Here is a 42,333-nt window from a genome sequence, read left to right as displayed (position 1 = left end):
AAAAAAACCTTCTCTTATAAGTGAGAAGGTTATTGTATTCTATTAGGTCCCCCAACCATAATAGTAATGACGCTCAAAAGTAATAAATTTATGTACTTTAGCCTTTGTGAAATTTGCAAAAGTATGTGCCTAATTTTTGTGAATTTTAAGTAAAATACCCCAACGATGAATATAGTAGAAGAAAAATTATTTAATTACATAAAAGCAAGGATTCCACAAAACGTTTCTTTTACAGACGAAATTGCAGATATTTTAGACATTAGCTACGATGCTGCGTATAGAAGAATAAAAGGAAAAACATCCTTAACTCTAAATGAAAGTTTACAGCTTTCCAGGCATTTTAATTTTAATTTAAATGACATCTTTACCGATAAGGAACTTGATGAGGAAAGAATAATTGTAGAAAAAACGCATCCTATTTTATCAAATAACGCTTTAAAATTATTTTTTGAAAAAGGAATATCTGAGGCTCAAAAGGTTTTTAGTTCTAAAAACGGACAAATAATTAATTGTGCAAAAGATTATCCTTTTTATCATTCTGATAGCGGTTTATTAAAAAGTTTTAGACTGTATGTATTTGTAAATACGTTAAGTAAAGATCCAGCGCAAAAAAAGATTCCTTTTTCAAAATTTAACCCATCTGCTATTATTTTAGAGAAGTATGATGCTTTTCTAAATCTGTATAAAAAAGTTTCACTAGTAGAAGTTTGGAATGATTCTACCATAGATAATATTTTAAATCAAATTCAATTTTTTTATGAAGTTGGTCTTACTACAAAAGAGGAAGCTTCTTTAATTGCTGATGGTTTAAAAGATTCTTTGAAACTGATAGAAGAGCAATCAAAAAATAAAAAGAGAGCTTTAAATGATAACAGTTTTCACTTGTATCATAATAATATAATTTCTCTTTTAAATACGGTGTTTATGAAATCGGATACTGAAAAAAAGGTATTTGTACCTTACACAAATTTAACGTATTTTAAGGTCATTGATAAAAATACGACTAACCAAATAGAAGAATATATTAAAAGACAAATAGAGTTCTCTACCAGTCTTTCTGGTGAAGCATCTTTTGAAAGAAGTAAGTTTTTTAATGCAATGAATCAAAAGATTGATCAAAAAATGTTAAAACTATTGCTTTAATATTTTCTCTATTTCATTTGTAATTGAATCGATTAATTTTTGTGATTTTTCTACTTCTTTGCTGATTATTTTGGCATCAGAAACTAAATCTTTTGTGGTTTCAAATGAGTTTTTATACCAATCTTTCCAGGCAGTTATGATTTCTATTTGAGTTGATAAGGCATCCCCATTATTTATGGCTATTTTGCTTTGTTTTAATTCTTCATTTAAACGAACTACAGCTGCTTTTTCTAAATCTGATAAAACTGATCTTGCAGTATTTTCATCCGCATTTAATAAAGTGTAAGCAGCAATTAACGCTGTTGTTCCTACATTTTTTAAAGTGGTTTTAGATACTTTGTCAATTCGGTCATTGTCTGTATGATAAAACTGATCTGTAAAATGCCAGAATAAAACACTTGGTATATTTTGCATTAAAAAAGGCACGTGATCGCTTCCTCCTTCAAACGGATTTGTGCTCACAACCCAATTGGCTCTTTTGCCTTGTGCTTTGAATTTATCAATTAAAAAATCGTTTAAATAATGAGGTTTTATTTGGTTTAAACTCATTTTAGAACCACCCCATTCTGTATGTTTGTCGTTTCCACGCGTCCAAATTGCACTAGGATCTGGCATTTTTTCGATTAAGAAAGTTCCGCCAGTTTTCTCAGTATTTTCACCAACCATGTCTAAAGAAATTCCCCATTTAATATCTTTGGCTCTTATAGAATCTTCTTGTACATATCGTCTAGTTGATATAATCTCATCGCCCCATAAAAAAGTTAACGTTCTTTTTGGTTGATATTCTTTTTGCTTGACAAATTTTGCCGTTAAAGTTGCCATTTCAAGCGCAACTCCAACTCCTGTAGCGTTATCATTTGCGCCAGGTTCTTGAATGTGTGCACTAAAAACCAAACGTTCTTTTGGCTTTTCGCTTCCTTTAATATCGGCAACAATTGTAAGTTCTTCGGATGGATAAATATTCGTTTCAACCACCACTTTTAGTTCTACTTTTTCGTATTCTAAAGCTGTTTTTAATCTTTCTTTAGCCTGATAAGAAAGTGCAATTGCCCAAGGTTTGTGCACGGAATCTAAAGGAATTGAGCGAAACTGAATAGACGTTGTATTTTTTTCTGGTTGCAAATAATCAGGATTGTCATACGTTATAATTCCGGCTGCTTTACCGTCAACAATCGCCGCTTTAAAGATTTGATATGGACTGGTTTCTGCAAAAACTATTTTGCCTTTAACATCCATATTTGCAAGTTTTTGAATGTCATCAATATAGACAACTTCGGCAGTAATTCCTTCTGTTGGAGTACTGTAAGAATTTAAAGCAATCATATTTCTGTTGGTGTTATGCTGCAATAAAGGCTCAATTTCTCCTTCAATTAGGATACTTGCATTTACAGATTCCCAAGTAGGTTTTTTAAGTGCTCTTTTTTCTATTCTGTAGGTTAAAATATCATTTTTAGTTGCTTTTTCTTCAATGATAAAACCTGCTTTTTCTAGTTCTTCTGCAATTTTATAAATGCTTTTATTAAAACCGGTATTACCAACAACACGCCAATATTTTTCTACAAAAGCAGTCGTTTCTAAAGCTAAATCACCGGTAAATTGTTTATTGATTACATCTGAATAATTTGCGGAGTTTAATTCTAAAGATTTTTCTGTTTTACAGTTGATGCATAAAACTGCAAGGAAAAAAAGTGTAATTGATTTCTTTAACATGATATTTTTTTTAGTACTTAAATTCGAATAAATATAAAGGAATAATATGTAAACCACCAATTTTTAGGTAATCTCTAACTACACAGCTATTTTCAATTCCTCTAATTTGCTCTGTGGGCTTATTTTTTACGCCAATTTCAGAAGCGTATGTTGTGATTTCTTTTCAAGAATATTTAAGTTTTTATTCAAAAAAACAAAAATCATCAACAAGATATCACTCTTAATAAAAATGAAACAACGTTACTGTTTTAAATTAATACAAAAAATATATTTTCTGTTTATGATAAGAAATAGTAATTAAAATAATCGTTTACACTAAAAAACAATTTAACTAATTTTTTAACTTCAAAGTCAAATTATCAATTACCAAACCTTCTAAACCAGAATTCATAAAAGTTCTAATATTGTAATGAGACGTCCCATTTTGATCGTTTAAAACGGTTTTATAATTTTCGCCAAAACAATATAAAGTTTCTGCTTTTGTTAATTTTTGTTTCAATGCAAAAGCAAATATTTTATTAGAACCAGAATTTTCGCCAACTTTATTCTTGAATTTTCCATTGGTAAATGCCGTAGGTGTAAAGATGTAGTTATCGTCAATTACTTGCATGGTTTCTGCAAATGTAATTGCTGTTGGCGTTGTTTTTAATTTTTCTTTAAATTGTTGAATGTTCATAACAGTTTTGGTTTCAATAATTTTTTCGATTTTTGGTTCTAAAGTTTTATAAGGAAACTCATTTACTAATTGTTGTAAAAAAGGCACATCATTATCTTTCATAAAAATTAAATATAGCAGTTGTCCATTTGTATCTAATGTGGCTATATTTCCAGGAATAGTTGATACGCTTCTTCCTGTAAAATATTTATAAAAAGCCAAACCTAAAAGATATGTTCCGTTTGACGAGGGATGAATATCGTCATGAAACAACTCGATATCAGGTCTGTATTTAATAGAGCTAGCAAAAAGAGGTCCACCAGGAATATAATTAGTATTCGTTTGATCGCAAAGTTTTTTATGCAATTTCTCGATTTCTGGCAACATTAAAGGATTCGATTTATAAGCCCACGTCATCATAAAAATTGGTTCTGCACCTTTTGATCTCACTAAATCAGCAAATTTTTTACTGTAATCTAGAAATTTTTCGGGCGAATTAATAGCGCTTAAGCTATGATTGTTAAAAACCACATAATCCCATTTTTCTAATTCAATCATTACGCGAGTTTGAGTTCCTCTTTCACTTTTCCAGTGGTTTTCTAAACTAGAACCGCCAACAGTAGAATGTTTTGTGTCTATAATAATATCTTGAGATTTTGCCATTGCAGAAACTACTTGTGGTAAATTATAATAATAGGTAAAACTATTACCAACAAATAAAACTCTTATTTTTTTAGTTTGAGAGGTTGAAGTGCTGTTTGTTTGAGCACTTAAAGAGCTGCTTAAAAATAAGATGATAACAAAACAAGGTGTAAATAGTATAGATTTAAATTTCATGTGTAAATAATTTTATGCTTCTTTTTTACAAAGTGCAATATTAAGAATTTTATAGTTTATTGATTTGTTAAAATTGTTTGTATTCTATAATTTCTTTGGATTTAATCTTGACTAATTGTTGGATAGATTTTTAAATTGATCTTATCAAAGATAATATACAAAGATAAGACATCTTTTATACTCTAAAAGTAAAGTTTTGTTTACATTTGTATAAAAATAATAGAATTATGAAAATTAAAATGTTACCAAATTGGGGGAAAAAGTTTGGGCTTTTTCTTTTTTTTACTGGTTTTATAGTTGCTTCTACAACTGTAAGTGCAAGACAAAGTTTTTATGAAGGATATAGCTCAGCTAGTAATTCCTTAATGAAAAGGGAAAATTTTGAACCAATATTTATAGAAAAGTGGTTTGGTGAATTAGGAACACATTTATTTGACGTATTAACAATTTTAGGACTATTAGTTTATATGATCTCTAAAGAAAAAATTGAAGATGATTACATTAATATGCTAAGGTTAGAATCATACCAATTTACTTCAATACTTACATTATTTATTACTTTAACTTTATATGTTTTCGCAGAAAATTTAAAACTAAGTTTGGATATTTTTATTACCTTATATTTAATGACTTACCTTTTAAATTTTGCAATAATAAAACGTCGTTACTAATGAAAAACTTGATAAAAGTAGAACGTGCAAGACATAATTTAACACAAGCTGATTTAGCAGAGAAAGTTGATGTTTCTAGGCAAACAATTTATGCAATTGAAAATAATAAGTTTAATCCGTCAGTAATATTAGCAATTAAAATGGCTCGTTATTTTGAGGTAACTGTTGAATATTTATTTGATATTGAAGAATAGTTTTTGATTTTATATCCCTAATTAATCTTCGACAAGCTCAGATTGACAAACGTTATCCAAATTGGAATTTTTAGTAAGAATAATAAATATTTATTGTTTTTTAGCTTAAACTTTTAAAAAGTTTGTTCGTTTATTTATTTGTGTTCATAGACCTCATAGGTTTTTAAAACCTGTGAGGTCTAGGTCATAAAAATAACTATTTCTTCCCATCAACAATAATAACAATTTCACCTTTTGGTGGTTTATTTGTATAATGTGCCAAAACTTCGGTTGCAGTTCCTCTAATCGTTTCTTCAAACATTTTTGTAAGTTCTCTAGAAACAGAAACTTGTCTGTCTGCGCCAAAATACTCTATAAAACTGGCTAATGTTTTTAGTAGTTTATGAGGAGATTCATAAAAAATCATGGTTCTATTTTCTTCGGATAACAACAAAAAACGAGTTTGTCTTCCTTTTTTAACAGGTAAAAAACCTTCAAAAACAAACTTGTCATTTGGCAAGCCAGAATTTACCAAAGCAGGTACAAAAGCAGTTGCGCCAGGTAAACAATCCACTTCAATATTATTTTCTACACACGCTCTTGTTAGTAAGAAACCAGGATCAGAAATTGCAGGCGTTCCGGCATCAGAAATTAAAGCACAGGTTTCGCCGTTTTGGATTCTTTGCACAATACCTTTTACAGATTTATGTTCATTATGCATATGATGACTGTGCATTTGTGTGCCAATCTCAAAATGCTTTAAGAGTTTTCCGCTGGTGCGGGTATCTTCTGCTAAAATAAAATCTACTTCTTTTAAAACTCGAATAGCTCTAAAAGTCATATCTTCTAAATTACCAATTGGTGTAGGAACTAAATATAATTTTGACATGTATTTCTTTAATAGAGCTACAAAGTTACAATAAAAAGCCTCTAAAAAAAACGACCTTAAAAAATGAGTCTTACATTGTTTATTGCTTTTTAAACTTTGTAAAAGGGATAATCATAGGAGTCGTTTTTTGGTAGGATTTATAATCTTCTCCAAGTTCTTTTAGCAACTCTTTTTCTTCTAAAAATTTTACAGCAACAAACATATAAATAGTCATTATTACAGCAAAAAGTAAATGGCCTTGCGTCATAATTGGTGTTGCCCAAAAGGCAATTAAAAACCCTAACATTAATGGATGACGCACTAATCTGTAAAAAAAATTCATTCTAAACTTAGGATTTGTTAAGGTTTTACTCTTAAAATTTTCAAATACCTGTTGCAGCCCCATTAGGTGAAAATGACTAATTAAAAAAGTGGCAATTAATACAATTGCCCATCCAAGCCAAAAGATAATTTTTATGATGATTGCAACTATTTCTGAATCTACACTCCAAACTACTTCGTTTATAGGTTGCCATTTCCAGAAAATTAAAAGAAGCGCTAAGCTAGAAAATAACACATAAATACTTCTTTCTAAAGCAACACCAAAAATGGTAACCCACCATTTTTTAAAGTTTGGTCTCGCCATAATGCTGTGCTGCAAAGCAAAAACGATAAGAAGCGTTGTATTAATTATAATTGCATTTGTACTTGTTTTACCGCTATTAATTGTTTTTGGCACAAAAAAGTCTCCTAGAAAGCCTATAAAATATAAAAAGCTTGTCAAAAAAATAAAGTAGCTGACAACGCCGAATACAAGAATTAGAAATTTTTTCATCAGAATACGTTTTAAGTTCTTAAAACAGTGTTTACTTTTAACCGAATTTATTCTTTTATCTTGGTTAGAAGTGTGGGTACATAAAAATAGGGATATTGTAAGGTAGGTATTAAAAAACAAAGCAATATTGTGGAATCGTCTTTATTTAAAGATTAAAAAAAAACAGTGGCTTCTTTAAATACATTCATACGTTTCCACAGTAATGTCTGCAATTACATTGCCAGTATGTTTTATAGAAAGTGGTTCGAATAATAGCACATGAACTTCTTCTTTTGCAATAGGTTTGTGCTCAACTCCTTTTGGTACAATGTAAAATTCGCCTTCGGTTAAAGTAATTGTTTTGTCTCGCAATTCAATATCCAAAGTACCTTTGAGTATCATAAAAAGTTCGTCTTCATTTTCGTGTTTATGAAACACAAATTCGCCTTTTAGTTTTGCTAATAGAAGTTGTTGACCATTTAATTCTCCAATTTTCTTTGGCGACCACAAATCAGAAAATAGCTTTAATTTTTCTTGAATATTAATTATGCTCATAAAACAAATTTACAAAACTAAATGTTGCGTTACCGATTGAAGCGACATCCTTTTTATGCCAAAATTATTTCAATAGCTTTTTAGTGAATAAAGTTATTTATTTTCATTGACAGATACTGAACTAAATTCAGCATAAAAAGATACAGCGAAAAGCGGGGCATTTCTCTTTAGAAATGAACGCCCAAAAACCAATCAAATTTGATATAATTGTTTAATTTTGCAGCTCAGATACCGAAACAAGTTCGGGATAACAATTTTAAGGATTTCCGCTTTGCGGAAGCAAATTTTCAAAAGAAAAATGTATAGAAGTCATTCTTGTGGCGAGTTAAGAGCATCGCATATAAATACAGAAGTAACCTTAGCGGGTTGGGTTCAAAAAAGTCGTGATAAAGGTTTTATGGTTTGGGTAGATTTACGCGACAGATACGGAATTACGCAACTTATTTTTGATGAAGAACGCACGTCAAAAGAGATGATGGAAAAAGCGAAATCGTTAGGAAGAGAGTTTGTGATTCAGATTACTGGAACTGTAATTGATCGTGAATCTAAGAACGATAAAATGCATACGGGAGACGTGGAAGTGTTGGTTTCTAAATTAGAAATTTTAAACGCATCTGTAACGCCACCTTTTACAATTGAAGATAAAACTGATGGAGGAGAAGACATCAGAATGAAATATAGATACTTAGATATTAGAAGAAATCCTGTAAAAAACAGTTTGATTTTTCGTCATAAAGTAGCGATGGAAGTTCGTAAATACTTGTCTGATCAAGAATTTATAGAAGTAGAAACGCCGTATTTAATTAAATCTACGCCAGAAGGCGCACGTGATTTTGTGGTGCCAAGTAGAATGAATGAAGGTCAGTTTTATGCATTACCACAATCTCCGCAAACATTTAAACAATTGTTGATGGTTGGCGGAATGGATAAATATTTTCAGATTGTAAAATGTTTTAGAGACGAAGATTTACGTGCAGACAGACAACCAGAATTTACACAAATTGACTGTGAAATGGCGTTTGTTGAGCAAGAAGATATTTTAAATGTTTTTGAAGGATTAACGCGTCATTTATTAAAAGAAATTAACGGAATCGAAATTGAGAAATTTCCGAGAATGTTATACGACGATGCCATGCGAATCTATGGAAACGACAAACCAGACATCCGTTTTGGAATGGAGTTTGGCGAGTTAAATGAAGTAGCACAACACAAAGATTTTGGCGTTTTTAATAGCGCAGAATTAGTGGTTGGTATCGCAGTTCCTGGAGGAAACGCATATACAAGAAAAGAAATTGATAAATTAATTGACTGGGTTCGAAGACCGCAAGTTGGTGCTTTAGGCATGGTTTATTGTAGAGTTAACGAAGATGGTACTTTTAAATCTTCTGTTGATAAATTTTACGATCAAGAAGACTTGGCAAAATGGGCAGAAAAAACGGGCGCAAAAGCGGGCGATTTAATCTGTATTTTGTCTGGTGTAACCAATAAAGTAAGACAACAATTATCTGCTTTAAGAATGGAATTGGCAACACGTTTAGGATTGAGAGATCCAAAAGTATTTGCGCCACTTTGGGTAATTGATTTTCCGTTGTTAGAATTAGATGAAGAAACGGGTCATTATCATGCAATGCATCACCCATTTACATCACCAAAACCAGGGCAAATGGAATTGTTAGACACAGATCCAGGAGCTGTAAAAGCAAATGCATACGATTTGGTTTTAAACGGAAATGAAATTGGTGGAGGTTCTATAAGAATTCACGATAAAAAAATGCAAGCTACCATGTTGCGTCATTTAGGTTTTTCTGATGAAGATGCCAAAGCACAATTTGGTTTCTTAATGGATGCTTTTGAATACGGTGCGCCACCTCACGGAGGATTAGCTTTTGGTTTAGATAGATTGGTTGCTATTTTAGGAGGCCAAGAAACAATTAGAGATTTTATTGCGTTCCCTAAAAATAATTCTGGACGTGATGTAATGATCGATGCGCCTGCATTTATAGATGATGCACAACTAAAGGAGCTCAGTTTGAAACTAGATATTAAATCATAAAAATCTTAAATCCCGCTTTTGCGGGATTTTTTATTACGAAAGAATAGCTGTTTTGTAGTTGTAGTGTTTTGTTGAAGTTTTTAAAAAGAGTACATTTAAAAAAAAATGCTTTTAAATTATGGAAACCGTATTACTAATTTTCATCATTATATACTTACTGATTACAAATAAAAAGATAAGCTCAAAACTTAAAGAATTACATACTTCTATTTTTCAGTTAGATGATAAACTACGTTTTTTACAACAAAAATTCACTTCTCTAGAACAGTTATTAAAAGAGCGGAATGAAACGGTTGCTCATAAAGAAACGGAACAAGAAGTTAGAGAAGAGCCAGTAATATCAAAAGAAAAGGTAATAATAGAAGAAGTACAGTCAGAATTTATTGCCTCCAAAGAGATAGAAAAAGAGGAGCCTATTGTTATTACTGCACCCAGAATTTCAACTATTTTGGATGATCAAAAACTCAAAACCATTGTAAAAGAAGTTAAAAAGCAAGTAGAATTTATTCCGAAGAAATCTTGGATTGAGAACTTTAAGGAGAAAAACCCGGATTTAGAGAAGTTTATTGGCGAGAATTTAATAAATAAAATTGGAGTCTTAATTCTTGTTTTAGGAATTAGTTTTTTTGTAAAATTTGCTATTGATAAAGAGTGGATCAATGAACCCGCAAGAGTGGGTATTGGTGTTTTGTGTGGTTCACTAATTATGATGATTGCTCATAAATTAAAGAAGAATTATGCGTCTTTTAGTTCTGTTTTAGTAGCGGGTGCAATTAGTGTTTTTTACTTTACAATTTACATTGCTTTTCATGAATATCAATTATTTAGCCAAACAGTAGCTTTTAGTATTATGGCAATTATTACTGCTTTTAGCACCTTGGTTTCGGTTTCTTATAACCGACAAGAACTAGCAGTTTTATCCTTAATCGGCGGTTTTGCAGCGCCATTTATGGTTAGTACAGGAGAAGGGAATTACGCTGTGTTATTCTCATATATTGCTATTTTAAACTTGGGGATTCTTGGCGTTTCGTATTTTAAAAAATGGAAAATAGCCACAATTTTAGACTTTGTTTTTACCTCCGTTTTATTTGTGAGTTGGTGTTTAACATCTATGCAGAATCAAGGTTTTGAGCATTATGGAGCGTTAACTTTTGCTACTATTTTTTATTTTATTTTTAGCATTACAATTGTATTGCATAACTTAAAAAATAAAGGTGTTTTCTCTAAAATTGAATATTTTATTTTAATTGCAAATACCTTTATTTTCTTCGGAATAGGAATGATAGTTTTAAGAGATGTAGACGCTAAGTATACAGGATTATTTACGCTGCTTTTAGCACTTTATAATGTAAGTTATGCTACTATTTTATATAAGAAATTCGGCTTGGATAAAAACGCCGTTTATATATTAATTGGGTTGGCATTAACCTTTGTTACGTTAACGATTCCTATTCAGTTTCAAGGAAATCAGATTACACTTTTTTGGGCAGCAGAAGTAGTTTTATTGTTTTGGTTGTCTCAAAAATCAAGAATTGAAGCTTTTAAAATGGGCGCTATCATTGTGCAAATATTGTCCATAATTAGTCTGTTGTTAGATTGGGAATTATATACAACTTCCAAAGAATTATCAGTAGTCCTAAATCCTTTATTTATCGCTGGTTTTGTAGTAAGTATCTCTTTATTCTTAACCTATTGGTTGACGAAAAAAGAGGGAAATATGGTGACTAAGTTTTTTACTTTAGACATTCATTTTTATAGAAGAATACTCTTAATTACATTGGTAACTGTTACATATTTTACAGGTTTTTTAGAAATTAAGTACCAAGCAAATCAGTTTTTAGAAAACTCCGCATCTGCAAATTCTTTTGCAATTACATATCATTTTGTATTTGTTGTTTTGTTATTCGTTTTTGCGGATAAATTAAAAAACAAACTCATACAGAAAGTTGTGCTATTAATAAGTTGTATTTCAATTTTCTTATACATTACAAGCTTTTACAAACTTCCTACGGATGAAATTATTCAAAATTTTGAACTGTCTGTAAACAGAAACTACGCATTCTATTTCCATTATATTATTCTAATGTGCCTTATTTACTTCGGATTTCAATTATTTAGTAAAACAAGCGCAGTCTTTAAAGTAAAACCGGCTCAAAGTAAATGGTTACCTTGGATATTTGTTTTTGCGATTGTTTACATAGTAAGTAACGAAATTATGGTTCATGGTATACATTTTTCTGATGTCATTGCAAATGTTGCTTTACAGGACGGTCAAAATAGTGAGTTTTTAAATTACAAGTATATAGATGATAAAATAGACACTATTCAGGCGCAAATTATTAAAATCGGCTATCCAATTCTTTGGGGAGTTTTCTCTTTTATATTTTTAATAATCGGAATTAAAAAACAATGGAAAAACTTGCGAATTATTGCGCTTTCTTTATTGGGTGTCACCATTGTAAAATTATTTGTGTACGACATTAAAAATGTGTCAGAAACAGGTAAAATAATAGCTTTTATATTACTAGGTGTTTTAATCTTGATTATTTCATTTGTCTATCAAAAAATCAAAAAATTAGTAAACGATGAAACTTCAGAAAATGAAAAAATATAGCTTTTTACTCGTTTTTTTTATCGGAATAACTTGCTTTGGTCAAAACTATAAAGGAGTTCTAGAACTTATAAAAAAAGACGGTTTTCATAAAATAATGCTTACTTCGGATATAAGAGCTGCAAGTAAAAATAATTTTGGTTTTATCAGGATAAAAGACAGTTCAAATCAAGAGGTTCCATATGTTTTAAAATACCAATCAGATAGACTTTTTGCAACCTTTTTGCCAATTCCTATTGTGTCAACAACAAGAATTAAAGATTCTGTTACAGCTATTTTGATAGAAAACAAAACAATTAAAAAGCGTACAAATCTTATTCTTCAAATAGCAAACACAGCTATTTCAAAAAGATATAATTTGCTTGGTAGCAATGATGCTGTTTTTTGGTTTGGAATTACTTCAAATAAAATCCTAAACCTTAAAAATTCTACAAATACATCATCCACAGAAACAAGTATTAACTTCCCAATAAATGCGTATAAATTTTTAAAAATTGAGATTAGTGACAAAAACAGCTTACCAATTAATGTTTTAGGTGTTGGCGTTTATGAGAACAATTTTTTTTCTGAAGAATCAATTTTAATTTCAAATTTTAATCAAGAAATTAGTCAAATAAAAGAGAGAAAAGTTACTCAAATTAAATTTACAGCTACTAATTATCACGAAATTAATAGTATTTCTTTTGATGTTAAATCGGCTTTTTTTATGCGAAACGTGAAAATAATTGCAAAAAGAACGCATAAAATTAAAAAACGAGCCGAAGTCTATGATGAGGTGATTTCTAGTTTTGAATTGAGTTCAAAAAACGAGAATACTTTTACTCTAAACAATTTTTATGAAAAAGAATTTATAGTAGAGATTGATAATCAAGACAATCCGCCTTTAGAAATTACGGCTATTAAACTATTGCAAAAGCCAATTTATATAATTTCAAATTTAAAAAAGAATCAAAAATATGAACTTCAAATCGATACTTCTTTTTTAAAACCGTCTTATGATTTAGGAAATTTTGTTTCAGATACTATCTTAAATATTGAAGAAGTGTCTGTTATCAATTTTTTAAAAGAGAAAAACAAGGACTCTAAAATTATAGAGAAAGCATTTTGGCAAACACCCATTTTTATGTGGATTTGTATTATTTTTGTAGGCTTACTAATCGTGTACTTTGCCCTAGATTTATTGAAAGATATAAAACATCAAGAAAAATAATAAGTTAAAAAGCAATTATTTTTTTCGAATAAGAATAAACAATGCCAACAAAAAGCAAACTTTTAAAAAGGATTTTAATCTGGAGATATAAATATATTTCTGAACGTCAGTTTATATATGTTCTAAGTATTTTAGTTGGTTTTTTAGCAGGTTTAGGTACTGCTATCTTAAAGAATTTAACCTTTTTAATTGAGTATATTTTAGAAGGGAAACTAATTAAAGAAATTCATTATTCGCTGTATTTTATTTTTCCGATTATTGGGTTGATTTTGGTGTATTACATCAAAAAGAAAATCATAAAAAAAGAAATTGGTCATGGTATTTCTACAACATTGCACGCCGTTTCTAAGAAAAACGGAATTATAGAACGATACAAAATCTATGCTTCTTTAATAACGGCTCCAATTACAGTTGGTTTTGGTGGTTCGGCAGGTTTGCAAGGACCCGCAGTAAGCACAGGTGCTGCCTTGGGTTCTACAGTTGCACAAATGTTTCATATGAATTCTAAAACCAGAATGTTGCTTATTGGTTGCGCAACAACGGGCGCAATGTCTTCAATGTTTAAAGCACCTGTTGCAGCTATTATTTTTGCAGTAGAAATTTTTAGTTTAGACTTGGCGTTTGCATCTTTAGTGCCGTTGTTATTGGCATCAGTTTCTGCAGTAATTACCTCTTATTTTTTCTTTGAAAAAGATGCTTTGTTAGGTTTTAAATTGGTAGATGCTTTTCAAACGAAAGATACTTTTTATTATATTTTATTAGGACTTGGAACCGGAGTTGCTTCTGTTTATTTCTCAAAAATATATTTTATAATCACCAATTTTTTTAAAAGGATAAAAAAACCGATTCATAGATTAATTTTAGGCGGAATGGCAATTGGTGTAATGCTCTATTTAATTCCGCCTTTATACGGTGAAGGTTATGGATTAATAAATAACCTTTTACAAGGAAATACGCTCGGTGCCTTAAAAGACATTCCTTACAAAGTAGATTTTACAAATGTTTGGATTGTTATTTTGTTTTTACTTTTAATTACCATTTTTAAAGCAATTGCCATGACAACAACTTTTGCGGCTGGCGGAGTTGGAGGAATTTTCGTGCCTACGTTGGTTATGGGTTCTGCATTAGGTAATGTGTCAGCAAAAATAATTAATGCTTTAGGAGGCGAGGTTTCCGAAAGCAATTTTACGTTAATTGGTATGACAGGTTTAATGGCAGGAGTTTTACATGCGCCCTTAACTGCAATTTTTTTGATAGCAGAAATTACTGGAGGTTACGATCTTTTTGTGCCTTTAATGTTGGTTGCGGCAATAAGTTATGCGTTTACAAAATACTTTATTTCAAACTCAATTTACACCGTTGAATTGGCAGAAAAAGGAGAATTAATAACACATGACAAAGACAAAAATGTGTTAATGATGATGCAAATAACCAAACTTATCGAAAAGAATTTTAAGGTGGTGCATCCAGATATGTTATTAGGCGATATGCTAAAAACTGCGGTCGCAAAATCAACCAGAAATATTTTTCCTGTTGTAAATAGCAACAAGCAATTTATAGGTATTGTGTTATTAGATGATTTAAGACCAATTATGTTTGATAGAGAAATGTACAATAGTGTTACCGTAGAAACCTTAATGAGAGCTGCGCCAGAAATTATTTTTCATGACGATTCTGTAGAACAAGTAATGCAAAAGTTTAAAGAAAGCGATGCTTGGAATTTACCCGTTATTAAAAATGAAAAATACGTTGGTTTTATCTCAAAATCGAAATTATTAACCGCTTACCGAAATAAGTTGATAGAAGTTACTGCTTAAAGAAAAGAAATGAGAACAAATAGTTTTACCGCAAAAATGAGTAAAAAATCTAACGTTGAGTTAGAGGCAATTTTTGAAGAAAAAAGTAAATATACAGAAGAAGCGGTGCAAGCCGTAATTTGGGAGTTAGAAAACAGAAATTTAATTGATAAAAAAACAACTCTTTATCAAGACCCAGATAAAATAATAGAAGTTGTAATTCCTGTTTCTATAGAGAAAGAAACGTTAGAAAAACACGAAAGTCCTTTTGAAGAACTGGTGTTGCCTGTTTTGTATTCAAAAAAAGCAATTCAAGGTTTTACCATTTTTTTTACTACAATATTTGGGGCAGTTTTACTGATGCAAAATTTAAGAAAAATGAACAAACCAAAAGAAGGAACTCAGGTTCTTGTCTTCGGTATTGTTTATACTCTTTTTTCGATAATGTTGTTAAATTACCTTCCAAAAATGTTTTTTATAACGCTAATATTTAATCTTATTGGCTATGCGGTTTTATCAGAATTTTTCTGGAATAAACATTTAGGTAAAGAGTTAGGGTACAATAAAAAACAAATTTGGAAGCCTTTATTTATTTCCACACTAATCTTATTTCTAATTGTATTTTTGCAATTTTTACCTCAAATTTTGGAACTATAAAAGTACTTTTTTGAAGCATTTAGTTTTTTTGAAGTTGTTTGCTACTTTTAATTCATTTTGACGGAAGTTGAAAGGTGTAATGACTGCTTTTTTCTCTAGCAATTATCATTTCTGGAAATGAATTAATCTTTTAATTACAAACAGATTGCTTTAGGGTATAAAAATAAACTTAGCAATGACCTTTTTTATTATGATCTGTCCTTTAAAAACGCCACAACCAAATCAGGGAAATCAGAAAAACAACCATCTACATTTGCATCTATTAAAAGTGTTTGCATTATTTCGTTAAAGCTAGAAAATTCATCTAAATTATCTGCTCTAAAAGTATATGGATGCACTTTTAACCCTAGTTTATGCGCATCAGAAACCAACGAAGTAAAGGTGAATTTACCTTTAATTTTTTCTGATAAAATTTGTTTGTAGTACGGTCCAATTCCGTCTGCAAAGGTTGCAAAATGTGCTAACTGTTTTGTTTCTTCTGGAAACTCTATTAACTGAATCAAAAATAATTCTGAGTCCAATTCTTTTCTGATTCGCTCTAATTCTTTTGCATCAAAACATTGTAAAATACAGTTGTCTTTTTTGGTTTTGTAGCCATAATCAGACAGCGTTTTTAAAACAATTTCCGTTAAGTTTTTACCTTCTTTTTTATGGAATTTAGGCTCTTTAATTTCAGGATAGATACCAATATTTTTGCCTGTACTTTTGTTTAAACCTTGTATCAATTCAATTTCTTCTTGCAAAGAATGGAGTTTAAAATTTCCTTTGTTTTTTGGGAAACGATTTGGATAGATTTGTTTGCCTGTTATTGGATTAAAACGTTCTGTAACTCGCAGTGTTTTTAATTCATCAAAGGTAAAATCGATTACATAATAACGACTGTCATTTCTTTTTCTAGTTGAAAATTTTAAGGCAACATCCGTTACATCATCCAAATAAATATCATGAATTACTATAGGAATGTTGTCTTTACTCAACACTAAATCTTGTTCAATAAAATCAGCGCTCATAGCATGTGCCATCGCTTTTGCTTCTAAAGTATGTTCGGGTACATAGCCAGAAGCACCTCTGTGAGCAATTACAATTTTTTTATCCATAGTATATTGTTTTTTGGTTTGATGGCAAGAAAATAGGAGTAAGCCAATCAAAAATACAGAAATTGATTTCATTTAAATAAAAATTGGATTTTATGAAGACACTACTTTCTCTAACTATTACCAAACAAAAATATGATTTTTTATAAAATTCGTGTCATTTATATTTTTTCAAGATAGAACTTTTGTAAATTTACAACATGAAATTAATGTTAAAAATAATGTTTGTTATCTTTTTAGTTTGGATGGCAACAGGAATGTATCTTGTTGATGCAGCACATGAAAAAGCACAAATAGTAATGGGTTTAGGTGTTTTTTACTTTTCGTTTTTGTTTATGCCTTTCTTCATTTATTACAGATATAAAGACGGCAAATACAAGAAATATATTATCAATGATCAAAAATTAACGCAAGCTTTTAAAAATATGGGCAAAGATTAATCTTCTTTTTCTAAAAAAGCATATACAGGAAAATGGTCTGAAAAACCACCTTGATACCATTTATGAATGTAAGTTCTAAACGGACTTCCTTTTAACTTTCCTTTGTAAATTTTAAGCCATTTTTTGTTATAAACTTCGGCGTGTTTAAAAAGTAATTTTCCTTCTTTTTTGCTTAAAAAGTTTTTGGAAAAAATGATTTGATCAAAAAGATTCCATTTTTTATTATATGTTGAACTTCCATGCTTTTCTTTATCAAGTAAACTTTCCATAGGATTGTAAAAATCATCTTTTACCAAATATTCTTTGACGCTTTTACTTGTTGGGTCATCGTTAAAATCGCCCATGATTATAATTTTAGCGTCCATTTCTTTTTCCTGAATTTCACCAATAATTCCTCTAAGTGTTTCTGCTGCTGCAATTCTTTTAGGCTCTGATTCTGCTGCACCTTCTCTTCTAGAAGACCAGTGATTTACTAAAATATGTACAAGTTCTCCGTTTAAATTACCACTAACTTTTAAAATATCTCTGGTGTAATCTCTTTCCCCTTTATCATCTTTTAAAAAAACAGGATGGGTTATAGATGTCAATAATTCAAACGCAATTTTATTGTATAATAGAGCTACATCAATTCCGCGTTCGTCTGGCGAATCATGATGTACAAAACCGTAATGATGGTTTTTTAAATAGTAGGAGTTTGCTAAGTCTGCCACTACTTTTGCATTTTCTACTTCGACCAAACCAACGATTGCTGGTGGGTTTTTAGAACTAGACATTCCTAATTTAGAAATCACATTGCCCAGTTTTTTAACCTTTGATTTATACCTGTTAAAAGTCCATTTTTTTTTGCCTTTAGGTGTAAAATCATCATCTGCAGTTGCAGGATTATTTACAGTATCAAATAAATTTTCTACATTATAAAATGCAATAGTTGTAGTGGTTTTAAGTTTTTTTGATACTAAAATTGATTGAAACATGTATAGTTTTTTTGTAAATCTAGTACAATTTTATAACATAAAATATACGTTTTATTAACATTAAAAGATAGTATTTTATCTTTTTGTATTTTATTTTTGCTGTAAATAATTGTTATAAATCAAAAAGTATAAGAACAAGATTTTAAAAAAATTTGAATACATCAGCTAAAATTTGAATTAATTAGCTTAAAACCTTAATGGATATTGAGGTTTTTTTTTGTTCTAAATTCCAAATTCAATAATTGTTAAAAAACTGTTAATAATTAGTTTTACACGCAAAATTAATAGTAATACTATTATATTTGTATAAAATATAAACAGTATGAGAATTTGTATTCTTTTTTTATTAACAAACAAGTCTTATTCGCAAGTAGACGAGAATCAAACAGGTGCATGGTATATGTATTTTTACAACCATCAGTTTAAAAATTCGCAATGGGGAATTCAAGGAGATTTTCAATACAGAGATTGGCAAGTTTTGGGCGATCAAGAACAACTTTTATTGCGTTCTGGACTTACCTACAAACCCAAAGATGCTGGCGTACTATTTACACTAGGGTTTGCAAATATAACTTCTGGTCAGTTTGGAGAATCGGATGATACATCAAACGAAAACAGAATCTATCAAGAAGCATTATTGCCTCAAAAAATAGGAAATAGGTTTTTAATTACGCACCGTTTTAGATACGAACAACGTTTTGTAGAAAGTCAAGATTTTAGAACGCGTTACAGATATAACTTATTTGTAAACGTACCTTTTAATAGCGAAACTTTAAGCCCTAAAACTGTTTATGGTGCTTTTTACAACGAACTTTTTATGAACGGAGAAAGAAACATAGGCGATAACAGAACTGTAGAGTTATTTGATAGAAATAGAACTTATTTTGGATTAGGTTATGTTTTAAACAAAACAATAAGATTTCAAGCGGGTTACATGATGCAGACAACCAATGCTTGGAGTAAAGGTCAATTACAATTTAGTATGCATCACAATTTTTAACACTAACAAATAACAAAAAATCAAAATTATTATTATGAAAAATTTCACAAAGTTTTTAGGAGTTCTAGTCGTTACATTTTCAATTTTTTCTTGTAATACTGATAAAAAATCAGCTACAGATGTAGAGATAGAAAAAGTTGAAGTTATTGAACCTGTTCTTGTAAAAAGTATTTTAACTGCCAAAGAACAGGCAAGCATGAGTCCAGATGAAATTATAGGAAGACTCAAAAAAGGAAATGAAAATTTTGTCAACAATGTTTTAACACAAAGAGATAATTCAGCACAAAGAAGGTTAGCTACAATTGGGCAATATCCCAAGGCAATTGTGCTTTCATGTGTAGACAGTAGAGTACCTGTAGAAGATGTTTTTGATTTAGGTATTGGCGATATCTTTGTAGCAAGAGTAGCAGGTAACATAGAAAATAAAGATATTGTTGGTTCTATGGAGTTTGCTACTGCAGTTGCAGGATCTAAACTTGTAATCGTTATGGGACACACGGCTTGTGGTGCAGTTAAGCACGCAATAGATAACACAGATGCAGCTTCTATGGGAATGAATTCTTTACAAAACTTATTAGACGAAATAAAGCCTTCTATAGCTATTACAGAAAAAAATGGAGAAGTTTCATCTAAAAACGAAGTTTTTACAAATGCGGTAATACACAACAATGCATTAAAAACAGTTGATGATATTAGAGTTACATCACCTAAAATGGCAAGTTTAGAAAAAGAAGGTAAAATTAAAATAGTAGCAGCAATTTATAACATGGCTACAGGAAAAGTAGAATTTATTCAATAAGAAATAAATAAGTTTGAGTGATTGATTGATTAGTTGGCATCAAAATTCTTTTGGTGTCAACTTTCTTTTTACCTTTGTATCTTATGATAGATCAAAAAGAAGCCATTTCTGAAAAAGTTGTTTTAATAGGTGTAGTTACCCAAAAACAAGACGAGACTAAATCTCAAGAATATTTAGACGAACTAGAGTTTTTAACATTAACTGCAGGCGGAGTTGTGGTAAAAAGATTTGTTCAAAAAATGGAAAAACCAAATCCTAAAACTTTTTTAGGAACAGGTAAACTAGAAGAAGTAAGAGATTTTATTCAAGGAAATGAAATAGGAACCGCTATTTTTGATGATGAATTATCTGCTGGACAATTACGAAATATTGAAGCTATTTTAGATTGTAAAATTTTAGATAGAACCAATTTAATCTTAGATATTTTTGCCCAAAGAGCACAAACAAGTTCGGCTAAAACACAGGTTGAATTAGCGCAACATCAATACATATTACCTCGTTTAACAAGACTTTGGACGCATTTAGACAAGCAAAAAGGTGGTATTGGAATGCGAGGTCCTGGTGAAACAGAAATTGAAACGGATAGACGTATTATTCGTGATAAAATAGATGTATTAAAAAAGAAACTTTTAACCATAGACAAGCAAATGTCTGTGCAGCGTAAAAATCGCGGTAAAATGGTGAGAGTTGCTTTGGTTGGTTACACAAATGTTGGGAAATCGACATTAATGAATGTAATTAGTAAAAGTGATGTTTTTGCAGAAGATAAACTTTTTGCAACTTTAGATACTACCGTAAGAAAAGTAGTGATTAAGAACCTTCCGTTTTTAATGACAGATACTGTTGGTTTTATTAGAAAATTGCCAACACAATTAGTAGAATCTTTTAAATCTACTTTAGACGAAGTGCGTGAAGCAGATTTATTATTACACGTAGTTGATATTTCTCATGCAAGTTTTGAAGATCAAATAGCTTCGGTAAATTCTGTTTTAGCCGATATAAAATGTGCCGATAAACCAACTTTAATGGTTTTTAATAAGATTGATGCCTATTCTTTTGAAACGATTGATGATGATGATTTAGTTACAGAAAAAGGTAAAGAACATTATACGTTGCAAGATTGGCAAAAAACTTGGATGAATGATTTTGATGTGCCATCTATCTTTATTTCTGCTTTAAACAAAGATAATTTAGAAGATTTTAAAGAAACCGTTTATGAAGAGGTAAAGAAAATTCATATTCAACGTTTTCCTTATAGCGACTTTTTGTATACAGAATACGAAGAGGAAATTTAATAATTTAATAATCCTACAAGGTCATTTTCTTGACTTTGTAGGTGTTTTAATTAAGTACCGTTCATAAAATGTATGTACATTTTATACTCATAGTTTTTTAAACTTTAAAAAGCTAAGCATTCTTTCCGCACTTATCTCTAATTGTTGCAGCCTTAATTTTAAAACTTTTCTTGAGTATTTCTAGAGCTAGAAACGAACTATTTTGTATTTCATTTTTTGGTAGAAATGGAAATAAATACATTAGTTATTTTTTTATCAATAAAAATCGTTTTTTGTTATAAATCTTGTAAAATAGACACTTAAAAAGTCTCTTTTTTTGCATTTAAACGTTAAAAATATATTTTAAGATTCTCATGTTTAAGAACACTAAACTAAAATAGTTTTCAAAAAAAATAACATAAACATCTAAAATATAGTTAATTACATTTTTTCGTCACAAAAAATATACCTAATGGTAGGTATATGAAAAGTTGAAAGTATAGTATAGTTTTATATCCACTAAATACTTCAACTTTAATCTCATGAAAAAAAAATTAAAATTTTTACTACTATTTTGTTTTATAAGTCAGTTTACTTTTTCACAGAATGCACTAACGGTAAAAACTCAAAATAAGGTTTCAACCAAGCAAGTACTTGATAAATATATTACTGCAATTGGTGGTTTAGACAAAATTAAAAGTATAAAATCTAGAATTTTATATCAATCTTCTTATTCTTTAATTAAAACTAGTAAATCAAAAGATGAACTAGAAGGAAAAATGTTATCGATAATTGGTAACAAACAACAAGTTGTAATGGTTGTTGCTGGTGAGAAAAACAAAATAGCATCTAAAGTTATTTTTGACGGTGTAAAAGGATACACAGATATACCAGGAGTTATTAAAAATGATTTTGACAGTAAAATGGTTGCTTTTTATAAAAAAAGTATTCATTTATTTCCGCAAGTTTCTAATTTTTCAAGTTATTCCAAAACGGTTCAAGAAAAAAACTTTGATGGTAAAGAATGTTATATGTTAACTTTTAATGCGCCTATTTACGGAGGCAAATCATACAAAACAAATGAGTATTATAGCAAATCTTCTGGTTTATTAATTGGTGCTTCTTTTGAAACAGAACAAACAAAAAGTGTTACTTATTTTAAAGATTATACATTGTTTGATGGCGTTTTAACGTCTACACAATATGTAGGTATTAGTAAAACACCTTCGTTAAACAGTACAATAATAACATCCGTTTACGTAGAAAAAGCTTCTTATAATATTGATTTGAGCAACTATTTAACTGCTAGCAATAGTTTTTTAAAACAGGAAATAGGTTTTTATCCATCAGAAAATAAGCATAAAAACGCACTAAGAGAAATCAAATCAAAAGCTGCTAATAAGGATGAGAATGCAAGTAATGCAGAGATTATTGATCAAATAGACGGAATTGATATTACAGATTCTGATGCATCAGAAGATAATTTACGATCTAAAATTTATAACGAATTAAAGAAGGAAAAAAAATCTGCTTCAAGTGTATCTGCAATTTCATCAATTATAAGCCCGAAAGGCGAGCGGTTTGATGTGCAAGACTTGGTAGAAGAAAACACCACTTCTACTTTGAAATACAGAAGAAGTTCTTTGTATACATTAATGATTAATGATGAAGATAGAGAACGAAATTCTGTTATAAAAAATGCTTTTGGAAATACAGAAATATCAGAAAAATTTAACGACCATAATATTGGGCCTTATTTAATGGATGGCACAGGTGGCGATAAAGATCAAACAGAATTTATTCAAGGCTATTTAGAAAAAAATAATGTGGCTAAAGAACTTGTTGCAAGATGGTTTAATAGAGATGAAAAAGGAAATTTTGACATGAATTTGATTGCAGAAAGAGGGCAATACAATGCTTCGGATTTAAATGCAAGAATTGCAAACGGTTCTAAGAGAGGTAAAGCGCTTTTAAAAGATGCTGGCGAAGAATTAATAGGCAATACTTTTGTTATTGTATATGATTTTAAATATACAAATAAGGCAAACCAAGCCAAAAAAAGAGGTGGTTTTTTTAAAATTGTTTCAACAGTAGCCTCATTAGCGGGTGCAGACGATATTGCGATGTTGGCTGATGGTGCAAACCTTGCTTCAGACGTTGTAGGTAAAGGATATTATGTAAGAACAACAAGTTATTTATATCGTTTGGTTTGGGATGAAAAAACAGCTAATAAATTTTATGAAGACTACTGGAATAGTACAGAAAACAATACCAAAGAAAGAATGGAATCTTTTGACAAAGCAAAGTTCTTTAAATTAAAATATGTTGGTAGCGAGGTTTCTAGAAGTAATTTACAATCCACCATTTTTACGGCAAAGTCTAATGATGATTTAATAAAAATTTCAACGACAAAAGCAAATGATAAAAATATAGGAAAACTGCAAAGAACGTATGAAGAGTTTAGAGTTAAAACGCCTTTGTATAAAGGTGATCCAATAAGTGCTAAAATTGGTTTAAAAGAAGATTTAGAATCTGGTGATAAGTTTGAAGTTTTAGAACAAGTAATAGATGATCAAGGAAATACCAGTTACAAGAGAGTTGGTAAGATTAAAGTAGAAAAGGGTATGATTTGGGATAATACTTTTTTAGCCGATGAAGAGCAACCAGAAGAAAACACAGAAACTAAAAAAGGTGGCCTTTTTGCGAAGTTTAAAAAAGATAAAGAAGAAAAACCAAAACTACCATACACAGTTTTTAAAGGGAAAAAAGGAGTATTTGCATCCGGAATGTTAATTAGACAAATAAATTAATCCATTATGAGAAATATATTAAAACTACTGCTATCACTATTTATTCTATCAAGTATAAACACCTATTCGCAAAGCAAAAAGCAAATAGCTGAAGAGAAATTAAGTAAAATATTTGAAATTAAATGCGAAGGAGTTGGAACCGAAGGAATCTATTTAATTAAAGTTTTTTCGTATTCTAAAGATCGATTTTTAGCTGTTGAACAAGCCAAAATGAATGCAATTAGAGGCGTTATTTTTAGAGGAATTCCTCCAGGAGAAAGAGGATGCGTAGCGCAACCTGCTATGGTAAGAGACTCAAATCTAGAAGAACAAAGCAATGAGTATTTTAAATCCTTTTTTGCTATTGGCGGTAAGTATTCCAAATTTATTGATTTAACCACAGAAGGTGCTGTAAAAGCAGAAGACAGGTTTGTTATGAAAGGGAAAGCATTTGGATTAAGAGGAAAAGTTTATAAAATAGGAGTAGTTGTGTCTGTCAATAAAAACTTGCTTAGAAAAGAATTAGAAGATGCAGGAATCATTAAAAAATTATCATCAGGATTTTAAAATATATAGATATGAAATCTACACTAAAAATAATTACAGTATTTGCGCTCATTTTAATAGGTTGCAAGTCTAAAGATATTTCAAAGACAAATGTAATATCTTCTTATTACAGCTATGAAATAGAATGTGTTGCTAAAAATTTAGATGGTTCTCTAGTGGTTAAAACATGGGGTTCTGGTATTAATATAGAAAGCGCCGTTTTAAATGCAAGAACAAAGGTAATAGACGATATTATCTTTAAAGGGATTAAAAAAGGAGCACTCAATTGTAATACAGATCCTTTAGTTTCAAACCCTAATTTAAAAGAAGAACACAAAGCTTTTTTTGAAGGATTTTATTCCAAAAGAGGCAATTTTGGCAAATTTGTTTCAAGACCAGATGCCAATTGGTATTCGAATCTTAAAAAAGACAAAATAGAATTTAGCGTTCAAAAGTCTTATGAATTACTAACAACGATTGATGTTGTAGGTTTAAAAGAATATTTATCAGAAAACAAAATAATTTTATAAAAATGAAAAAATTTATTCTCACATTTTTTTTGGTGATTCTATACGTTTCAACAAATTATTCTCAAGCAAAAAAGCCAACTATAATGGTGGTGCCAAGTGATAATTGGTGCATAAAAAACGGATATTTTCTTGAATTTGAAAACCAAGGATCAAAAGAAATTATTCCAGATTACAAAAGAGCCTTTCAAGAAAATACAGAATTACTAATGGTTGTTAGTAAAATTAATGGGTTAATGGCTCAGAGAGAGTTTCCATTAAAAAATATAGAATCTGTAATGAAAAACATTAATGCTACAAGCGCTATAGATAATGCAAGATCTTCTAAAGGAGGAGGAAGTGATTTATCAGAAAGTCCTGTAGATCAATTGTTAAATCAGGCAAAAGCAGATATTATTATTCAATTAACTTGGTCTTTTAATAGTGTTGGACCTAAAAAATCTGTAACATTTAACTTACAAGGTTTAGATGCATATTCTAATAAGCAAATTGCAACAGCGGTTGGTACAGGCAAGCCTTCTTTTTCAACGGAAGTGCCAATAATGCTAGAAGAAGCAATACTGTCTTATATCGATCCTTTTACAAATAGTCTTCAAGATCATTTTGAACAAATGTTTACGTTAGGCAGAGAAGTAACAATTAGAATAAAAAAATGGGATGATTGGGAAGATGATTTAGAATCTTTATTTGGGTCAAGTGAAGAAGAATTAGGGCTTTTAATTGAAGATTGGTTTGCAGATAATTCAGTTAAAGGTAGATTTTCTACAACTACAGCAACCGAAAATATATTAGTTTTTGAGCAAGTTAGAATACCATTATTTTATGAACGAAATGGCAGACAAAGAGCTATGGATACAAGAAGATTTGCAAATGAACTAAGTAAATTTTTAAGAACAGAATTTAATATAGAAAATAAATTAACCACTAGAGGATTGGGTGAAGCAACATTAATTCTTGGAAGTAAATAAAAAAATTATGAAATTTATAAGATTCAATATAATTTTTGTTATCGTATTATATACCGTAACAACTTTTAGTCAAAAGAAAATAAAAGACATAGATTTAATTGCAATTGCTCCCTATGTTTCTAGTCAAATTGAGTATTTGCCTTCATCTGCTCGTGTAAATTTAGAAAATAAATTAGATAAAATTATTACTTCAAGTGGGTATTCTAGTTCTATTGGTTTTGATAGTAGATTTATTTTAACCCCCAATATTACGGTTGTAAATAAAAATATTGTTGCAGGTGCGCCACCAAAAGTAGCGCTTGTTTTAGATGTTACATTTTATGTTGGTGATGGTGTTTCTGGTTTAAAATATGGAAGCACTTCTATTGAAGTAAAAGGTGTAGGAACAAATGAAACAAAGGCATATAATTCTGCAATTAGAAGAATAGGTAGTAACAACAAGGAGTTAAAAAAATTATTGGAAGATTCTAAAAGTAAAATAGTAGATTATTTTAATTCTAATTGTAATAATATTTTAAAAGAAGCAGATAACTATGCAAATTTAAATCAATATGATGATGCGTTGTCTGTTTTAAATTCAATTCCGAAAGAAACTTCTAAATGTTATTCTTTGGCTTCGGATAAATTAAGACCTATTTACAAAAGGAAGATTGATAGTGAATGTAAAATTTATATTACAAAAGCAGAAAATGCATGGAATTTTGGTTTAGATTTTGATGCCGCAAAAAAGGCAGGAGAATTTTTAAGTGAAATAGATCCAGCTTCTTCTTGCTATGCAGATGCTAAAAGGATATTTGATTTAATTAATAAATCTTTAGAAAAAGATGCAACCCGCAAATGGGAGTTTGAGCTTAAAAAGCAAGAAAACATTATTAATTATAATTTAAGAGCTCTTGAAATGCAAGAAAAAATTAGTCTTGCTAGAGCCAGAGGATATAATGTTTCTAGATGGTGGTAAAATTTTAAAAAACAAACAATTTTGGCTCTTCTTTAAGAGGTTTATAATGAAGTAAGCATAACTTAATTTATAAAAATGAAAAAAACTGTAATTATAATTTTCTTAGTTTGTTTACAAACAAACATTTTTTCTCAAAGAACTAATTATTTCAGTGCAAGCACAAAGTATTTAACCCCAAGTTTTCAACCTGTAACTGCTCAAGACCCAAAACCAGATATTAAAGGTATACCAACTTTATTTACAACTTTTGAAGGAAGTGTAAGTGTTTTAAGTTGGTTAAGAATAGGAGGGTTTGTTAATTTTAATCAAGAAAATGACAAACTCATTAATACAGCTTTAAGAGTAGGGATTAAATACCTCGAATTTTCTTATGAGACAGGAAATTTACAAGGTAGTTTACAGAATTCTTCGCTAGATCTTAATGGTAATACTTTAGATGTTCCTGTTGGAGATTTTTCTAATAAATTTAGAAGCTTTACTATTTTTAAAACCCCTACAGACTTTAATGAATATTACATAAGCCAATATGGGTTAGGTATAACATCTATGACTATGCCATTACAGTCTACTGTTGGGTTAACAAATATTATAGAAATAACCTATGTAGATCCTTTTGCAAAAGTTAATTTTTATGCATTTCATCAAAAAATAGATATGATGTATAGCAGATTAGCAAGTACAATGGATACTGGTAAGGTAAAATTAGATTTTTCTTCATCAAATTTAGCAGGAATAGTAACCATGCAAGCTAGTGATTTTGCTAAAGATGAATTAGAGGACATTGTTAGAAATGGATTAGGAAATGGCCAATATGATAATTTATATGCAGATCCTAATGGTTTTATCTCGTCAAATAGAAATTCAACTTGGGGTTTTGGTATTTCTTCGGATACAAGAATTGGAGTTTCTTGTATTTATAAAGAGAGTGATAAAAAATTATCATTTGGATTCTCTGGTGGATATAATTTTAGATTTTATGCTTTGTTAACAGCTGGAGAATCAAAAGACCCAATTGATAACGAATATTTTCAATCGGCACCTTCTTCAACTTTTCTTCTTCAACATGGGCCTTATCTTAAAACTCAAATTAATTGGTAATAAAAATAATTATACCATTTTAATGTAATAAGTAAAGCAGATTAATGGAGTATATTAAATAAAACGAGAGGAATAATTTTTATTCCTCTTTTTTTTCTTCAACAATCCCCATTTTTTTAGCTCTGTTTTTCCAAGATTTTCTTGCTAATTGTTGCATATCAGCCACAGAATCACTTTCGTCCATAATTTCTAAACCTAACAGTGTTTCAATTACATCTTCTTGAGAAACGATTCCGCTAACAGAGCCATATTCATCAACTACTAGGGCAATATGTTCTTTTTCTTGTATTAATTTATCAAACAAATCTGGAATCGATAATTCCCTTTCCGTAATTAAAATATTTCTTCGGATGCTCGCCAAACTTTCATTTCCTTGTCCGTTGATAATTGCTTCCAATAAATTATCCTTTAAAAAATAACCAGTAATTTCATCAGGATTTTCAGCAAAAACAGGAATTCTAGAAAAGCGTAAATTTTTATGTTCGTTGTAAAAAGACTGTATGGTTTGGCTTTCATCAGCAATTTCTAAAACAGATCTAGGTGTCATTACATCACTAACTTTAATCTCATTAAAACCTAATAAATTTCTGATAACTTTACTTTCATTTTCATGAAAAACACCATCCTTTTCTGCCATTTCTGTCATCACCAAAAAGCTTTCTCTGTTTAAAATACTTCCATGACCTTTGCCGCCAATTAGCTTTGTGGTTAATTGTAACACCCATAAAAAACCAGTCCATTTTAAAGGGAAAATTAATATTTTTAATGTTTTAGCAGTGAAACTTGCTAGTTGTTTCCAATACGTTGCGCCAATAGTTTTAGGGATAATTTCGGATGCTACTAAGATTAAAATAGTCATGACGGTAGATACAATACCAACCATAACATCCTCTGTAATTTTTAGTCCAAGAATGGTTTTAACAGAAGTTCCATACATTTCTGCGTAGGCAACTTTTGCCTGCACACCAACCAATATTGCCCCAACAGTATGCGCAATTGTATTAATTGTTAAAATGGCAATTAGTGGCTTGTCAACATCTTTTTTTAAGGTTTCTAAATCTGTTGCAAACTCTAGCCCTTCTTTCTTTTTAAGGTTGATAAATGTTGGGGTTATGCTTAGTAAAACGGCTTCTAGAATTGAGCATAAAAATGAAAAGAAAATAGATATGGTAGCGTAAATAATTAATAAGGTCATTACATGAATTTAGTTTGCAAAAATACGCAAATAAAAAGGCCTTAACTACTCTTTCTTTGGTTTGAAAAGTAGTAGCTGAAAACAACTATTTGTTGTGTATTAAAATTACAAAATATGATCAAATTGGTTGTGTTTACTGGAGTGTTCTACTTAAATAGACGCTGTTGTAACGCTTTAAATTTATTTTTTATGATAAATATCATATTTTATTTTTAGATATAAATATATTTTTATGGCAGTATTAAATTATATCCAATGGCCATAAAGAGTTATTTAGCCCATCCACATAGTGGACAAAAAGAAAAGCTTATAAATGAGTTATTAGCTTTAAAAAATTGCGAAATAATTCCTGCAGAAAATAAAGACGTTATTATTTTGGTTACAGACACAGAAAGTGACTCTGACGATGATATTTTAAAACAGCATATAGAAACTTTCAATAGTTTAAAATTACTAGCATTAGTTTCTGGATTTAACACACCAAAAAACGATTTATAGATGAGTGCAACCTTAACAAGTAGAAGAATTTTTATAAAAAAAATGGCTGCTACGGCTGCAATGACAGCTGCAATGACCATGTTTCCTGGAATTATTTTTGCGAGCGAACAACTTGCAGGAATTTCAGAAGGAAATCTAGATTGGAAAAAAGGACCTTGCCGTTTTTGTGGTGTAGGATGTGGAATTTTGGTAGGAGTTGAAAACGGAAAAGCAGTTGCCGTAAAAGGAGATCCAAACTCTTCTGTAAATAAAGGCTTGCTCTGTGTAAAAGGATATCATCAAACAATGTGTATTCAAGCAAGTGATCGATTAACGCACGCATTGGTTAAAAAAAATGGTAAATACGTTAAAACTCCTATTAATGAAGCGTTAGATTTGGTTGCTAGAAAAATGAAATCTACCATCGAAAAACATGGTAAAGATTCTGTTGCCATGTATACTTCTGGGCAATCTACCATTCCAGAAGGTTATGTAGCGTCCAAGTTAATGAAAGGTGCTATCGGCACAAATAATTTAGATTGTAATGCCCGTTTATGCATGGCAAGTGCAGTTACAGGCTTTTTAACATCTTTTGGCGCAGACGAACCTATGGGCTGTTATGAAGATATAGACCATGCAGATTACTTTATAACTTGGGGAAATAATATGGCAGAAATGCATCCAGTTTTATTTTCTAGAATGTTAGAACAAAAAAATAATAGAGGTGCAAAAATTATTGATTTTGCTACTAGAACAACGCGCTCTAGTACTGCATCAAACAGGTCTATTTTATTTGAACCTCAAACAGACTTAGCAGTAGCAAATGCAATTTGTTACGAGATTATTAACAATGGATGGGTGAATACTAAATTTGTTGAAGATCACACCACTTTTAGCAAGGGATTGACTAAAATGGGATACGGGTTAGAAGATAATTATAGTTTTACAGACAAGCCTACCAAAATTAATTTTGCAGAGTATAAAAAATTCTTGGAAGATTATACACCAGAAAAAGTAGAAAAATATTCAAAAGTATCAGCAAAAGACATTAAATATTTAGCATCCATTTATGGAAACCCAAATAAAAAGGTAGTTTCATATTGGTGTATGGGAATGAACCAACATACAAGAGGAACTTGGATGAATAATTTGGTGTATAATATTCATTTATTAACAGGTAAAATTTCTCAACCAGGAAACGGCCCTTTTTCTTTAACGGGGCAACCATCCGCTTGCGGAACAGCGAGAGAAGTTGGTACGTTTACACATAAATTACCACATGGCGTTGTAACGAATCGCAAGGATAGAGAAATGGCGGCTAGAATTTGGAAAGTTCCGGTTGAAAGAATTCCTGCAAAACCAACGTATCACGCAACAGAAATGTTTAGAGCCGTAGATCGAGGTGATATTAAGTTTATTTGGACACAGGTTACAAACCCATTGGTTTCTTTACCAAAAACCAAACGGTATACGGCGGGTATGAAAAAAGATTCTTGTTTTGTGGTGGTTTCTGATGTGTTTCCTACACCAACTTCTGATGTAGCAGATGTAATTTTACCAGCTTCTTGGCATATAGAAAAGAGCGGTTTGTATGGTAATTCAGAGCGTAGAACCCAATATTGGGATAAAATGGTAGAAGGTCCAGGAGATACAACTCCTGATGCTTGGATGACTATTGAAGTTGCAAAACGAATGGGTTATGGCGATTTATTTCCCTACAGTAAAGAAAATCATGCAGAAGAAATCTACAATGAATATAGACAATTTCATGAAGGTGCAAAACATGGAATGGCACCATTAGAAGTTTTAAAAAAAGAATCTGGTGTAATATGGCCTTATGTAAACGGAAAATCTACACAATGGCGATTTAATTCAAAATACGATCCTGCGTGCGATAATGGTAAAGATTTTCATTTTTATGGAAAACCAGATGGCAAAGCAGTTATTTGGCAACGACCTTATGAACCTGCAGCAGAGTTTCCTGATAAAGAATATCCATTTTGGTTAAATACAGGTAGAGTTATTGAGCATTGGCACACAGGTTCTATGACAAGAAGAATTCCTGTTTTACACAAAGCAATGCCGCATGCGTATGTAGAATTTCATCCTGATGACGCAAAAGCTTTAAGCATTAGAGATGGAGAGAATGTTAAAGTTATTTCTAGAAGAGGAGAATGTGTTTTGCCCGCTTCTATTAATAAAAGAGGTTTGCCAACTAAAGGTCAAGTGTTTGTTCCTTTTTTTGATGAAAATATGATGATTAACGATGTAACATTAGATGCTTTTTGCCCAATATCTAAAGAACCAGATTATAAAAAATGCGCTGTTAAGATACAAAAAGCTTAAAATAATGAAAAAGAGATTAGGAATCATATCGTTATTTATAATGCTGTTTATCGCTTTTATTACGGTTTGGAATTTTAGTTACGAACAAGGTAGAGAAGAGGCTTATATTCCTTTAAAAGGAAGCAGTCTTACACCGATAATTCCATCTGAAACGGGCGTATTTAGAAGAGCTGAGTTTGCGCTAGATTATGCAAATATGCCTTTTGATAAAGAGCACGAAAGAAGCCTAGAAACATATTATGATAATAGAGCATTTCATGGTGCGCCACCAAGCATTCCACATCCAATAGTAGAAACGCAAAATATCGGCGGAAATAGTTGTTTAAAATGTCATGAGAACGGTGGGTTTGTAGAGAAATACAATGCTTATACGCCAGTTGTGCCGCATCCAGAATTGGTAAACTGTAAACAATGCCACGTAGCGCAACAAAATAATACCTTGTTTAAATCTGGTGATTATTTAAAAGTAAATGCTCCTTCAGTTGGAGATAATAATGTACTTATTACAAGTCCTCCGGTTATACCGCATCAAATACAAATGCACGAAAACTGTTTGTCTTGTCATGCAGGGCCAAGTGCGCCAAAAGAAATAAGAGTAACGCATCCAGAGCGCATAAACTGCAGGCAATGTCATGTATTAAATAATAAAGAAATCAAAGATATTGGGGTTTTTATAAAAGAGATTAAAAATGAATAAAAGCAATAGAATTATACAAGTTTTAGGGGTTTTATTTTTGATAATACTAGTTTCATCTTGCAAACATAAAGAAGACGAGTATCATAGTATTACTGATAAGATTAGAGCAAAAAGTAAAAATTATCATGGTGTTACAATTTCATCAGAAAAGTATTTTGATGATATAAAAATGATGGAAATAACAGAAGGAGAACACACATTTTTAATTCCTGAAAGAAAAAGCCAAATTAAGTCTTTTAAATGCACGGAATGTCATACAAAACCTTTACATAAATTACAAACTGAAGGTGTTCAAAAAGCACATTGGGATATTGCTTTAAAACATGCAGATTTAAATACAATGAATTGTATTACGTGTCATAACGGCGAAAATATGGACGAGCTAAAAAGTTTAACAGGCAATCAAATAGATTTTAATAAGAGTTATAAATTATGTAGTCAGTGTCATACAAAACAGTTTGATGATTGGAAAGGTGGAGCTCACGGAAAAAATATTGGTGGTTGGGCGCCTCCAAGAGCAGCAATGACATGTGTAAATTGTCATAACCCGCACAAACCACACTTTGAAACCAGGTGGCCAGCGCGTTTTAATACCCAAAAAATAATCGATAGAAAATAATTAGGCATGAGCGATAATAACAAAAAGTGGTACTCTTTAAATTTGAATAGTAGGCAAAAGCAACCTAAAACATCAAGTTCTTGTGGTTGCGGTAAAACAGAGGGTGGATGTAACTCTTCGCAACCTGTAGAAGAATTAAGCGCAGAAGACTTTTTAGAAGCGGCAGTAAATGCGTCCATAGGTGAAGAAGTTAAAAAGGATGGTTTTGATCAAGTTTTTGATGTAAAAATGAGTAGAAGAAATGCTTTTAAGCAATTAACTGCAAGTTTGTTAATTGGTGCAGGTGCTGTTTCCTCTTGTACAAGTGTCATTTCTAGTGATGAATCAAAAGAGAAATCGCAAATAGATTGGGAAGAGCAATTTAAAGGAAACTATAAATTGATGGAGGATGATGAAAAAAAAGGAACAGTAGAACGATTAGTGCGTTCTTATCAATTAAGAACCGGAAAAACCATTAGTTTATCTTCAAAAAACGCAGAAAAAGATGTGCTTTTTGGATATGCATTTAACATTTCTAAATGTCAAGGATATATGGATTGTGTTAGTGCTTGTGTAGAAGAAAATAATCAAGATAGAGATTCACAAATGCAGTATATCAGAATTCATGAAATGAAAGACGGTAAAGGTTTTAATTTTAATGAAGCTGATGATAATTATTATCATGAAGTTCCTGCAGAAGGTCATTTTTATATGGGAACGCAATGTTTTCATTGCGATAATCCTCCTTGTGTAGAGGTTTGTCCAGTACAAGCAACTTGGCGAGAAGAAGATGGGTTAGTAGTTGTAGATTATGATTGGTGTGTAGGTTGCAGATATTGTATGGCAGCATGCCCTTATGATGGTAGAAGATTTAATTGGAGTAAACCAGAAGTTCCTGAGGAAGAAGTAAATAAAGATCAGCATTATTTAGGAAATAGAATGCGTAAAAAAGGTGTGGTAGAAAAATGTACGTTTTGTGTACAGCGATCTAGATCTGGTAAAGATCCTGCATGTGTAGAGGCCTGCCCAACGGGAGCTCGTGTTTTTGGTAATTTATTAGATCCTGATAGCACTATTCGATGGGTTTTAGAAAATAAAAAAGTATTTAGGTTAAAAGAAGATTTAGGAACAGAACCAAAGTTTTGGTACTATATGGACTAAGTAATTTTAATCTGTTAAAAGGAGAATATGAGAAGACTTAAAGTTTTTAAAAGCTTAATTATTGATAGTTTTGATGTTATATCGCATGGCTCTAGAAAGTACCATATTTGGATGGCGTTTTTAACATTTGTGATGCTTACTGGCATGTATTGTTATTCTATTCAATTAGAAGAAGGCTTAAGTGTTACAGGCATGTCGGATAGAGTAAGTTGGGGTTTATATATTTCTAATTTTACTTTTTTAGTTGGTGTTGCGGCAGCTGCTGTTATGCTGGTGATGCCAACTTATGTTTTAAAAGATATTGATTTTAAACAAGCTGTTTTAATAGGCGAAGGCCTTGCGGTCGCAGCCTTAATTATGTGTTTAGCCTTTGTTGTTGCAGATATGGGCGGTCCTTCTGTTTTATGGCATATGATTCCTGGAATTGGTGTTTTTAATTTTCCAAACTCCATGTTAACTTGGGATGTTTTGGTTTTAAACGGATATCTGTTTTTAAATATTACGATTCCCTTTTATATCCTTTTTAGACATTATCAAGGAAAGGAATCTAAAAAAAGCGTGTATGTTCCTGGGGCAATTTTGTCAGTTTTTTGGGCTGTTGGAATCCACTTGGTTACCGCGTTCTTATATCAAGGTTTACAAGCAAGACCATTTTGGAATAATGCGCTTTTAGGTCCTCGATTTTTAGCATCCGCTTTTGCTGCAGGACCTGCTTTAATTATTCTTATTTTGGCCGTAATTAGAAGTTCTACAGAGTTTAAAGTTGAAGATAAAACAATTAAAAAAATTGCAATGGTGGTTACTATTGCTGCTCAAATTAATATAATTATGTTGATTTCTGAGTTGTTTAAAGAGTTTTATGCGCCAACGCATCATAGTGAAAGTGCTTACTATTTATTCTTTGGATTAGATGGTAAAACCGCTTTGTTACCTTGGATCTGGACAGCAATTTCTTTAAACGTATTAGCAACGGTAATACTTACTTTTCATAAACTTAGAAACAATTTAAAAGTTCTTTATTTTGCCTGTGCTATTTTGTTCGTTGCAATTTGGATAGAAAAAGGTTTTGGATTAATTATACCTGGTTTTATACCTGGTCCTTATGGTAAGATTGAAGAGTACACGCCCTCTGGAATTGAAATAGGGGTAACACTAGGTATTTGGGCTTTAGGGGCTTTGGTGTTTACTATATTGGCAAAAACCGCAATTGGTATAGAAACAGGCAAACTTCGATACAAAGGATAATTATAATAATATTTTTTAGCACTTTAAAGCTAATAAATTAATAAACCCTTTAGTTTTGGAACTTGAAGTGTTTATTATTTTTTAGATCAAAAGAAATATTTGTTGTCTATTATATCGAATAACTTACACCAAATAACCAATAAGATTGTAATTTGTTATCTACGGTATTAAAGTTTTCTAAAGGATTCGTAATTAAAGAATTACTTAAAGCTTCTTGTTTGTTTTTACGAAGACCAAGTTCAAAACCTAAACCAATTCCTTTCCAAACAGTATAACCTAAAGAGTTTGTAAATGTCCAGTTAGATAAATCATTGTCTTTATAACTTTGAAACATAGACAAGTTAGACTTTACGCTTAACTTATTGTATTTTGCGGTGTAATCTGCAACTATTTTTGTTCCTAAAGAAGACTCAAAAACACTGTTTCCGCTACTAAATACAAAGTTGTAGTTTCCAGGATGTATAACAACAACTAAGTTGTCTGTTGGCGTCCAGGTTAAACCAGCACCAATATCTAAATATCCAGGGTCATTAAAGTTTTCTAACAGGGTAGTTCTATATTCGCCTAAACCAGAAATTGCCCATTTTTGGTTAAGTCTTTTCCCGTATAAAGAAGATATTGTAAAAACATCTGTAGCTGTTTCAAAATTATCGCTATCTGTAGGGTCATCTCTATTATCTATTTTTACCCAACCTAAGTTTACAGTTCCAGAATTTCTCCAGAAAAAATCTTTTTGTATTAAATTGGCAAAAGCATTAACAGTAACACCAATATTACCAGCAGAGGTATTTGGTGCAGATCTTGCATACCAGTTATTAAAGCCAGATAAACTAGCTCCAACTGTACCAAAAGCTCCTTTTCTCCAACCAGGAAGTGCATCTATTTTGCCTTGAATCGCTTTTGCTTTTACTTGTAATTTAGCAATAGAATCTTTTTTAGAAGCTAATGTTTTTTTTAATTCTTGGGCTGTCTGTGCTTTTGTAGAAAAAGCAATAAAAATAAATAATAGTAAGATGTATAATTTTTTCATTCCTAAAATTTTATGAATTTAAAAAAGGACTCTTTAAAAGCTTAGACCTAAAAAGTTTTAATAAGTCACTTTTTCATGGAAACTATAGTTAACCCCTAAGCCAAAAAGTTGTCTAAATTGAACTCTTCCAGAAGAATTATCGTCAATAATAGTGTGAAAATTCATCTGCATTTTCATGTATTTATTTACTTTAAAACGGATGTTAGCTTGGTAATCTAGATCAATGTTTTGAGGCTTGTCTAAATAATCTGAGTAGAGTGCTATAATGTTTTCCATCTCTACGTTTTCCATTAAATAAAATTTAAAATAGCCAGCGATATTAAAACCTAGACCAAAAACAGAATTTTTGCCTTCATCAACTCCAAATTCTCCCGAAAAAGTATCATTTACAATTGTAAACCTAGCCGTTGCCGGCGCTATATTTATATTTAAATTATCAGATTTTTTCCAGAGCATTCCTGGTCCAAAGCTTAAATATGCCGGAGAGAAAAAGTTAGAAACTAAAACCTTAGGTTCTACTTTATAGTTATAACCAGATGTGTATTGTGTTTTAAAATTGGTGATAAAAGAGAAAAACCAATAGTTTTTAGACTTTAAACCTAAAATGGAATTAAGTTCAAATCGGTCATCCGTTTTACGATAGCCTTTTTCGCTAAAATGACTTAAACCATAACCGCTTATAATTCTGCTATCCCAGTTTAAATTTTTGTTTTTATGGTTAAAATCGTAGTTAACATTAATATTACCAGCAACAGTGTTTTCTCCACCAGAAGCCCAGTTTGTAAATGAAGATTGATTAAAAACAAAAGCAAACCGTCCATGAATCTTCCATTTAGGAATAGGAAGTGTGTCTTTTTTCTTCTTTTGTTGCGCAAAAAAACTTAATGAAAGTAAAATTAAAAAAGGTAAGATGAAATTTTTCAAAGTTCATTTTTAAAAGGTAAAAATAATGTTATCTGTTAAAGAATAAAACTATTTTTTTGATTTGTAAAGCGGTACGGTAGAGCAGGCCTCACCAAACATAATACTTTTTGCTATTGGCTGTAACTTTGCTATTAAAAAAGCGTAAGCAGAATTTGGTATTGGTTTATTTGCACAACCTTTAATAATTACAGGTTTATTCGCAAAATCTTTTAAATCTAAAAAACCAATCAATTCTTGATAAATAACAGATTCTAACAACTCTAAATTACCAATAACAACTTTACTAGCAAAAGGGGTTAATTCTGATGCAACTAACATAAAAGCCCAAGAAGGAATAATAGCATCTACAGAACACGAAACAGCCACAAAAGAATTTTTGTATTGAGCCCAATTATGCGTTTTCACAGATTCTCTAAAATCTTTTTCTTTTAAAATAATTTCTTCAAATAACCAGTCTTTAATATCAAAAACAACTCTTTTTTCTTCTGGATAAATTTCTTCTAAATCAAAAGTTATTAATTTGCTATTGGTTACTCTATTTATAATTTCTTCTTGCATGTTACTAGGTTCAAGGTTTAAAATTCAAAGGTTCAAAAGTTGAAAGCGTTAAGTTTCATAGTTAGTAAGTTTTAAAACTTGTTATAGCATAGTAGTAGCAAATTTTTACTTTTCTAAAAACTAAAAACTAAAAACTAAAAACTAAAAACTAAAAACTAAAAACTAAAAACTAACTACAACATTCCCAATTCTAACTTCGCTTCTTCACTCATCATTTCTGAAGTCCAAGTTGGGTCAAAAGTAATTTCAACTTCACAGTTATTAATTTCTTTTAAAGTTTTTACTTTATCCTCAACTTCTACAGGTAGCGTTTCTGCAACCGGGCAATTAGGTGATGTTAAGGTCATTAATATTTTTGCATTGTTTTCTTCGGATACAAAAACATCATAAATTAATCCTAATTCGTAAATATCCACAGGAATTTCTGGATCATAAATGGTTTTTAAAACTCTTACAATTTTATCTCCTATTTCGTCTAATTCTTTATCTGTCATTATCTTAAATCTTAATTTTGCAATTTTACTTGTTGTGCAATTGCATACATTTTTATTTGTTTTACCATAGAAACCAAGCCATTTGCTCTAGTTGGCGAAAGGTGTTCTTTTAGCCCAATTTCATCAATAAAACTCGTTTCTGCAGTTAAAATTGCTGCCGGTTTTTGATTTGAATACACGCGTAATAAAAGTGCTACAATCCCTTTTGTTAAAATTGCATCACTATCCGCAGTAAATTTTATTGTATCATTTTCTAATTCAGAAAACAACCAAACTTTAGATTGGCAGCCTTTTATCAGATTTTCATCTAGTTTGTATTCAGCGTCTATGATTGGTAAAGATTTACCAAGTTCTATAATATATTCATAACGTTCCATCCAATCATCGAACATAGAAAACTCATCAATAATTTCTGCTTGTATTTCTTTGATAGTCATTTTTTAAACTTATTTTTGCGGCGTCGTAGACACCTTTTATGTAAAAGGCAAAAATACGACAAAAAAGCATTAAAAATGCTTGTTATGTATAAAGTAAACTGATTATTATTTTTGTTAAAATAGTATTTGAATATAGTAATTAATGTATTAAATTCCTTTACGAACTTGCAATTGTTAAGTAGAAAAGGGAAAAACAAAAACAGTCATATGAGTAAATTATTAGCAGTTGGTACTGTAGCATTTGATGCAATTGAAACTCCTTTTGGTAAAACAGACAAAATTCTTGGAGGTTCAGGAACTTTTGTTGGTTTAGCAGCAAGTCAGTTTGGTGTAAAAACAGGAGTTGTTTCTGTAGTTGGTGGAGATTTTCCTGAATCTTATTTAAAAATGATGAATGCCAAAGGAATTAATACTGATGGTATTGAAGTTATAAAAGAAGGAAAAACTTTTTTCTGGAGTGGTAAATATCATAACGATATGAATTCTAGAGATACTTTAATTACAGAATTAAATGTATTAGAGAATTTTGAACCAGTGGTTCCTACTGAATTTAAAGATGCAGATATTGTAATGTTGGGTAATTTACATCCATTAACACAAGCGTCTGTTTTAGATCAAATGACAGAAAAACCAAAATTAGTAGTTTTAGATACTATGAATTTTTGGATGGATATTGCACTTGCAGATTTACATACTGTTTTAAAAAGAGTAGATGTAATCACTATAAACGATGAAGAAGCTCGTCAACTTTCAGGAGAATATTCTTTGGTAAATGCTGCAAAGAAAATTCATGGAATGGGCCCAAAATATGTGGTCATTAAAAAAGGAGAACACGGTGCTTTATTATTTAATGAAGGCAATATGTTTTATGCACCCGCTTTACCGTTGGCAGAAGTTTTTGATCCAACAGGAGCAGGAGATACTTTTGCAGGTGGTTTCTGTGGATATTTAGCAAAAACAGAAAATATTTCGTTCGAGAATATGAAAAACGCAATTATTTACGGCTCTAATTTAGCCTCATTCTGTGTAGAGAAATTTGGAACAGAACGTATGCAAAATCTTACAGCAGCTGAAGTCAAAACGCGTTTGCAAGCTTTTAAAGAGTTAACACAATTTGATATAGAAATCTCATAAATAAAAATCCGCGTTTAAAATTCGCGGATTTTTTATACATATAACGCAACAAATAACCAATTAAATGAGTGACGCAATTAAACACGAATGCGGAATTGCATTAGTTAGATTAAAAAAACCTTTACAGTTTTACAAGGATAAATACGGTTCTGCTTTTTACGGAATAAATAAAATGTATTTACTAATGGAGAAGCAACACAATCGAGGCCAAGATGGTGCTGGTTTTGCAAGTGTAAAATTTAATGTACAACCGGGTACAAGATATATTAGTAGAGTGCGCTCTAATAAATCGCAACCAATACAAGATATTTTTGCTCAAATTAATGGTCGTTTAAATGCTGTTTTGGATGAAAACCCTGATAAAAAAGACGATATTGATTGGCAAGAAGAAAATATGCCATATGTTGGAAACCTCTTTTTAGGACATGTTCGTTACGGTACTTTTGGTAAAAACTCCATAGAAAGTGTGCATCCATTTTTACGCCAAAGTAACTGGAGACATCAAAATTTAATTGTTGCGGGTAACTTTAATATGACGAATTCTAAACAAATGTTAGAAGAGTTAATTGAGTTAGGTCAGCATCCAAAAGAGAATACAGACACGGTTACTGTAATGGAAAAAATTGGGCATTTTTTAGAAGCCGAAGTTGCTGATTTATACCTAAAAGCCAAAGAACAAGGATTTAATAAAAAAGATGCATCCCCTTTTATTGAAGAAAATTTAAGCTTAAAAAATATTTTAAAAAGATCTTCTAAAAATTGGGATGGTGGCTACGCAATGGCTGGTTTAGTAGGTCATGGAGACGCATTTGTGCTAAGGGATCCAAACGGAATTAGACCTACATTTTATTATGAAGATGACGAGGTAGTTGTAGTTGCATCAGAAAGACCAGTAATACAAACTGTTTTTAATGTAAAGATTGCCGATGTAAAAGAATTGGAAAGAGGGCATGCGCTAATTATTAAAAAAAGCGGAATGACCTCAATAGAATTAGTTTTAGAGCCTAAAGAAAAAAAATCATGTTCTTTTGAACGTATTTATTTTTCTAGAGGTAGTGATGCTAGTATTTATCAAGAACGTAAAAACTTAGGGAAATTTGTGTTTCCTGAAATACTAAAAGCAATAGATTCTGATATTTCTAATACCGTTTTTTCTTACATTCCTAATACGGCAGAAACTTCTTTTTACGGAATGACGGAAGCCGCTGAAGATGTTTTAAATAAACAAAAAACTGCTAAAATTTTAGAAGGCGGTAAAAATTTATCAGCAGAAAAAGTAACTCAAATTTTATCAGAAAGAGCACGATTTGAAAAAATTGCAATCAAAGATGCAAAATTAAGAACCTTTATTGCAGATGATAGTTCTAGAGATGATTTGGTAGAACATGTATATGACATTACCTATGGTGTTGTAAAACCTACAGACAATTTAGTAATTATTGATGATAGTATTGTACGTGGAACTACGTTAAAGAAAAGTATTATAAGAATTTTAGATAGATTAGAGCCTAAAAAAATTGTGGTAGTTTCTTCTGCACCGCAAATTCGTTATCCAGATTGTTACGGAATCGATATGGCTAGAATTGAGGATTTTATCGCTTTTAAAGCGGCGTTAGAATTATTAAAAGACCATAATAAATATCATATTATAGACGAAGTTTATATAAAATGTAAAGCACAACACGGTAATAAAGATGCTGATATTATTAATTATGTAAAGGAGGTCTATAGTCTTTTTACAATTGAAGAAATATCAGGTAAAATTGCAGAAATGCTAAAAACCGAAGATATTAAAGCAGAGGTTGAGGTTATTTATC

General features: G+C 30.7%; 39 protein-coding genes (1 of these 39 only partly in view). 26 read left to right on the top strand and 13 right to left on the bottom strand.

Going from position 1 to position 42,333, the window contains the following annotated elements; genetic code table 11:
* Positions 1-165 precede the first annotated feature (165 nt).
* A complete protein-coding gene (locus BTO16_RS11225; RefSeq protein WP_105021777.1) occupies positions 166-1,143 on the top strand; it encodes a hypothetical protein in 978 nt (325 codons plus the stop codon).
* Here BTO16_RS11225 and BTO16_RS11220 read toward each other — a convergent pair.
* Together BTO16_RS11220 and BTO16_RS18010 are read right to left on the bottom strand one after the other, a co-directional pair.
* Positions 1,132-2,853 (bottom strand): M28 family peptidase, encoded by a 1,722-nt coding sequence (locus tag BTO16_RS11220; RefSeq protein WP_105021776.1) that lies wholly within the window; start codon positions 2,851-2,853, stop codon positions 1,132-1,134. The genes BTO16_RS11225 and BTO16_RS11220 overlap by 12 nt on opposite strands.
* Before the next feature lie 331 nt (positions 2,854-3,184).
* Complete coding sequence (locus BTO16_RS18010) at positions 3,185-4,345, bottom strand: HopJ type III effector protein (protein WP_317045808.1); 1,161 nt, start codon at positions 4,343-4,345, stop codon at positions 3,185-3,187.
* A gap of 227 nt (positions 4,346-4,572) precedes the next feature.
* Between BTO16_RS18010 and BTO16_RS11205 the strand changes: the two genes are divergently transcribed.
* Positions 4,573-5,016, top strand: a complete 444-nt coding sequence (locus BTO16_RS11205) for a hypothetical protein (RefSeq protein WP_105021775.1) — start codon at positions 4,573-4,575, stop codon at positions 5,014-5,016.
* Positions 5,016-5,210, top strand: coding sequence for a helix-turn-helix transcriptional regulator (locus tag BTO16_RS11200; RefSeq protein ID WP_105021774.1), 195 nt, complete (start codon positions 5,016-5,018; stop codon positions 5,208-5,210). Before BTO16_RS11205 ends, BTO16_RS11200 begins: the two co-directional genes overlap by 1 nt.
* Before the next feature lie 196 nt (positions 5,211-5,406).
* On the opposite strand, the gene rsmI is transcribed toward BTO16_RS11200, so the two are convergent.
* The 3 genes from rsmI to BTO16_RS11185 form a co-directional block, all read right to left on the bottom strand.
* Complete coding sequence (rsmI, locus tag BTO16_RS11195; protein WP_105021773.1) at positions 5,407-6,078, bottom strand: 16S rRNA (cytidine(1402)-2'-O)-methyltransferase; 672 nt, start codon at positions 6,076-6,078, stop codon at positions 5,407-5,409.
* Between the two features lie 79 nt (positions 6,079-6,157).
* Positions 6,158-6,892 (bottom strand): methanethiol S-methyltransferase, encoded by a 735-nt coding sequence (gene mddA / locus BTO16_RS11190; protein WP_105021772.1) that lies wholly within the window; start codon positions 6,890-6,892, stop codon positions 6,158-6,160.
* Positions 6,893-7,066: 174 nt separating this feature from the next.
* Positions 7,067-7,426, bottom strand: coding sequence for a cupin domain-containing protein (locus BTO16_RS11185; RefSeq protein WP_105021771.1), 360 nt, complete (start codon positions 7,424-7,426; stop codon positions 7,067-7,069).
* 298 nt (positions 7,427-7,724) lie between these two features.
* Between BTO16_RS11185 and aspS the strand changes: the two genes are divergently transcribed.
* The 5 genes from aspS (at position 7,725) to BTO16_RS11160 (ending at position 15,753) form a co-directional block, all read left to right on the top strand.
* Positions 7,725-9,479, top strand: coding sequence for an aspartate--tRNA ligase (gene aspS, locus BTO16_RS11180; protein ID WP_105021770.1), 1,755 nt, complete (start codon positions 7,725-7,727; stop codon positions 9,477-9,479).
* Positions 9,480-9,597: 118 nt separating this feature from the next.
* A complete protein-coding gene (locus BTO16_RS11175; protein ID WP_105021769.1) occupies positions 9,598-12,093 on the top strand; it encodes a DUF2339 domain-containing protein in 2,496 nt (831 codons plus the stop codon).
* Entirely contained in the window at positions 12,065-13,300 is a 1,236-nt protein-coding gene (locus BTO16_RS11170) for a hypothetical protein (RefSeq protein ID WP_105021768.1), read from the top strand. Before BTO16_RS11175 ends, BTO16_RS11170 begins: the two co-directional genes overlap by 29 nt.
* A gap of 41 nt (positions 13,301-13,341) precedes the next feature.
* Complete coding sequence (locus BTO16_RS11165; RefSeq protein WP_105021767.1) at positions 13,342-15,117, top strand: chloride channel protein; 1,776 nt, start codon at positions 13,342-13,344, stop codon at positions 15,115-15,117.
* A gap of 9 nt (positions 15,118-15,126) precedes the next feature.
* A complete protein-coding gene (locus tag BTO16_RS11160; protein WP_105021766.1) occupies positions 15,127-15,753 on the top strand; it encodes a hypothetical protein in 627 nt (208 codons plus the stop codon).
* A 188-nt stretch (positions 15,754-15,941) separates the two neighbouring features.
* Here BTO16_RS11160 and glpQ read toward each other — a convergent pair whose 3' ends face one another.
* Positions 15,942-16,922 carry a glycerophosphodiester phosphodiesterase gene (gene glpQ, locus BTO16_RS11155; RefSeq protein ID WP_105021765.1) on the bottom strand — a complete coding sequence of 327 codons (981 nt, stop codon included), beginning with the start codon at positions 16,920-16,922 and terminating at the stop codon, positions 15,942-15,944.
* Positions 16,923-17,068: 146 nt separating this feature from the next.
* Between glpQ and BTO16_RS11150 the strand changes: the two genes are divergently transcribed.
* The gene (locus tag BTO16_RS11150; protein WP_245892104.1) at positions 17,069-17,287 is read left to right on the top strand and encodes a hypothetical protein; all 219 of its coding nucleotides are present in this window, start codon (positions 17,069-17,071) and stop codon (positions 17,285-17,287) included.
* On the opposite strand, the gene BTO16_RS11145 is transcribed toward BTO16_RS11150, so the two are convergent.
* Positions 17,284-18,261, bottom strand: a complete 978-nt coding sequence (locus BTO16_RS11145; protein ID WP_105021763.1) for an endonuclease/exonuclease/phosphatase family protein — start codon at positions 18,259-18,261, stop codon at positions 17,284-17,286. The two genes, BTO16_RS11150 and BTO16_RS11145, sit on opposite strands and share 4 nt — an antisense overlap.
* Positions 18,262-18,583: 322 nt before the next feature.
* On the opposite strand from BTO16_RS11145, the gene BTO16_RS11140 reads away from it, so the two are divergent.
* The 9 genes from BTO16_RS11140 (at position 18,584) to BTO16_RS11100 (ending at position 28,220) form a co-directional block, all read left to right on the top strand.
* Positions 18,584-19,261, top strand: a complete 678-nt coding sequence (locus BTO16_RS11140) for a DUF2490 domain-containing protein (protein WP_105021762.1) — start codon at positions 18,584-18,586, stop codon at positions 19,259-19,261.
* A gap of 34 nt (positions 19,262-19,295) precedes the next feature.
* The gene (locus BTO16_RS11135; RefSeq protein WP_105021761.1) at positions 19,296-20,060 is read left to right on the top strand and encodes a carbonic anhydrase family protein; all 765 of its coding nucleotides are present in this window, start codon (positions 19,296-19,298) and stop codon (positions 20,058-20,060) included.
* An 83-nt stretch (positions 20,061-20,143) separates the two neighbouring features.
* Entirely contained in the window at positions 20,144-21,355 is a 1,212-nt protein-coding gene (gene hflX, locus BTO16_RS11130; RefSeq protein WP_105021760.1) for a GTPase HflX, read from the top strand.
* Between the two features lie 521 nt (positions 21,356-21,876).
* Positions 21,877-24,144, top strand: a complete 2,268-nt coding sequence (locus BTO16_RS11125; RefSeq protein ID WP_105021759.1) for a hypothetical protein — start codon at positions 21,877-21,879, stop codon at positions 24,142-24,144.
* A gap of 6 nt (positions 24,145-24,150) precedes the next feature.
* Entirely contained in the window at positions 24,151-24,690 is a 540-nt protein-coding gene (locus BTO16_RS11120; RefSeq protein ID WP_105021758.1) for a hypothetical protein, read from the top strand.
* Between the two features lie 11 nt (positions 24,691-24,701).
* Complete coding sequence (locus BTO16_RS11115) at positions 24,702-25,199, top strand: hypothetical protein (protein WP_105021757.1); 498 nt, start codon at positions 24,702-24,704, stop codon at positions 25,197-25,199.
* A gap of 2 nt (positions 25,200-25,201) precedes the next feature.
* A complete protein-coding gene (locus tag BTO16_RS11110) occupies positions 25,202-26,164 on the top strand; it encodes a DUF6175 family protein (protein ID WP_105021756.1) in 963 nt (320 codons plus the stop codon).
* Between the two features lie 7 nt (positions 26,165-26,171).
* Positions 26,172-27,122, top strand: a complete 951-nt coding sequence (locus tag BTO16_RS11105) for a hypothetical protein (RefSeq protein ID WP_146105390.1) — start codon at positions 26,172-26,174, stop codon at positions 27,120-27,122.
* 75 nt (positions 27,123-27,197) lie between these two features.
* Positions 27,198-28,220: a hypothetical protein gene (locus tag BTO16_RS11100; RefSeq protein WP_105021754.1), complete on the top strand. Its 1,023-nt coding sequence runs from the start codon at positions 27,198-27,200 to the stop codon at positions 28,218-28,220.
* A 79-nt stretch (positions 28,221-28,299) separates the two neighbouring features.
* Here BTO16_RS11100 and BTO16_RS11095 read toward each other — a convergent pair whose 3' ends face one another.
* On the bottom strand, positions 28,300-29,415 hold the full coding sequence (locus BTO16_RS11095; RefSeq protein ID WP_105021753.1) for a CNNM domain-containing protein: 1,116 nt from the start codon (positions 29,413-29,415) through the stop codon (positions 28,300-28,302).
* Positions 29,416-29,670: 255 nt separating this feature from the next.
* Here BTO16_RS11095 and BTO16_RS11090 point away from each other — a divergent pair, with 255 nt between their 5' ends.
* From BTO16_RS11090 to dsrP, 6 genes are read left to right on the top strand one after another with little or no spacing between them, the layout of a single operon-like run.
* Positions 29,671-29,913, top strand: a complete 243-nt coding sequence (locus BTO16_RS11090; RefSeq protein WP_105021752.1) for a hypothetical protein — start codon at positions 29,671-29,673, stop codon at positions 29,911-29,913.
* On the top strand, positions 29,914-32,238 hold the full coding sequence (locus tag BTO16_RS11085) for a molybdopterin-dependent oxidoreductase (RefSeq protein WP_105021751.1): 2,325 nt from the start codon (positions 29,914-29,916) through the stop codon (positions 32,236-32,238).
* Between the two features lie 4 nt (positions 32,239-32,242).
* Positions 32,243-32,935 (top strand): nitrate reductase cytochrome c-type subunit, encoded by a 693-nt coding sequence (locus BTO16_RS11080; RefSeq protein WP_245892103.1) that lies wholly within the window; start codon positions 32,243-32,245, stop codon positions 32,933-32,935.
* Positions 32,928-33,554 carry a cytochrome c3 family protein gene (locus BTO16_RS11075; RefSeq protein ID WP_105021749.1) on the top strand — a complete coding sequence of 209 codons (627 nt, stop codon included), beginning with the start codon at positions 32,928-32,930 and terminating at the stop codon, positions 33,552-33,554. The genes BTO16_RS11080 and BTO16_RS11075 overlap by 8 nt, the downstream gene beginning before the upstream one ends.
* Positions 33,555-33,560: 6 nt before the next feature.
* Entirely contained in the window at positions 33,561-34,694 is a 1,134-nt protein-coding gene (locus BTO16_RS11070; protein WP_105021748.1) for a 4Fe-4S dicluster domain-containing protein, read from the top strand.
* Between the two features lie 27 nt (positions 34,695-34,721).
* Positions 34,722-35,939: a sulfate reduction electron transfer complex DsrMKJOP subunit DsrP gene (gene dsrP, locus BTO16_RS11065; protein WP_105021747.1), complete on the top strand. Its 1,218-nt coding sequence runs from the start codon at positions 34,722-34,724 to the stop codon at positions 35,937-35,939.
* 109 nt (positions 35,940-36,048) lie between these two features.
* On the opposite strand, the gene BTO16_RS11060 is transcribed toward dsrP, so the two are convergent.
* The 5 genes from BTO16_RS11060 to BTO16_RS11040 form a co-directional block, all read right to left on the bottom strand.
* Positions 36,049-36,969, bottom strand: a complete 921-nt coding sequence (locus BTO16_RS11060) for a DUF3078 domain-containing protein (protein ID WP_105021746.1) — start codon at positions 36,967-36,969, stop codon at positions 36,049-36,051.
* 57 nt (positions 36,970-37,026) lie between these two features.
* A complete protein-coding gene (locus tag BTO16_RS11055) occupies positions 37,027-37,893 on the bottom strand; it encodes a DUF3078 domain-containing protein (protein ID WP_105021745.1) in 867 nt (288 codons plus the stop codon).
* Positions 37,894-37,941: 48 nt separating this feature from the next.
* Positions 37,942-38,451, bottom strand: coding sequence for a DUF2480 family protein (locus BTO16_RS11050; RefSeq protein WP_105021744.1), 510 nt, complete (start codon positions 38,449-38,451; stop codon positions 37,942-37,944).
* Positions 38,452-38,624: 173 nt separating this feature from the next.
* Positions 38,625-38,945 (bottom strand): DUF59 domain-containing protein, encoded by a 321-nt coding sequence (locus BTO16_RS11045; protein ID WP_104811117.1) that lies wholly within the window; start codon positions 38,943-38,945, stop codon positions 38,625-38,627.
* Between the two features lie 11 nt (positions 38,946-38,956).
* Entirely contained in the window at positions 38,957-39,382 is a 426-nt protein-coding gene (locus BTO16_RS11040) for a SufE family protein (RefSeq protein ID WP_105021743.1), read from the bottom strand.
* 207 nt (positions 39,383-39,589) lie between these two features.
* Between BTO16_RS11040 and BTO16_RS11035 the strand changes: the two genes are divergently transcribed.
* Together BTO16_RS11035 and BTO16_RS11030 are read left to right on the top strand one after the other, a co-directional pair.
* The gene (locus BTO16_RS11035; protein WP_105022890.1) at positions 39,590-40,516 is read left to right on the top strand and encodes a PfkB family carbohydrate kinase; all 927 of its coding nucleotides are present in this window, start codon (positions 39,590-39,592) and stop codon (positions 40,514-40,516) included.
* A gap of 64 nt (positions 40,517-40,580) precedes the next feature.
* Positions 40,581-42,333 carry the 5' portion of an amidophosphoribosyltransferase gene (locus BTO16_RS11030; protein ID WP_105021742.1) on the top strand. Its footprint extends 146 nt past the window's final position, so only the first 1,753 of its 1,899 coding nucleotides appear in the window; it begins with the start codon at positions 40,581-40,583; its stop codon lies beyond the right edge, outside the window.

The sequence above is a fragment of the Polaribacter glomeratus genome, from assembly GCF_002954665.1.
Lineage (GTDB): Bacteria > Bacteroidota > Bacteroidia > Flavobacteriales > Flavobacteriaceae > Polaribacter > Polaribacter glomeratus.
The sequence above is the reverse complement of the archived record's forward strand: the minus strand, read 5'-3'. Positions and strand labels throughout refer to the sequence as shown.

Coding starts and splice junctions, on each gene's coding strand:
- BTO16_RS11225 (WP_105021777.1), top strand. CDS start 166: ATGAATATAGTAGAAGAAAAATTATTTAATTACATAAAAGCAAGGATT.
- BTO16_RS11220 (WP_105021776.1), bottom strand. CDS start 2,853: ATGTTAAAGAAATCAATTACACTTTTTTTCCTTGCAGTTTTATGCATC.
- BTO16_RS18010 (WP_317045808.1), bottom strand. CDS start 4,345: ATGAAATTTAAATCTATACTATTTACACCTTGTTTTGTTATCATCTTA.
- BTO16_RS11205 (WP_105021775.1), top strand. CDS start 4,573: ATGAAAATTAAAATGTTACCAAATTGGGGGAAAAAGTTTGGGCTTTTT.
- BTO16_RS11200 (WP_105021774.1), top strand. CDS start 5,016: ATGAAAAACTTGATAAAAGTAGAACGTGCAAGACATAATTTAACACAA.
- rsmI (WP_105021773.1), bottom strand. CDS start 6,078: ATGTCAAAATTATATTTAGTTCCTACACCAATTGGTAATTTAGAAGAT.
- mddA (WP_105021772.1), bottom strand. CDS start 6,892: ATGAAAAAATTTCTAATTCTTGTATTCGGCGTTGTCAGCTACTTTATT.
- BTO16_RS11185 (WP_105021771.1), bottom strand. CDS start 7,426: ATGAGCATAATTAATATTCAAGAAAAATTAAAGCTATTTTCTGATTTG.
- aspS (WP_105021770.1), top strand. CDS start 7,725: ATGTATAGAAGTCATTCTTGTGGCGAGTTAAGAGCATCGCATATAAAT.
- BTO16_RS11175 (WP_105021769.1), top strand. CDS start 9,598: ATGGAAACCGTATTACTAATTTTCATCATTATATACTTACTGATTACA.
- BTO16_RS11170 (WP_105021768.1), top strand. CDS start 12,065: ATGAAACTTCAGAAAATGAAAAAATATAGCTTTTTACTCGTTTTTTTT.
- BTO16_RS11165 (WP_105021767.1), top strand. CDS start 13,342: ATGCCAACAAAAAGCAAACTTTTAAAAAGGATTTTAATCTGGAGATAT.
- BTO16_RS11160 (WP_105021766.1), top strand. CDS start 15,127: ATGAGAACAAATAGTTTTACCGCAAAAATGAGTAAAAAATCTAACGTT.
- glpQ (WP_105021765.1), bottom strand. CDS start 16,922: ATGAAATCAATTTCTGTATTTTTGATTGGCTTACTCCTATTTTCTTGC.
- BTO16_RS11150 (WP_245892104.1), top strand. CDS start 17,069: ATGTTTGTTATCTTTTTAGTTTGGATGGCAACAGGAATGTATCTTGTT.
- BTO16_RS11145 (WP_105021763.1), bottom strand. CDS start 18,261: ATGTTTCAATCAATTTTAGTATCAAAAAAACTTAAAACCACTACAACT.
- BTO16_RS11140 (WP_105021762.1), top strand. CDS start 18,584: ATGAGAATTTGTATTCTTTTTTTATTAACAAACAAGTCTTATTCGCAA.
- BTO16_RS11135 (WP_105021761.1), top strand. CDS start 19,296: ATGAAAAATTTCACAAAGTTTTTAGGAGTTCTAGTCGTTACATTTTCA.
- hflX (WP_105021760.1), top strand. CDS start 20,144: ATGATAGATCAAAAAGAAGCCATTTCTGAAAAAGTTGTTTTAATAGGT.
- BTO16_RS11125 (WP_105021759.1), top strand. CDS start 21,877: ATGAAAAAAAAATTAAAATTTTTACTACTATTTTGTTTTATAAGTCAG.
- BTO16_RS11120 (WP_105021758.1), top strand. CDS start 24,151: ATGAGAAATATATTAAAACTACTGCTATCACTATTTATTCTATCAAGT.
- BTO16_RS11115 (WP_105021757.1), top strand. CDS start 24,702: ATGAAATCTACACTAAAAATAATTACAGTATTTGCGCTCATTTTAATA.
- BTO16_RS11110 (WP_105021756.1), top strand. CDS start 25,202: ATGAAAAAATTTATTCTCACATTTTTTTTGGTGATTCTATACGTTTCA.
- BTO16_RS11105 (WP_146105390.1), top strand. CDS start 26,172: ATGAAATTTATAAGATTCAATATAATTTTTGTTATCGTATTATATACC.
- BTO16_RS11100 (WP_105021754.1), top strand. CDS start 27,198: ATGAAAAAAACTGTAATTATAATTTTCTTAGTTTGTTTACAAACAAAC.
- BTO16_RS11095 (WP_105021753.1), bottom strand. CDS start 29,415: ATGACCTTATTAATTATTTACGCTACCATATCTATTTTCTTTTCATTT.
- BTO16_RS11090 (WP_105021752.1), top strand. CDS start 29,671: ATGGCCATAAAGAGTTATTTAGCCCATCCACATAGTGGACAAAAAGAA.
- BTO16_RS11085 (WP_105021751.1), top strand. CDS start 29,914: ATGAGTGCAACCTTAACAAGTAGAAGAATTTTTATAAAAAAAATGGCT.
- BTO16_RS11080 (WP_245892103.1), top strand. CDS start 32,243: ATGAAAAAGAGATTAGGAATCATATCGTTATTTATAATGCTGTTTATC.
- BTO16_RS11075 (WP_105021749.1), top strand. CDS start 32,928: ATGAATAAAAGCAATAGAATTATACAAGTTTTAGGGGTTTTATTTTTG.
- BTO16_RS11070 (WP_105021748.1), top strand. CDS start 33,561: ATGAGCGATAATAACAAAAAGTGGTACTCTTTAAATTTGAATAGTAGG.
- dsrP (WP_105021747.1), top strand. CDS start 34,722: ATGAGAAGACTTAAAGTTTTTAAAAGCTTAATTATTGATAGTTTTGAT.
- BTO16_RS11060 (WP_105021746.1), bottom strand. CDS start 36,969: ATGAAAAAATTATACATCTTACTATTATTTATTTTTATTGCTTTTTCT.
- BTO16_RS11050 (WP_105021744.1), bottom strand. CDS start 38,451: ATGCAAGAAGAAATTATAAATAGAGTAACCAATAGCAAATTAATAACT.
- BTO16_RS11045 (WP_104811117.1), bottom strand. CDS start 38,945: ATGACAGATAAAGAATTAGACGAAATAGGAGATAAAATTGTAAGAGTT.
- BTO16_RS11040 (WP_105021743.1), bottom strand. CDS start 39,382: ATGACTATCAAAGAAATACAAGCAGAAATTATTGATGAGTTTTCTATG.
- BTO16_RS11035 (WP_105022890.1), top strand. CDS start 39,590: ATGAGTAAATTATTAGCAGTTGGTACTGTAGCATTTGATGCAATTGAA.